We start from the raw sequence: 54,744 nt of genomic DNA on the forward strand, positions 1-54,744 counted from the left end.
GTTCAGCAGGTACAAACGTCCGCTTGTAGAATGTCCTTCTTGCCCATTAATGCAGACGCTCTACCTCGTCCCGATGATTTGGGCTCCCGCTGGAAGGTTCTACGATGCCGGCGAAGTCGCCAATCCACCGCCGATGCACGACCCGGTCATTCTGCGGCTGGTCAAAGAAACGGGGATCACCGTCGAACAGGCGCGCGATCTCATCAACCTATTGGGCAACCTCAACTGGAACTCGCTCTTGAGAAGCCCGCTTCCTTACCAGCGCCGCTGAGGCGATAGGCACCCAGTCACGGATATTGAAATATTGAAAGCGCCACAAAATCCGCTAGTCTTAACTGCGGTCGCCTTTGCTTGCCACGAGGTGACTACCTAGCCTAACCCCGCTCCGGCCAAAGCGTCCCCCGCCCTCGCCCCAACGCCGGAGCGGGGCTTTGGTCATCCCCGGCCTTGTCAGGCGCACCGTTGTCCTTGCCACGATGGCCAGTAGCCACGGTGTCGGTGCGGTACTTCATTGTCGCTCAACGTCGCCGCATGTCCCTTCAAAGCGACGCGCTTGCTCACTCGATGACCTTTACAATCCTGCGCGTGCCAGGATCGACCAGGACGGTCCGATTGTCGACGACGACATAGCGGTATTTGACGTCGGGAACCTCATGAAGCTCGACGGTATCGGGCAGGGTCGAGCCGACATTGAGCTCCACGCCGGGAAGCTGGACGGACGCCAGAGGCTGCTTTTTCACATACTCGCGTACGATCGTCTCCTGCTGCGGTTCGATGACCACGTCCTGAGCGGCAGCGGCGCCGACACCCGCAAGCAGCAAAAACCCAGCCGCGGCCGCCGAAAGATGCATTCTCATGATTGTCTCCTTTCCTCGTGAGCCACCTCTGCGCTGCGCCGCGTCATGCTGTTCGCAGCGGGGTCGCTATAGGCCGGTAACGTCATCAGGTGGAGCTTGTTCCGCCACTCGGATCGCTTGCCGTTTCCCTCCATTAGTTTGGAACAAAGTTTTTTAGACGCAGTTTTGCGGGGTGAAGGGACGCGTTTTCCAAGGAGATCTCTCATGAAAGGCGTTCTGATCACCAGCATGTTAGCAATCAGCGTCAGCTGCGGGGCCGCACTTGCCCAGACGCAGCAGTCGACCGGCGATCAGTCCGGCGCCAATTGTGCAGCCGGCACTGCCAATTGCCAGAACGGCGCCAAGATGGGCGAGCAGGCTCAGGGCAAGGCCGGCGCCACCACTGATCAACAGGCGCAGGGCAAACCGAAGCTGAAGACCGGCGAGCAGGCTCAGGGCAAGGCTGGCGCTACGACTGACCAGCAAGCCCAGGGCAAACCGAAACTGAAGACCGATCAGCAAGCCCAAGGCAAGGCTGGCGCCACGACTGACCAGCAGGCCACGGGCAACACGAAGATGAAGACCGAGGAGCAAGCCCAGGGCAAGGCTGGAACCACCACCACCGAGCAGGCTCAGGGCAGCTCCAAGATGCAGACCGAACAGCAGGCTCAGGGTAAGGCTGGAACCACGACAACCACCGAGCAAGCTCAGGGCAAGCCTGGCGCCACGACCGACCAGCAGGCCACGGGCAGCACCAAGATGAAGATCGACGAGCAGGCTCAGGGCAAGGCCGGGACCACGACCACCGAGCAGACCCAAGGCAATGCCTCGACGCAGACGCAGGACCAGAGTTCGACCGCTTCCATCAGCAATGTGACCGTTGAACAGAAGACCCAGATTACCCAGGTCATCAAGGAAACGAACGTCCAACCCGTTTCCAATGTCGATTTCGACATCTCCGTCGGCGTCGAGGTCCCGCGAAAGAAGGTCCGGCTGCATCGTCTGCCGGCGCGCATCGTCAAAATCGTTCCGGCTTATGAAAATTACGAGTATTTCGTGCTCGCTGACGGCCGGATCGTCATCGTCGACCCGAATACCTACAAGATCGTGATTATCCTGACCTAGTCGTGGCCAGACGGTCTACCGTGGGTTGATTCACCAAAAAAGCCCGCCGCGCAGCTCGGGCGGCGGGCTTTTCCGTACCCAGCTCCAGCGTCTGCAAATCGCAAATCAAGGTCCGTCCTCGGGGCGAGGAGTGAGCACGGTATGATCGATGGTGTCGGGCAGGCAGGGACTGGGCAGGCAGCTTGTTCGGACTGACGCGGTGGTCATGGCATCGATATCCGTGACCAGCACCATTCTCGCGTAGTGCCGCGGCCACAGCGGCTCTCCAAACAGGACGAAGACGCCGCCAATCATCAGCGTCACCAACAAGAGTGCCGTTGCGTTTGCAAATATCTCGCCGTAGCGCATGGTAACCTGTCCTGGCCGGAAATCGATTCAGCCTGTGACAGCGGCAATCGGGACGGTGCCGAAACCCAGCTCTACTGCCCTTGGCGCCTCGCGAATGCCGCCTCCCGTTGGATCCTCTCGGGAATAAGCCAGGTGAATAACGGCACTCTCGGTACTTTGTTCCCGGGTCCCGACGACAGCCGCTCCCTTCATGCCGGACGTTTCCGTTTGCGAAGCCGCTGGCGGTCGTCGCCATTGATGCGCGGCAGCGAGATCCTTGACGTGACGTTCGTGCATCTGCAGCACTGGCAGCGTCTTTTTGGCAACTCCTTCATTTCAGCCGGATCGTCGCCGGAATCTGCGTAAGCGGAAAACAGCGCCACCGCTTCCTTATGCGCCTGGGTCTGCATGTCGATATATTTCGATTGGAAGCTGTCACCACTGGCCTCCTTGAGTTGGTCGGAGAGCGCGCGAAGCTTCCGTGGAGATCGTTCGCCAGTCTCAGAACTGCCTGACGTCTCAGGACCCGCCACTCATCGAGCGCGCCGCCGGCGACTACGGCTGGGCGGCGGTCCACCGCCATCAATATAGCGATTGGCCGTACCGCGCCGGCGGAGCTTCTGGATAGCCAGGACCCGCAATGCGCAGCCCTTGTCCGGGCTCTGAACAGAGCCGGCGAGGATGCGTGAGGACCGGCTGCGTGGGTGAGATGTCCGAGCCATCCCAGCGTTGACGCCGATCCCGGGGCCGTTCGGCACGGTGTTCGGCAGCGGGCTCGCGCTGGTCCCGCTCCAGATCGTCGCGGGCAGCCGGAGGGTCTGGTTGCCCGCCATCATCAGAGAGCGCCAGTTTTCGCCTGTGGCGTTCGGTCTTATGGTCCGTCATTCGGTGCCGATGATCAGCCGGGTGGAGAAAGTGGTGCGCACCGGTCGGCTGCAGATCCTGACGGGCCCGACGGTGCAGACGCGCTCGGCGTTCCGATCTTCCTGCTCGCTGTCGTTATCGCCCTGCTGATTCCCTTCGGCAATATCCTGCCGGTGCTCTCACTGGTAGTCTTGGCCGTCGCATTGATGGAATGCGACGGTCTCGTAACCCTGATTGGACTGCTGCTCGCCTCGACGTCGTTTGTCGCGACTGCGGCTCTGCTTGTTGTTGTGGCATCAGCGGTCCCGACGTCCTAAGCGCGGGATTGCGAGATCACGGGCGCGTCGTCAGGCATTGAGTCCGAGACCCGCCGCTCACTGACGGCCCAGGCCTGCTCTTCGACATTTTCATCTGCCTCAAGTCTGCGCCGCAACTCGCTCATCACGCGGTGCGTCATCTGAACATCCTCAATCGAAATATGACCTGCCACATAGGCAACAACCATGTCGGTACCCGCAGAGCCATAACGCCAGCAATAGCAGTTTCTAAAAGGGTCCAGAATGTTTGGTCGAACTACCGAGCGGGGATTCGTAACCAGCTCGCTAAGTTCCCCGTGCCGCTCACGATCCTATAGGGTTGAACCAGTGGAGAGCCATGCGGCTATTCGCGAAGATCGAACCCGACAAACAGGCCAACGGCTGGCGCAATCTCGACAATAAGTTCGACCAGCGCGCAGTCACTTTCCACCAGATTCGGCCCGTCTCGGCGCACCGCTGCGATAGTGTCTTTGACGGAGATGATTTGGCCGCGAGGGGCTTGCAGGATTAGCTCGTGAACAAGCTGTTTGGCCGTCACCTTGTCGGGTCGACAGTCCGTCCAAAGGTTCATACGAGGCCTCCCACCTCAGCGAGAACCCAAGCGGCCACTTAGGTCACCTCTCGAACAAATCAATGTTCGAATCGTACTGAATAAAGGACTGAATCTTTGGGAGAAATTCTCCTCCTCCTACGGGGAGAGATACATCTTGGCTTCCTTGGCGGCAGCCTCAAAGGCCTTTCGTACCACCTGAGGGTCAATCGGATCGCCCTCTAGATCTGACAGGCAGAGGGTCACCGCCTTGTGCCAGCGAGGTCCTCTGCGGGTCCACCTCTTGAGTTGCTCAAGGGCTGTCCTCGCATTGTTGCAGCCATGCCTGTCGCCGGTTTCAGTCTTCACGAACACCGGAGGGACGAACCAATGGGTTGCCATCGAGGGACAATTAGAGGGGGTGGAAATGTTTGGAAGGGATGTCTGAGCCGGTGATCGAATTTGGCTTGTGCGAAGAGCCACACGACCTGCTAATCAGGAAAAAGCATCCCCTCCTCCATGGCAGCGGCCAGGAACGCCTTGCGGCACTCCTCAGGCTCATCTCGTCGGCAATAACAGCCACGCAAACGCGCACCGCGAGGTTCCAGTCAGGGCCACGGTTGCTTCAGGAGCTCCTTGGCTGCAGCGTGCACGTGGTGGACCCCTAGCGGAAGCCGTCGTGCTCCGTCTTGACGTACACTGGAGGTGCGAACCAAAGGATTGCCATGGAATTTAGAGAAGGACTTCCTCTGCGACCAGCTTCCGGTCGGGAGCTGGTAAACTTTTTGACCCTCGACCCTAAACAGAGGACCGTAACATCCCCATCTCCTCGGCTGCGCCGCGGTCGCGGTGAGGGATAGGCGCCCAGCCTGGTTCGGTTTCGCCGTTGCGGAGCCACGGAAACGGCAGATTCCCTCACGTTGGCGGTGCGGCGGTGGAACGGGGCGACCGAGAACCGCTGTTGCAGTTAAATCTCAGTCTTCGCTGCAGGCCAGCGCGATCAACGTCCACACATATTTCTGAAAGTCTTAGGCTTTAGCAGCCTTCCGCACGTAGCGATCGCACCATTCGCACGACGACGGGATCGTAGGCGATTTTTTCGGATCTGCTGTAGTTCATTATAAAGAGCGCCGCACCGTCATTGCAGACGGCAATGACGCGTACGTAGCGGATTTGCCCGTCCCTGATACCGGAATAACTGGCCCACGTCGGCTTAACGCGCCGATAGGTCACTTTCCAGCCCGCCTTTTCATCCTCGACAATTCGATGCTCTATTTCGGCGCGGAAACTGGCCTTTCCGAGCCTTGCGCCCCAAACAGCAAGAAAGGCCTCGTTTTTGCCCTGAAAAGCTGCTCCCTGGTCGGAACGCTGAGTTAAAACAAAGCCGGGGGGCGCATCGAATACAAAGCCAAACTGCTTGATGCCGAAGGGCTGCCACTCTTGCGCATAAAGAAGCGTGGTGGAAAATAACAATGAGACGAAGCTAAGCAGCAAGCGGAACATGGCGCTTAATTAGGGTCGAGTAATATACCGTCCATACCCTGCCGGGGTTTTTTGCCAAGCCGACCTAGCATCGGCAAGCTGGCTTAGTCGCAGACGCCGGCGGCGCCGCTCGACACTGCTGCTTAACCCGACTTGGCTCCAAACTCGTACTCGGGCGATCACCTTGGCCCGATGAGGCGCCGTTGGTGAGCTGCGGCTGGCCAGCGCCGCCGCAGGCAATCGATGGCAAGATTTTGTGGCCGCAGTTGGTCGGCAATCCAAGGCTTACGAGTCCTCGCGTCCAATCCCTGTGCAGATTCCCACTGGAACCAATGCGACCGGGGCCGGTTAACAATCGAAGGGGCCCCCTCGGATCTTGAATGATGGTCGATCTTTTGAACATCGAGTTGCCTAAAGCCAGGCAGCGCGTGAACAAGCGGAGCTGTCTCTCCACGTGCCACCGAAATCCTGGACAAAGACTGCGGCGTCGGCATTAACATCGCGCTGTGCGACAGGATTAGGTCTGCACAACGTCGACTGGCCGAGGCCAGACCTGCACGGACTGCGGTCTGACACGCTGAACATCCGGCCGCTTGGCGGAGCATCGCAACAGGCCGCAAATTTCCGCGCGATGCGCGCTCAGGGCCACTGGTGTTCCAGAGCTTCAATGCGTCCACAAACCGACGGTTGGAGCGTAAAGGACGAACTCGGCACCGAAATGTCAGATTGTCCCCCGGTCGCTACCGGCAGCAACAAGGTGGTACCGGAAGTTATTGCGCATGCGTCGTCGAAATAGCGACCCTGGCGGATGCGGCCCGGAACGCGGCAAAGGTCTCCGGCGGAACGCTCTCAAACTCGGTATGCCTTGGCACTGGCTACAAACCAGACCGAGAGGATTCTTCTTTCCGGATCAGACCCCGTTTTGCGTATGGAGTTGGAGGGCATGACGGCAACTCGGGTCGAGACGGTCAACGAGCGGAGAGGCAGTCGCGTTCCTTGTCTCCGTCCCTCAGCAATCGGCGCAAACGCCGAACATGGAGCTGGCGCTCCTGCGAGGAAGCGGAAAGAGATCGGAGGGTTGTCTGCGGATGCTGCAGCCGCCCACGCGCCCGCTCAAGGCTTAGTTTCTTCCTGGGGAGGAGCTTTTGGGTCAGGACAATCAGGGACGACGGAGTGCTACGCTTCGTTGTGGCAGAACGACCGCTTGATCGCAGCCACCTGGAACAGCGTCGAAATCGCAATCATCACCAATATCATCTGTCTCGTGCTTGGTTCGGTTTCACCTTGATCTCGCCGCGCACGCCGCGGCGCGTTGGAGGATGTCATTGGGATTCCTGTGTGAAAAGATGCGGGTAGGATTGCCGATTGGGCCTGTGCGCCCATAGTCACGGCATGAAGGCGGAGTATGTTGAACTGGTTTTGTTGGAGCAATCACTTGCCAATACAGGCGGTATGAATCGGGCGTTTTCCGACCGAGTGGATGACATCGCGGAGAAAACTGGCGGATCCGTCTTGTTCGACGTTCGCGTGGACGGCGATTCTCGCATTCAGAGGATGGCGGCGATTGGGTACGGCGCAAACGACACCGTGGTAGCAATCATGATGGATAAAAACGGACAACTTAGATCCGCGCCGGTGGACGCAGACAACGACTTTCTGGTGGCCGAACTAACCGTGTGGAGTTCGCTGCCGATGGCCGAGCAGGCCTCTGCCAACTACCACGGCGCGGCAGAGAGCTTGCTTGCGAAGCTTCGCAAATCGGGCCGTTTCGACCGGTCTACCTGATCTTTCTCAAAGTCGGATGGCGGTGGCGTGATGGCGAGACACACGGTAGCGCGTCGTGTGGGTCATGTCCCACGAGTCTGAATGTCCCACGAGTCTGAACCAAAAAGAATGTTTGATATCAAGCTCTTTACCGCGTCGGTGGCCCGCAAGGGCGAATTGGGACCTACAAGTTCAGCAATGATGGGCAAATTGTCCGCGTCGGTCTGAACTACCATTTCTAATCACTCTCTGAAATATCAGACCGGCTTTTCTCCTTTAGGGCCGATCTGAACGCTGCCTTCGGCACCGTCGATGGTGGGCTTGATTGTGGCACGGTAGTTGCCGCCCACAAGGATTTTGACGGTGACTGTCCTGGCCGTTCCTTTCGAGTTGCTATTTGAGAGATTGCCCGGAACCGCCGGGCGCGGGTTGCTAAGGCGCTTCCGGGGTCAGCGGCGTCAGCGTTGCCGGCGCCGGAACGATGTCGAAATAGACGGTCGGCGCGGTCACCTCGATCGGGAAGGCCAGCTTCTGCACGCAGGTGTAGGTGAGGCGCGCCTCTTAATGCGCCCGGCCGAGCGCGGTCGCCAGCGGGATGGTGATGGAGCGCTGATAGGTCTCGCGGCCCTCCGGCGGATAGCAATCGATCAGCGGCCGCGCAACTTCGCGTCAACGAGTTCCTTAAGCTTGTCGGTCGGGACGTTCTTGGCATGGTCGATGCCGAGCTGATTCGCCTGCTTGGTGAGGTCCTCGCGTTCCGTGTCGGTGCCCTTGCCTTGGAGGAATTCGTCGGATTGGGACGAATTCTTACCGGGAAAGGGGAACCAGCCGGTTGCCTTGGCAACTTTCACTTCGGCTGCGCTCACGTCGACATCGGCGGTCTGGCCGGATCGAGGAAAACCGGACCGCTGGTGGTGTTGATACCGCGCGGGCCTGCCTGGTTGTTGGTGTTTCATCATCGCCTCCTTAGATGCCGTCGAGATGGCGGATCGACTTCGGCCGGCGGATATCGACCACGCCGAGACGGAAGATGCCGGGCACGTTGAACTTGATCCGGTCTGCCATGCGGGCCAGGAACCGGAAGGGCGTCGGTGAGTTGTCCGCGGACAACTAAGCTCGAAACGGCATCAGGGTTAAGCATTTGTAAATTCGTAAGGAAAAGGGTCTTATTGTAACTGCGCAGTTTATCGCATCTTAGCGCTAATTGCATAGTTCGAGGGCCAAGGATGTTGCAGCCAAAATTGGCGGCGGCCCTGAGCGCGTTTGAGGCTGGTGCACGGCATTTGCCGGCGGCGTTTCCTCCAAAACAACTCCATACTCGGCGATCACGGCATCCTCTGGGACCACGAGCAAATCCCTTGAGCGCTGACGGAACCGACTTGACAATTCGGCGGCCGTCCGACACGTTCTTAACAAAAGGCACAACAAACTTACAAAAGTTCAAGTTGGCACAATCTGGCCGATAGGGAGAAGGCCGATGCGTCTGTGTGACCGAGCGGAGATTTGCGCGTGAGCACGGTGACCGTGACCCGCGAAGCGCCCAGATGGGCCCTTCCCCGGTTCATGACTGCCGAGCATCCTTTCCCCTGGCTCGCGCCGATCACGGTGATGCTTCTCGTTTTCGGCATCTATCCCCTCGCCTATTCGGTCTGGCTGTCGCTTCACAAACGCAATGTCGTTTCCCGTCAGCTCGACTTCGCCGGGCTCCACCAATGGACGCGCGCCTTCTCGGATGCGCGTATGTGGCATTCGCTGGAAACCACGCTGATCTACACCTTCGTCGCGCTTGTGGTTCAGCTTGCGCTCGGCATCCTCATCGCGCTTCTGCTTGACACCGATCGCAAAGGTTACGGCGTGCTGCGGGCGCTGATGACACTGCCGCTGGTGGTGCCGCCTGCGGTGACCGGAATGATGTTCCTGCTGATGCAGGACGGCTCTTTCGGCGTCCTGTCGTTCTACCTGTATGCCCTCGACCTGATCTCGCCGGCACAGCCGATCCTGACGCAGCCCGGAACCGCATTGGCGGCGATCCTGCTGGCGGACATATGGCAATGGACGCCGTTCATGGTGCTCATCATCCTGGCAGGGCTCAGGGCGCTGCCGAAGGAACCTTTCGAGGCAGCCGCGATCGACGGTGCCAACGGCATCCAGACCTTCTTGCGGCTCACATTGCCGATGCTGCGCAAGGTGATAGCGGTCGCGGTGCTGATCCGCGGCGTCGATCTCTTTCGCATCTACGACTACGTCTACATCATCACCGCCGGCGGGCCAGGCACGGCCACCGAGACGCTTTCGTTCTACGCTGGCCGTATCTACTTCACCGGAGACTTCCCCTATGCCGCAACCCTGTCGCTGATCGTGCTCGTCGTCTTGATCGTCGTCTCGAACCTCTTCGTCAGGCTGTTCAAGGTGAGGTTCTGATGGAGTCGTCGCGCGCCCAAACGATCGCCCGCGACGTGCTCGCCGTCCTGGTGGTGGCGATCTTCATGTTCCCCATCGCGTGGTGGGCCTTGTCGTCCATCAAACCCTATTCGGCGATCTTCGACCGCAGCGGACCGGTCTACGTCGGATTCACACCGACGCCGGACAATTACCGCGTGACGTTGGTTGGCGTCTCACGCGTCGACATCGGCATGGAACAGGGCGGCGAGGCGGCCGGGGTGATCAAGGGTGGCGCCAGCTCCTACGATTCGCGCCAGTCGTTGCTCGACAGCGCCATCATAGCCGTCGGATCGACGGCGCTGACGCTGCTGCTGGCCACGCTGGCCGCCTATTGCCTGTCGCGAATGCAGTTCAGCGGCCAGCAGTCCTTCCTGTTCTGGATTCTGTCGCAGCGCTTCATGCCGCCAATCGCGATCGTCATTCCAATCGTTTTCATGTTCCGCGATCTCGGCTTGCGCGATACCTATACGGGCCTCGTCCTCGTTCACAGTTTGATCAACCTGCCGCTGGCGGTTCTGCTTTTGAAGTCGTTCTTCGACGATGTTCCGCGCGAGGTTGATGAGGCGGCGCTTATTGACGGCGCGACGCGCTGGCAGACGTTCCGACGCGTGGTCCTTCCCATGGTCAAGGGCGGCATCGCTGCGACGGCCGTGCTGTGTTTCATCTTTTCGTGGACCGAGTTCCTGCTCTCACTGTTCCTGACAACGTCGATCCGCACTGTGCCGGTGAAGATCTCGACCTTTGTCACCTCGACCGCGACCGAGTGGGGCTACATCACAGCGCTCGGCACGTCCGCGATCATACCCAGCTTCATCTTTATCCTGCTGGTTCAACGGCATCTGGTCCGCGGCCTCACCCTCGGATCGCTGAAGGAGTGAGGCGCAGACGAGAAGAACGACGACAAAAACGCAATGGAGGAACGATCATGAGCTTCAGTGAACACGACAAGAAGACATTCGTCGCCGATACCTGCAATGACTTTACGGCGCGCCGGATAACCAAACGCGACTTCATGAGGAAGATGGCGCTCGCCGGCGTCGGCTTTTCCGCCTTCGGATCGGCCATGCTAGGTGGTGGCCGCACCAATCGGGGGATGCTGGGCCTCGGGGTTGAAGAAGCCCGCGCCCAGGACGCCGATATGCTGAAGTGGCTGGCCGACGTCGGCAAACCATATGCCGGCACCAAAATCCGCTACACTTCGGAAGCGACGCCGCCAACGATTGTTGCCAACCAGCTTGTCGCGGGTGAATTCACCAAGGCAACCGGCATTGAGGTTGAAGTCGAGATCGTGCCGCTGGAGCAGGTTCTCGCCAAGGCGACGCAAGACGTACAGGGCCAGCTTGGCACCTACGACGTCTACTATCTCGACCAGTCCTGGATGGCGACATTTGCCCAGGATGTCGTCGATCCGCGCGAGTATTACGACCAGAACAAAGACCTGGCGATGCCCAACTTCGACTGGGACGATTTCTCCAAGCCGCTGGTCGACGGCATCGCCATGTACAACGGCAAACAGTGCGGAATTCCATTCGATATTCCGATCTTCATCCTGATGTACCGCAAGGATCTCTTCGACAAACACAACATTGCCCTGCCGACAGACCTCGACGCCTACCTCAAGGCCGTCCAGGCGCTCACAGAGGCAGAAAAGAGCAACGGCATCTTCGGCACCGCGTGCCAGGCGAAGTCCGGCCACTATTCGCTGGAATGCGACTGGACCTTCGCATTGTGGGGCCATGGCGGTTCTGTCTTCAACAAGGACAAGAAGTTTGTCGGCAATGACGAGCGTGGCGTGGCCGGGCTCAAATTCTATCAGGAGCTGGTCAAGAACTCGCCGCCGTCGGCGACGACTTGGACCTGGGACGGCCAAGGACAGGCCCTGACACAGGGACAAGCCGCCATGGCAATCACCTGGGGCGAGGATTTCCCCGGCTTCGATGCCAAGGATTCCAAGGTCAAAGGCCTGTTCGAGGCCCTGCCCGCGCCCAAGGAAGTTCCTGGTCGTCGCGCCGCTGCCGATTGCGGCTTCAACGAAATCCCGGCCGTCGGCCACCAGGGCGGCTCGACGATCTCGCTGTCGCAATATTCCAAGAACAAGGAAGCGGCATGGCTGTTCATGCAGTGGGTCTGCTCGAAGGATGTCATGGCGCGGGTATCGACGCTCGGCGGCGGGGCCTCGCCGATGCGCAATTCCTCTTTTACAGATCCTCGGGTCAAGGCGAAGGCCGTTGTCGGTCCCGGAACGACACGCCATTTCGACGCGATCAAATACACGATCGACAACCAGATGGGATCGGAGCCGGACATGCCGATCTGGGCGGATCTGTCGAACAACGACATTCCGGTTGAGCTCGGCAAGTTGCTTACGGGCCAAGACTATGGCGGCGATGCCAAGGCATGCCTGGATGCCATTGCCGGCATTGTCGACGGCAAAGTCAAGGATGCCGGTCTTTAGCGGCTGGTCGGTGATTTGGGCGAAGGCGGTTTCGACCGCCCTCGCCCGTTGGCAACGTGGCGGCAATGGTTCCTGATCTCGTCATCGGCATTGATTCCTCGACCTCGGCAACCAAGGCGATCGCCTGGGATCGCAATGGTCTGGCCGTGGCCGAAGGTCGTGCACCGCTTGCAATGTCCAACCCGCGTTCGGGCTATTTCGAGCAGGATCCGGCCGAGTGGTGGACCTCGACGGTCGCAGCGCTGCGCGCCGTGACGTCAACGGTTTCGCCGGCACGCATTGCCGCCCTTGCGATTGCCAACCAACGCGAAAGCTTCGGCCTTTTCGACGAGCAAGGCCAGGCGGTCGGGCCGGCAACGCTCTGGCTCGATGAGCGCGCCCGTGGGAAAGCACGGCGCTTCGGCGAGAGTTTCGGCGCGGCACGCGTCCACGCAATATCCGGCAAGCCGCTGGACGTCATTCCTTGCCTTTACCGCATGATCTGGTTCCGCGAGCAAGAGCCCGAGATTTTTGCCCGGGTGGAGCGGATGGCCGAAGTCCACGGCTATCTGGTCTTTCGCTTGAGCGGCCGGTGGGTGACGTCCACCGCATCCGCCGACCCGATGGGCATACTCGATATGCGGGCTATGGACTGGTCGAACGATATACTGGAGGCAGCGGGCGTCGCCCGGCGCATGATGCCGGATCTGGTGCGGCCCGGCACCGTTCTGGGCCAACTGACGTCGGAAGCGGCCATTTCGACGGGCCTGCGCGAGGGCACGCCGATCGTCGCCGGCGGCGGCGACGGTCAATGCGCCGGCACGGGCGCTGGTGTGTTGCAGCCGCGATGCGCTTACATCAACGTCGGCACAGCGGTCGTCTCCGGCAGCTTCGGCACGGACTACGTCCATGACCAGGCCTTCCGCACCGAAACGGCGGTCGCCGACAATGGCTATATCTACGAGACGTGCCTTCGCGCCGGCACTTTTCTTGTCGACTGGATGGCGCGCGAGATGCTTGGCGTCGATCTGCATGGCGCAAGCGATGCCCTGGAGGCGCTCGAGGCCGAAGCCGCTGCCAGCCCGATCGGCGCAGGCGGCATAATGCTCCTGCCCTACTGGCAGGGCGTCATGGACCCGCACTGGGATAGTGCGGCCCGTGGTGTGATTGCCGGGCTTTCGGGCTCGAGCCGCCGCGGCGACATCTATCGCGCCGTGCTGGAAGGCATAGCGCTGCATCAGGCCGCGACAAGTCAGCGGGCGGCTGCGGCTGCCGCCCAGACCATCGACCAGTTCATAGCCATCGGCGGAGGAGCGAAGTCCGACCTGTGGATGCAGATTCTGGCGGATGCACTCGATCGTCCAATAAAGCGTTCGACGACCGTCGAAGCCTCCTCGCTAGGCGCGGCGATGGCGGCGGCAAAGGGGGTGGGCTGGTTTTCCACGATCGCCGAAGCGTCGCTCGCAATGGCCAGCGAGCCGGCCAAAACCTTCGAACCGGACACGAAACGGGCCGCGCTCTACGCCGAACTTCTTGCGATCCATGCCGATCTTTGGCCAACGCTTGCAGCCTGGAACCAGCGCCTCGCGGCCTTCATGGAGGCCGATCATGGCTGAAACGACCAACTGGAACGCGTTGATCGAGGACGTTGTAGCTGGACGCTGGACAGATCCCAAGACAGGCGCGGCAGCGGTCCTGCCGTTCCAGACGATCGAATTGCTCGAGACGACGGAGGGCCGCGAGGCGGATCTCGTTGCGCCGCTGAAGCTAGGCAGCCGCATCGCCGTGGTCTCCGATATCAACACCGTCGATGTGATGGGCAGGCGCGTCGCGAAGGCGCTGCGTGCCATCGCCGACATCGATGAAATCGTGCTGCCTGACGGCCTCGACTGTGATGAGGCGACGATCCAGATGGTCAGGGAGAAGACACGTCACGCCGACGGGGTCGTGGCCGTCGGGTCGGGCGTCCTCAATGACAGCTGCAAGCATGCAACCTTCCTCGACGAGCGGCCCTATGCCGTCTTCGGCACGGCCGCCTCGATGAATGGCTACGGCGCCTCGACAGCGTCGGTGACCTTGGCCTCCGGGCTCAAGATCTCGCTGCCCTCACACGCGCCCCGGGGCATCTTCCTGGACCTTGGCGTGTCGGCCGCAGCGCCCGCCTGGCTCAGCGCCGCCGGGCTTGGCGACAGCCTCTGCCGCTCCACGGCCCAGATCGACTGGTGGGCTTCGCATCGGCTGTTCGACACTTACTATTCCGAGGTGCCCTACCTGCTGCAGGCGGGCGATGAGGAGCCGATGCTGGCCCATGCGCCTGGCCTTGCCAGGCATGACGTCACCGCTGTCGGGCATCTCCAGCGCGTCCTGACGCTGTGCTCGATGGGCGTGTGCTTTGCCGGCGTTTCCCATCCCGGGTCCATGGGAGAGCACCAGATTTCCCATTGGGTCGACATGTTCGCGCAAGACCATCATCCCGGCACCACGCACGGCCAGCAGGTGGGGGTTGCCTCGCTGGTCATGGCGCGGCTGCAAGCGCGGCTGCTGGACATGGAAAAGCCGCCGCAGGTGAAGCCGACCGCCATCGACGAGGCGGCGATGCTGGCCCGTTATGGCGCGCAACTTGGACCACTTTGCATTGCCGAGATGAAGAAGACGGCACTCGACGCCAGCCAGTCGGAAATCTTCAACCGCAGGCTTGCGGAAATCTGGCCGGCGCTGCGCCAGGAGGTTCGGCCCATGGCAATGCCGGTCGCCCGCATGGAGGCAGCACTCAAGGCTGCGGGAGGGCCGGTCACCGGCGCGGAACTAGACCTGCCGCGCGCGCTTTGGCACGACGCCATTCGCTATTCGCGAGAAATCCGCGGCCGATGGTCCTTTGTCAACCTGGCCGCCGATGCGGGACTCTTGGAAGAGTTTCTGGAGAGCGAATGGTGAGAGCGCATCCGATCGCCAATCGCTCGCATGGCGAAAATGAGATCCAACCGGCAAGGGCAATCGAAGGGTAGCAATTTATGGCGTCTGTCACCATCAGCAACATAAAGAAGGACTATGGCGCCCTCTCGATTATCGATGGACTCGATCTCTCGATCGAGGATGGCCAGTTCGTCGTTCTGCTGGGGCCGTCCGGCTGCGGCAAGTCCACGCTGTTGCGCATGATAGCCGGTCTCGAGCCCATCACGTCCGGTGAGATCGCCATAGGCGACAGGGTCGTCAACATGCTCCATCCCAAAGACCGCAATATCGCGATGGTCTTCCAGAATTACGCGCTTTACGCGCACATGACAGTCTTCGACAACATGGCCTTTTCCATGCAGTTGAAGAAGCGCCCCAACGAAGAAATCAAACAGAAGGTCGGGTGGGCGGCATCGATCCTCAACCTGACACCCTATCTGGAACGGTACCCCCGCCAGCTTTCGGGCGGCCAGCGGCAGCGCGTCGCCATGGGTCGCGCCATCGTGCGGGACCCAACTGTGTTCCTGTTCGACGAACCGCTGTCCAATCTCGATGCCAAGCTGCGGGTGCAGATGCGCACCGAAATCAAGGAGCTCCACCAGCGGCTGAAGACCACCACCGTCTATGTCACGCATGACCAGATCGAGGCCATGACCATGGCCGATGTCATCGTCATTATGCGCGACGGCCATATCGAGCAGATCGGGCGCCCGCTCGATGTCTACGATCGCCCGGCAAACCTCTTCGTCGCCTCCTTCATCGGCTCGCCCGCAATGAACATGTTCCATGGCGAGGTGGCTTCCGAGCGCGACGCCTGGGTGGTGCGGACCGACGAGCTATTCCTCCCGCTGCCGCCAGGGGCTGCGGTCCGGCCCGGCCAAAAGGTGATCTACGGCATTCGCCCCGAACATCTTCGACCAGTGGCCGACGGGCGCGGAATTCCGGCGAGGATTACGGTTGTCGAGCCGACCGGCCCCGAAATCCACATCTTTGCCAGCATGGGCAACACCGCAATCTGCTCGGTGCTGCATGACCGCATGGAGCTCTCTCCTGGAGCTGTGATCCATCTGGAGCCGGCGCCTGAGCGAATCCATCTGTTCGACCAGGGCAGCGGCGAGCGGCTGGACAAGGGAAGAAGCTGAATGGCGCGGATCATCATCCTCGGCGCCGGCGTCATGGGCTCTGCCATGACGCTTCCGGCCGCTCACGCTGGTAACCGCATCACTCTTGTCGGGACCCATCTCGATGGGGAGATCGTCGGCTCGGTGGCCAGCACAAGTCATCACCCACGCCTCAACATCGCTCTGCCTGATGTGGTAACCGCCTGTTCCTGGACCGAATTCGCTGCGGCGATGAACGATGGACCCGATCTGCTTGTACTCGGCGTCTCGTCGGCCGGCATTCCTTGGGCGATCGACCGCATTGCAGAAAGCATCAAGTCGCCCGTGCCGATACTGATGATTACGAAAGGGCTTGCAGCAAGCGACGAAGGCGTGGAAATCCTGCCACATCTGCTTGCCCGCGAGATCGAGCAACGCACCGGCTTGTCGGTCCCGGTGATGGCCGTCGGCGGACCCTGCATTGCCGGCGAACTGGCGGCGCAGCGCGACACCTCTGTGATCGTGGCCGGGCATGATCCCGACCAGGTGGCCGCGGCGTCCCGCATTCTGCGCGCGCCTTTCTATCATGCGCGATCGTCATCCGATCTCGTCGGCGTCGAGATCTGCGCCGCTTTCAAGAATTTCTACACACTCGCCGTTGGAGCTCCCGTCGGGCTGCTCGAGCGCGACGGCAAGGCGCCCAATGGCGCACTGATGCACAATCTTGCCTCGTCGCTATTCTCGCAGTCCCTCGCCGAGATGGCGATTCTGGTCGAAGCCCTGGGTGGAAAGGTCGAAACAGTGCTGGGGCTGGCCGGCTCCGGCGATCTTTATGTGACCTGCCAGGCGGGCCGTAACGGTCGCATGGGGCGCCTGCTCGGCCGCGGCCTGCCCTATTCCGTGGCGAAGCGCGAACACATGAGTTCAGACACGATCGAGGGCGCGCAACTGGCGCTGGACCTTGGTCCGACTTTGAAGAATATGATGGCCCGGGGTGTACTTCCCCACGATCGCCTGCCGCTGACGAGCGCCATCATCGACGCAATTTGCCATGATGCTCCGCTGGTTTTGTCCTTCGACCGCTATCATCGAGGCTAGCGGAGCCGGGAAACTCGATTGATGCCTCATATCGATGAGCACATGGCTCCGCCGAGCCGCTCTGGACCCGCTGCCGCGGAGTGGACAGGATGATCTGATGGAGAAACCAGCGCGAAAGAAACGCGATGGCCGCCAAGCCGTAACGAGTTCCGTCACGGCCGATCGCGAGGAAGGGCTGCTCGTACGCGCCGCCTGGCTTGCTTATGTCGGTGACCTGACGCAAGCACAAATCGCCAAGTCTCTTGGCCTGACACGCCTTCGCGTCAACCGGATGCTGGCGCATGCCCGTCAGCGCGGGATCGTTCAGATTCGCATCAATTCCAAGGTGGCGAACTGCATCGAGTTGGAGCACCGGCTGCGGGACGCCTATGGCGTTTCCGACCCAATCGTGGTTCCGACACCGCCCGATCCCGCCCTGGTGCCACAGGTGATCGCAGCCGCTGCCGGTGAAGCCCTGTCGCATAGAATCCGTGACGGGATATCGGTGGGCGTGGGATGGGGACGGACGCTCCAGCTTAGTCTGCGCTCAGTGACCGTACGCCCCGTCAGAGGGATGTCGGTCGTTTCCCTGCTCGGCGGGCTCACGCGTGGATCGGCGATCAACATCTATGAAATCGCCTCGCGGCTCGCGGCGCTTTTCGACGCGGAATGCTACTACATCGCAGCACCGGTGTTCACGGACACGGAGGCCACGCGCGATCTGCTTATGCGCCAGTCCATTCTGGAAGACGCCTTCACCCATGCCCGCGACGTTGACGCCGCTTTCGTTTCGGTGGGCGCGGTGCACAAGGACGCCACCATCTTTCGGATCGGACTGGTAGGAGACGATGATCTCAGATCGCTCCAAAAAGCCGGAGCCGTCGGCGATATCTGCGGTCACTGGATCGGCGCCGACGGACAACTCGTCGATCACCCGCTAAACAGCCGTGTCATCGGCCTCGCCCCCGAACATCTGCGCGACGTCGACACTGTGATCCTGCCCTCCGGCGGCCTCGACAAGGTTCCGGTGCTGCGTGCCGTGCTGCGTCTCGGCGTCGTCGATGTGCTGATCACCGACGAGAAAACCGCTGAGGCGATCCTTGCGGAAAAGCCGTAGCGCAGACTGACCTCTGCCAGCAGAGCGGCTCGCGAGTGATCGCTTCTTCGCGTCACAGAACCTCGTGGATTTCCTCGATCGAAGTCTCGCCGATCCGCTTGTCGAGAACGATCTCGCCGCGCGCCATCGCCACGACCCGGTCACAGCATTCGAAAACATGATGCATGTTGTGGCTGATGAAGACGCTGGTGATGTTCTGGGCCTTGAGGGCGCGAACGAAGCCGATCACCTTTCGCGTCTCCTTGACCGAGAGATGATTGGTCGGCTCGTCGAGGATCATGACTTTCGACTTGAAGTGCATGGCCCGGGCGATCGCCACGCCTTGGCGCTGGCCGCCCGACAGTTCGCCGACCAGCGCGTCGGGCGACCTCAGATGCAGATCGACGTCGGCGATCGCCTTGACGCTTTCGTCACGCATGCGCTTCTGGTCCAGGATGCCGATGCCGAAAACCGAGCCCTTCACCGGTTCGCGTCCGATGAAAACGTTGCGTGCGATGGTCATGGTCGGGACCATCGAATTGTACTGGTAGATCGTCTCGATGCCGCGATCCATGGCGTCGCGCGGGTTCGAGAAGCGGACCGGTTCACCGTCGATCCTGATCTCGCCGCCATCGGGCTTTTGGGTGCCTGACAGGATGTTGATCAGCGTCGATTTGCCGGCGCCGTTGTCGCCGACGAGGCCCAGCGCCTCGTCTGGGTAGATGTCGAGAGTGACGTTCTTCAAGGCGTGGACGCCGGAATACCATTTCTGGAGTCCCTTGATCGCGATGATGGGTGCCGCCATGATCAGGTCTCCACCTTCATTGCCCTGCCCCGCTTTCGAAGCCAGGCGTTCACGACGACCGCGAAGATGGTCAGGAAGCCGATTGCCATCTTGAACCAGTTGGCGTCAACCTGGCTCAGCACCAGTCCGTTGTCGATGACGCGGATCAGGGCAGCCCCAATGATGCCGCCGAAGATGGTGCCAATGCCGCCAGTCAGCGAGGCGCCACCGATGACGGCAGCCGACACGGCTTGCAACTCCAGCCCCTCGCCGATCGAAGGCAGCGGCGCGCCGAGCCGCATCACCTGAATGGTGCCGGCAAAGCCGGCGAGCACCGAACAGATCATGAAGCAGGCGACCTTCACCCGGGCCGTCGGGATGCCCATCGATTGCGCGGCGGGCAGAAAGCCGCCGGTGGCGCGCACCCAGTTGCCGAAATTCGTGCGCGACAGAAGCACCGTCACCAGGATTGCCACGGCGAGAAACCAGAAGAACGACATGCGAAAGAGGTCGCCCGGCCCCACATAGATCGTAAACAGCCATTTGGGCAGAGCGTTGGCCGGGATGACAGGAGGGAAGCCACCGGAGATTACCACCGTCAGCGAACGCGCGATGAACAGCATGCCAAGCGTGGTGATGAAGCTTGGTATCGCGAAACGAATCGTTATGAACCCGTTGAAGAAGCCAATCAGGGCGGCGATCGCGAGCCCGGCGGCAAAGGCCGGCGCGAACGGCACGCCTGCCGCCAGCATCACCGCCATGGTCATCGGGGTCAGCGCAAATACCGAGCCTACCGAAAGATCAAACTCGCCGCATATCATCAGCAGGGTCACGCCGATCGCGACCAGCCCCATTTCAGGCAGCAGCCCAAGCATTCCGCGCACGTTCTGTGTGTTCAGAAATACGCCGTTCGAGCGAATCTGAAAGACGAGGAGGAGGAGGAGCAGGAACACGACCGCCGCAAGCTCCGGCTTCTCCAGATAAATCTTCATCAAGCGCTTCATCATTCGCTCCGGCTTGGGATTGTTTGCGCTGGCTTGTCGCATCGGCAAGGGGATGGCGGCAGTCTGTCTGCTACCGCCCCTGACAATGGAGATGCCGTTGGAGGATGGGACGGAGCCGACGCCCAAGGCCGTGCTGCCTGGCCCTCCCCTTGCCCTCTCCGCGTAAAGAACGAGGAGAGGACGCCGGCTTCGCGCCTACCGCACGCCTTGTGCGGCCAGTTCCTTGAGCTTCGGCACGTCTTCCTTGACGATGATGCCCTTGCCGGTGTCGATGTCTGCCGGCAGCAGACCGACGTTCTTGGCGAGATAAGCTTCCATCACCGGCATGAAGCCCTGCATGTAGGGCTGCTGGTCGACCTGGACCTGGATGTAACCCGCTTCCATCTGTTGCAGGACTTCCGAGACGATGTCGAAGCCGCCCATCAGCACCTTGCCCGGCTCGATGCCGCGATCGATCAGGACCTGGGCCACGTAGGCATGCCAAAGGCCGGTGTCGAAATACACCGTGGTGTCCGGGTGGGCAGACAGATAGGCGCCAACACGATCGGCGACGACGGCGCCATCTGTGCCGGTGTCGAGCCGTTCAATGACCACTTCGCGTCCGGCATTCGCCGCCTTGTATTCCTCAAGGAACTTCATGACGCCGGCAGCGCGCTGTTCCGACCAGTTCTGACCGGGCGCGGAGACGCCGACGAGCGCCCTGATCTTGCCTTCCTTGGGGAAGAACTCGGACATCTTCTTGCCGAGTTCGTAGCCGGCGGGAATGAAGCCCTGGCCGATGAAGGCCTGGCGGGCATTGCCGGCTGCACCCTCGGTGTCGTCGACGTTGGACGCGATGACCGTGACGCCGGCAGCGCGGGCGTCGGCGATGATCTGGTCGAAGGCATTGTTGTCGACGATCGAGGTGATCAGCGCGTCCGGTTTTGCCGCGAGTGCCGCCTGCATGTTGGCCGACTGTTGCTCGATCGAACCTTCGGTCTGCGTGAAGACCATCTGGCAATTGGCCTGGATCTTGGCGCAGGCGTCGTCAAAGCCCTTCTTCACCGCCTGCCAGAACGGGTTCGACGCCGACGAATGATGCGTGAAGACGATGTTCATCGGCTCCTGTGCGCGTGAGCCGATTGCCGAGCCACCAGCCAGTACTGCTGCCAAGGCTGCCGAGATAAGTAGCTTCTTCATGATTCTCCTCCTCCGTAGAAAGCTGCTTCAGGTTCATTTTCAGAGAGTAGATGCGTCGCTCACCCGTCGAAGCGCCGTGAAGGCGCGATCGATCTCCGGGTTCAGTTCCATGCCGAGGCCCGGTCCGGGGGGCACGGTGATCATGCCGTTCTTCACCTGCGGCAAAGCGGTCACAAGATCGCGGTACCAGGTCTTGTAAAAGGCCCTGACACTCTCCTGGACAAGCGCGTTCGGCGCATTCAGCGACAGGTGGGTCGATGCGCCGAGCACCACTGGACCTGTGCAGTCGTGTGGCGCGACCGGCAGGTGCCATGCTTCAGCCATGGCAGCGATCTTGCGCGCCTCCGAGAGCCCGCCGCACCAGCTGATATCAAGCATGATGACACCGGCCGCTCCGGTTTCGAGAAGGTCGCGGAAGGCCCACCGGGAACCGAGCGTTTCCGAAGCCGATATCGGCGCCAGCGAAGCCTCGGCATAGCGTTTCAGGCTGGACAGGCTGTCCATCCTGATTGGATCTTCGTGCCAGAAGGTCTTGTGGGGGGCAAGCTCGCGAGCGATCTGCATGGCCGGCAGCAGCTGCCACATTGAATGGAATTCAACCATGATGTCCATCTTGTCGCCGACCGCATCGCGGATTTTCTCGAACGGCGCCAGCGCGGAATTCAAGTCGGGCTGCGATATATACTGGCCGCGCGTTTTCTCGGCGGCCATGTCGAAGGGCCAGATCTTCATGGCCGTGATGCCTTCCTCCAACAACGAATGCGCCAGTTCGTCGGCGCGGTGAAGGAAGCCGTTCAGATCATCATAGGCGTCGCCAGGCTTATCGAGCCCGTAGTTGGCCGTCGTCTGCCCGGTGGCCTTCTTGATGTATTCGGTTCCGGCACAGGTGTTGTAGGTCCTGATCTCGTGCCTGGTGAACCCGCCGAGGAGTTGTGCGATCGGCTGACCCGTCGCCTTTCCGAACAGATCCCAAAGCGCGATGTCGAAAGCGGAATTGCCCCTGACTTCCGCGCCCGTCGATCGGAAACCGAGATAGCCGACGAGGTCGGCGGCAAGCAGGTCGATCTGCAAGGGGTCGCGCCCGATCACGCACGGCGCGACATATTCGTGCAGATAGGTCTCGACGGTTTCAGCCATGAAAAAGGTCTCGCCGAGTCCGACGAGGCCTTCGTCCGTGTGAACCAGGACCCACAGAAGGTTCGGCCGCTCCTTGAGCCGCAGCGTTTCCAGTTTCGTGATCTTCATTGCGCCCCTGCTCCTCAGGCGATGCCGGCCGCCAGCAGGGCCTTGACGCTCTCGTCAAAATGCCTCGCCATCAGGTCACGCGCCGACTGGGGATCACCGGTCTCGATTGCTTCGGCGAGGTCGATATGGATCTGGATCATCGCCAACTGCTCGGCATCCGAAGGGCGGGTCCGCCAGCCGATCGGCCAGGTCTGGCGCGATACGCGCTCGAACGCGCCGACGATGAGGCTGAAAACCGGATTCTTCGCAGCCTTGGCGATTTCGAGGTGAAAGGCGAGATCGTGCTCCATGACCTGTTCCGGCCGCTGGAAATTCTCGAGCATGGCGAGCGCGTGCGTCCTGATCCTTTCCACTTCGTCGGCTGTTCTGCGCAAGGCCGCCAGCATGGCGGTGCGGGTCTCAATCGTGCGGCGCACGTCATAGATTTGCTGCACCGTGATCTGCTCGGTGTGGACGCCATGCTCGATCACCAGTGACATCGCGCCATAATCCAGCTCGGCGACGGTAGCCCGTCTGCCCGCCCTCAGGTCGATAAGCCGCATGGCGGCGAGCGAGCTGAAGGCCTCGCGAACCACGGTACGCGAGACGCTCAATTGTCTCGAAAGCGCGGCCTCGCTGGGCAGCCGGTCGCCGGGCCCGAGCTCATGCGCGCGGATATGGCGCGTGATCTCGCCGATCGTATTGCTGACCAGGCTCGCTGCGTCGGAATGTTTTGCGGATACGGCCGTGCTCACGCAATCTCCCGTTCAGGAGTGGGCAAACCTGTATGGCAGGTTTTCCAGATATGTTGATAGTACATAGGAAAGCTGTAAGTCAATCGAGTCTTCGCCGGGAGACCTCGGCATCATCGCCGGGGACATCGATGACCACAGGCTTGCATGAGCGATGCTGTTGACGCGACCGATGCCGGTCGGCCGGGTGCGGGAGCCTGCGTGGTCGAACAGCGATCATCGCGCTTGGGTAGGGCAGACATTCTCGTCGTGAACACCGGCGGGCGGCCGACCATGCCGCCCGAAAATATCTCGACGGACGATTCACTGCTATTTCGATCGACGCACCCCATATGAGCGGAAAGAGTGTCACTTGAGGACTTGCCTATGCTGATTTCGCGTTGGGGACGGTTTGCAGTTTTGTTTGTGGGGTTGTTCCTGGCATTTTCCATGGTCGCTGTGGATCACGCCGATGCGCGCCGTGGCGGCAGCTTCGGCAGTCGCGGCATGCGCACTTTCCAGCCGGTCCCGCCGACCAGAGTTGCGCCGCAACCGGCCGCACCGGTCGAGCGCTCGATGACGCCCAATGCGGCCACGAACAATGCGGCCCGTCCGCCGCAGGCATTCCAGCGCCCGGGCTTCTTCAACGGCCTCGGCGGATCGATGATACGTGGGCTGCTTCTCGGCGGTTTGATCGGCGTTCTTCTGGGTCATGGGTTCGGCGGCTTGGCCGGCATGTTGGGTCTTTTGCTCCAAGTACTGCTGTTCGGCGGCGCGATCATGCTGGCGATCCGCTTTTTCCGCTTGCAGTCGGCGCAAAGCCCAGCGTCCGTTACGGCTGGTGCCTCGCGGGGCACCGGGACCTTTGCGCGAAACGCAGCAGCGCGGCACGAGCCGAGCAACGGCCCGACTTCCTCCATTACCGGCATCGGGTCAGGATTTGGCGGAACGAGCCAAGCCAACGCTTCCGATGAGATCACACTCACCCAAACCGACCTCGACACGTTCCAGCAACGGCTGACGGAAGTTCAGGAGGCATTCGGGCGCGAGGACCATGCGGCATTGCGCCGGTTGGTGACACCCGAGATGGTGTCCTATCTGTCCGAGGAACTTGCCGACAATGCCAAAAAGGGCGTCAGGAACGACGTGTCAGACGTCAGCCTGCTGGAGGCCGATATTGCGGAAAGTTGGCGGGAGGGTGATCGCGACTACGCGACGGCCGCTTTGCGCTATGAGTCTCGCGACGTGACCCGCGACCGCATCAGCGGCAAGATCGTTGAGGGCGGGGCCGATCAGCCGACGGAGACGGCCGAACTGTGGACCTTTACGCGGCAGAACGGCGGTGACTGGAAGCTTGCCGCAATACAGCAGCCTGGCTGATGTGCTTGCCTTCGTTGAGATCTCTGCCCAGAGGTTGTTCAGGTTTCGCGCTACCACTCGAAGGCCAGCGCCCTTTTCGCGCTTGATCAATCCGTCACGGACTGATGCGGTAGCTCACCAGCGCGCGCCGGCGTCGGCCGGTCGGTCAATCGAGTCTTTAGCACATCGATGAGGCTGATTGTGATGGCGATCACCGCAGGTCCGAGGACAAGGCCGGATGCTCCGAACAAGACGATGCCGCCGACCGCGCCGATAAAGGCCACCACCGTGTGGAGGCGCAACCGATTCCCGACAAGCATCGGATAGAGCAGATTGTCGATGCCGCCGACGATGACGCCGCCCCAGACGGTCAATATCGCTGCGCTGGCCCAAGCTCCCTCCAGTGCGAGATAGACCGCTGCGGGCACCCAGATCACAAACGCCCCGAGCACGGGCACGATGGCAAGAAGTCCCATGACAAGGCCCCAAAAGACTGGCGTCGGCAGGCCGAGCCACCAGAACATCAGGCCACCCAATGTTCCCTGGACGGCGGCGACGAACACGGTGCCGAGCAGTGTTGCATGGACGGACTCCGCAAAGCGGGACAAGATGTAGGCTGTCTCCGGAGCGCGCAGGGGCGAAAGGCCCGCGACGGCTTGCAGGCCATGTTGGCGGTCGCGCAGAAAATAGAACAGAAGATAAAATGTCAGGCCGAACATCGCGACTTGATAGATGGAGCCACGCAATAGCGATGTGCTTTGTCCCGTCAGCCATTGCACGAATGCGGCGACTGAGCCGGCCGGATCGAATTGGTTCTCGATCCATTGGGCAATGGCCGAAAGCGTGGGATAGCCAGACATGAAGCCGACTGCGTCCCAACCGCGGATGACCTCCTCCAGATAAGTCGCTCCGTTTACCGCCTCGCGAACGAGCTGTTGTGCGACGAGCGCCAGCGGCAGGCCGACGGCGATCGCCGCGACGCTTACCGATATCAGCGCTGCCAGGTTTCGATTTCCGACCCGTCTCTCAACCCACCGGTGAGCCGGAGACAGAATAATTGCCAGGACGAGCGCCCAGGTCAATGCCGGCAAAAAAGGCCACGCCAGCAGATAACAGACATATAGACCGATCGCCGTCGCTGCCAGGACGCCGAGCAATTTCAATTGTTTCACATCCGCCATCTGTTTCAGATCGGGCATCTCTCGCTGTCTCACAAGCCCAGCGAGGCCAATGGTTTTCCTGAAGAAAGGCAGGCCGGTTGCCGTACCCTTACGGTCAGGCTGCCGCTGAGGCGCTTCGAGTGACCTTCAGGGGATTTTGACGGCATGCAAATCGAACCTGATATCGCTCGCCTGCGCTTTGACGGCCTTGCAGCCCGTCTGTGACTGGCAGATGGGCTTGAACAACAGCGACGACAGGAAAACGCTTCAGAACTCCCACGGAGATGTCAGAACGAGTCCTGCCGTCTCGAAGTCAGTCAGATTGCGCGTGGCGAGGCGGCCACCGTTTACCCGAGCGATCGCCGCGATCATGCCATCGGGTGCCGACATGCCGCGTCCCTGGCGAGCAGCAGCACCCATAATTTCCCCATAAACCAGCGCAGCCTCTTCTGTCAGACCGAAGATGCGGTCTGCGAAACGCCGGCGCCAGTCCGACAACCCTTGCTCCAGCCGTTCGGCACGTTGATCCGGTCTTATCTTCTGGATGCCGAACGCGATCTCGGCAATCATCGCGGTTGGAAGCGCGAGTTCGGCATCGTATCGGATCAGCCAGGCAATGACTGCCTCGTCTGGGGTCTTTTTCAACGTTTCGGAAACGACGTTCGTATCGACAAAGATCAAAGCTCGACGCCTCGATTCGGCCGGCGACTCTCACGGATCACCGCCTCAAGGTCGATGTCTGTGCCGGATTGCGCTGAAAGCCGCGGGTAGAAGGCAGAAGCAGGCTCACGACCGGCCTCGCGGACCTCGTAAGATTCGAGGGCGCGCTCGACCACCTCCGCAATCGAGCGGTTTTCACGACGGGCAAGCCGGTGTGCAAGATCACGCGCCTTGGCGCTGCGGACTGAGAGTTGTGGCTCGGCCATATCGGACTCCTTGGCACCCACTGTATAGGCTCATTTCGCCTGCTAGCAAGATGGCATCTGATGGCTTGATGTCAAAACCGATGTTGCAGCGAGTTGCGGCTGCGCAGAAATAGGAGATAAAATATCAGGCCCAGCGTCGGTTGCCGTACGGGTTGTGGTGCTGTCAGGATGGCGAAACCAGAAGGCGTTGGGTGCCTAGGCAAAGCCAAAGCGCGATTCAGGGGTTTTGCAGCCCATCAAACCGCTCGCTGGGGCTTCAATGGCGGCTATCAAGGCGGAAAGTTCGTCAATGACTGGCCCTAACGGCTTGCGACCGAACCCGATGGACCAGTGCCGAGCGACAAACGGCATAGACGCATTCTCCGAACCAATCGAGCGGGCCAATCATGCTTTGGGCGCGCTGTCGGCTCGCGCTCCTGTTTCAACGATGTCGCCGAGGCGCGCGATCCGGCCCATCATCCAATCCTGCCAGCGAATAGCTCGTGCTTCGCCCACCGGCTTCATCTCTCACGAGTATCCCTTGCGCCAGGAGATCATTGATATCGCGCAAGGCCGTGTCAGGTGAGGTGTTGGTCAGCACTGCCCATTTCGAGGAGGTGAGCTTGCCTTCGAAGCCGTCCAGGAGCCGATTGACGACTTTGCGCTGGCGTTCGCTTAGAGGTCGTTGGACCATCTCCTCCCAAAAACGGGCCTTTCGCAGCACATTGGCCAAAATCTCCTCGGCCCCGCTGAAGGCGCGGTCGAGGCAGCTTAGAAACCATTGCAGCCAAGGGGTGATGTCGAGACTGCCCTTCTGCGTCCGTTGGAGGATCGCGTAGTAGTCCTTCCGCTCCGCCCGGATTTGCGCGGACATGCTATAGAACCGCTGAGCGCTGCCCTCCGATCGCGCCAACATCATGTCGGCGATCGCGCGGGCGATACGGCCGTTGCCATCCTCGAAGGGATGGATGGTGACGAACCATAGATGGGCGACCCCCGCCTTCAGAACGGGATCAAGCGGCGCGTAACCGTTGAACCAGTCGATGAACGAGGCCATTTCAAGCTCAAGCCGGGCCGCTGCTGGAGCTTCATAGTGGACTTTCTCCCGACCGATGGGACCTGAGACGACCTGCATCGGACCAGAGGCTTCATGCCGCCACGCACCGACGATAATCTTCGTCATGCCGCTGCGACCCGTCGGAAACAGGGCCGCATGCCAGACGAACAACCGCTCATCCGTAAGTAGGGCCTGATAGTTCTGAGTTGCGTCGAGCATCATCTCGACCACGCCCTCGACATCGCGGTCGACCGGCGCCAGTGCGCCAATATTCATGCCCAGTCGGCGGGCGATGGACGACCGCACCTGTTCCTTGTCGAGAATTTCACCCTCAATTTCGCTGGATTTGAGAACGTCCTCCGTTAGGGTCTGAAGCATCGCCTCGGCACGCAATTCGAAGCCTAGCGCCTCCATCCGCCCCAGCAGCCGGCCCTGCCGATGGCGCACCGTCGCCAGTTGATCGGCAAGGTCCTGGCTGCGCCACTCGAACTGCGGCCAGTTTTCAAGCTGGTAGATATAGGTCGCCATATTCTCCGCACTTTTTGCGTCGAATATGGGCCTCAATCGTCGTATATGCAAGATCATTTGCCGCGATTTATGCGGTGAATAGACCAGCTAAACACCGCATGGTCACGGCTTATTATTCCTCTTGTCGGCTTCTTCTCTCAAAGACCTCCCATTTTGAGGCTACCGATGTGGTCCACAAGGTCAGCCGTGCTTCGGTTCAACCCTTCGCAAGATCGCCCGCCTTGCCGCTACGATTGAGAGCTGTGGCTCGGCCATATAGGATTCCTTCGCAAATTACTTAAACCCACTGGACCCAAGGCGGTCGCCCTCAGTCCGCAGTAGACCTGCCCAAGCTCCACCCGTCCGAAGAGTCCGTGCGTTGCGGCCGCCTTAACGCCGGATTGTGAGCGCCGCATCTACCGCTCGCGACTTCGGCTACGACGCTCCCGACGACCAGCTCCTGCGCTCATCGCTCCATCTGGCACGCTTGATGAAACTGCTCGACCGCCATTCTAGAAAGACGACTGACAAGGCCCCCCTTTGCCGGCATGATGCAAGCATCAACATCTGAGCCTTCCATGCTCAAATCGCCAAGGGTTGTTGAGAACTTCGGATGACCCGTATCGCAACCTTTAACGTCAACGGGGTGAACGGTCGTCTGCCCTTGCTCATCAAGTGGCTGGGTCAGACCGACTATGACATCGTGTGCCTTCAGGAATTGAAGACTTCGGATGAGAAATTTCCCGCGGAAGCCGTCAGGAACGCCGGTTATGGCTCGATCTGGCACGGGCAAAAGTCCTACAACGGTGTAGCCATACTCGCACGGGGAAAGGAGCCCCTGGAGCGTCGACGCGGCCTGCCGGGTGACCCTGACGATACTCACAGCCGGTATATCGAGGCAGAGGTGGATGGGATCGTCGTGGGGTGCATCTACCTGCCCAACGGCAATCCAGCGCCCGGCCCGAAATTCGACTATAAGCTCCGCTGGTTCGACCGTCTGATCAGCTACGGCCAGCTACTGCTCAAGGAGGGGATCACAAGCGTTCTGTGCGGCGACTACAACGTCGTGCCAACGCCGATCGATGCGGTGGTGCCGAGACGTTGGCTAGGCGACGCAGTCTACTTTCCGGAGAGCAGGCAGGCCTACGCCGAAATGCTAGACAATGGCTGGATGGATGCCGTCCGCTGCATTCATCCGGAGAAAGGCATCTACACGTACTGGAACTTCTCCTACCGAGGCGGTTATGATCGGAGCTCCGGCCTGCGGATGGACCACCTCCTCGTCAGCCCATCACTTTCGAACAGGTTACGTGACGCGGGCGTGGACGCTGACCTGCGAGGCTGGGAAAAGCCGAGTGATCACGTGCCCGCCTGGATAGAGATCGACCCGTCCGGCAAGTAGTTGACATGATCGAATGTTCGGCGGAATCGCTGGGCGTCTTCGCCCACTGCTATAGAATGCGCTGCGAGATTGCTCACGCTGCTTTTCTCGCAGCCGCCCTAAACGGACGGTCAATGGTGAAGGCATCTGGACGGATGACTGCCTCAACCTGGCTCCAGGTCACGGGACGGGCGATTGGGAAGCCGGGTCGCGCTCGTGGGGAGAAGGCGCCGACCGCCGTGTTACCGCGCCCATTGCGAAGGTAGTCGATGAAGATGCGGCCCTTTCGGGCTGCCGGCGCAGCGGAGAGCAGATAGCGATCGGGATGAGCTTCAGCGAGGCGCTTGGCGAACGATCGGGCAAGGAGCCGGGCATTGTCGTGCGTAATCTTCGTCTCAAGTGGGGCCATCAAGTGAATGCCCTTGCCGCCCGTCACCTTCGGCCAGCTCTGCAGACCTTCCGCTTCCATGATGTCGCGGAGCGTTAGCGCGGTCTCGATCACTTCATCCCACTCGACCCCCTCGCCCGGATCAAGGTCCAGAACAACCCGGTCGGCATGTTCGATGTCGTCAACAGTAGCGTTCCAGGGATGCAGCTCTACCGCGTCCATCTCGACCAGCCCCAGCAAGCCGGCAAGGTCGTCCACCCACACGCGCACACCTTCGCCACCCTCGCGCTTTTGAACGCGCAACTGATGCACTGCTGCGGGGATCTTCGGCAGCGCGCCCTTGTGGTAGAAGGTTGCCCCGAGAGCATGGCGGACCAGCTTCAGCGGTCGGTGGCCGAGATGGACGAGTGCGTAATCAGCAACCCTCTGCCAGTAGCGCGCAAGCTCTTCCTTGGAGGGCGAGACCGCGTCGGGCAGCAGTTGCAGGATGTTCTCGCTGGGAACGCCATGTTCCTGGGCTGGTCCACGTCGCTTTGATGGCGCCGGAGGCTTGGCCGGGATCGCCACGAGGTCTTCTCGCAGACCCTTGAATACTGCCTCGCGCAACACGCCGCGATCAGTGACGCCGCTGAACTGTACCTCGGCCAGCACCTCTGGTCTGACCCACGTCGCCTTCGGCTTCACGATGGGCTCTGACAGAGGCGACTTGCTGATGATCAGCGGGTCGAGCCGCTCTCGAACCAGTTGAGCAACGCTCAAGGTGTAGCCGCTGCGGGCCTTCCCGGCATAGAGCAGTCGGTCGCCCTCGCGGCGACCGATGTAGAGGGATGCGATGCGGCGCGGGTGAGCGCCCAGCTTCTCGACAAATGCCACGATGGGGAAAGTGTCGCTCTTGATGCACTTCACCTTGAGCCAACTGGTCTGGATCCCTGAGCGGTAGGTGGCATCGGTGCGCTTGGAGACGATGCCCTCCAACCCCATACGGCAGGCATGTTCAAACACGTCCGTGCCGCCCAACTCCAGATGTTCGGCGTAGGTCAATGTCGGGGCTGAGTTCTTCAGCAGCTTCTCTAGGGCTGCCTTACGCCTTACCAGCGGCTGCTGCCGCAGATCGCGCCCGTTGAGGTGCAGCAGGTCGAATGCGTAGAAGATGAGCCTCGGCGAGTCTGGGTTGCCCAACTCCCGTTCCAACGCTTGGTAGTCCGGCAGGCCAGTGTCGCCGAGAACGACAGCCTCCCCGTCGATGATCGCCGCCTTCACCGGCAAGCCCGCCGCCGCTTGAACAATTCGTCGGTATCGGTGCGACCAGTCATAGCCACGGCGCGTGAAGGCTCGCGCTTTGCCGCCCTCAATGATCAGTTCGGTGCGGTAGCCATCGTACTTGATCTCATGAAGCCATTCGCCGTCCTCAGGCGCGTTCTCGACCAGCGTGGGCGACTGAAACTCAATGAAAGAGAGCCGACCATCCCCAGTTTTGGAACTCATCGCACACTCCTGACCTCCACCCCAACTTTGGTGCCGCTGAATAGGTTCCGGAAGAGAGCTGGCCGAGGAGTAGGGTCCCGAGCCGGTTTACCCGATCCTTGCTCGAACCGGGCGTGGTTGAGGGAACTCTTAGTTAAGCCATCTCTTATCTACGAATGTCGCTTGCGCTGGCATTGCCTATCAATGCAACAACGTCGAAGGTCTTGTTGGTGTTTACGAGCCCGGCCCGGGACCGCGCCCGCGGCCTGCCAACTGATCGGCCGTTGGCGGACGCGACGACCTGCGCGAGCGCCCTTGTACTCGTCGGCGGATGGACGACCGCTCTTTTCATCACCGATGCCGTCACGCTCGAGGATGTCAGGGCAACTGACGACGTCGACCTAATTGTCGATCTACTTCGATGCAAGGCTTTCCGGCACGCCCGGCGCGAAATGGATTGCCGAGTACGGGGCAGGCGCCAGCATTGTGCTGGTCAATCGCGTGATGGCCGACATGGCCGCGGCGGCCGTGGCGGGGCCCGGCCTCGCGGTGCTGGCCCGCATCATAGGATAGCGACCCGGGGTTGCGGCGGTTGACCGGGAAATTCTGGGGCGGCAGAGCCTCTCGGTCGTCTACCGCCGCGAGCCCGCGCTGGCGAGTTCGGTTCCAATCATTGTCCGTTCCCGATGAACGTGATGCGGCGACATTTTGGCGCGATGCCGCGCTGAGCGGTCAGAACCTGAAGGTCGACGAGACAATCGACGGCTTGTGTGAGTTGAGCCTTTGCCCATGGCAGTACGGCGGCTTCCTTTGCTGTGTTGAAGGTCAGTGCCTACTGTTGCTGCCGGTGGTGCTCGGCTGGTGCAACGAGAACTTCAGCCATAGTGAAGGCGCGGTTTGGGCACTGTTTCGGTGAACTGCACACCGACACGGTCGTTCCTGCGCCAGCGCAACACAGACCGATAGGCAACGCCATCGGTCGGCACGTAGAGAAGGAAATGCTCCGGCACCAGGGCTTCGACCGGCACCTTGAGTTTGGCTCCGCCGACGTTCTGGTTTCGAATGGTGCAGGTGATTTCGGAGTTGTTGATGCCGTTAATGATCGCGGCACCCTTCAGGACGCGCTGTCTCCGTTCGCGGCGGTTGTCGCCTTCTTCAACCATTGTGACCTTCGTTAGGCACCCCACTTGTATATCAGAACCGCCCACGCGCGAGCCGGATTGAATCGCGGAGCGTTGTTACCCGCGTCGAGCTGCGATCGCTGTCCAGTCGGGTCAAAAAGGGTTTCCATATGCCTCGGCCCCTTGCCTCGGCCTGGATACAGCACCCTGTCAGGATTCTTGAGCTGCCCTTCCGGGTAGCCGATGGGTCCGCCCGGAAGGGGGTGCCAACGTCCGCCTTCAGACGTTGCGCCAAGTTCTTCGTCGCAGGCCGGTGCCGACCGCCGTCAAGCGATAGCGCCCGCTGTGCATGGACTTTCCGCTGGCGAGATCGTGAGCGAGCGCGGAGCCGGCGGCCGGGATTATCTTCGTCAGGGAGTCTCTGCCGTCGGTCCGCGCTGTGCAGCACGCGGGCGATGGCGTTAGGCAGGGAATAGCGGCCGAGGTGAGGGACGGCAAGCCGCGCATTGCCGGGGCAAAGGCCGTGATCATACATGCCGTCCCCGATCTAGGATGAAGGCCCGCGCCGAAGCCTACGTTCTGGCTGGTGGCGGTGAAGCAGACCTGAACGCAAGCAAAGAAGAACAAGCCGATCACTGCGCATGTTGCGTAAGGAGACTATTGGGTGCGCTCATGACGCAACCAACGGAACTGTGACAGTTGTCGCATAATTTATCGAGTATCGGTCGAAGTACGGAAACTCGATCGCGAACGCATATTTGGCGGTCAGATGGGCCATTCGAAAGCCGCCGCTGGGGGCGTCGATTGCTATTGTTACGTCGACGTCGGTTAATCCCAAACTCAGCAATTTTGCCGTGGCGATCGCTTTTATCTCGGCTTCGGTCAGCGAATTCTTCATTTGCAGCGCTCGTGAGGAGGTTTCCAGAGTATAGCGAACACGTGACATGGCATTCAGAGCCCAGCCGAATGCGAAGATGCCGATCAAAAGCATTATCAGAATAGGCGCGATCAGCGCGAACTCCAGTGCGGCTCCGCCTGATGCCCCACGTATGAAGGCTCTCCCTTTAGCGAACACGTATCACCTGTTTGTGGCTGAGCTCGCGCGAGAGGGAAAACTCGCCGAAACTGAAGGGCGGCGACCAGGTGGCCGTCGCCTGTATTTCAACGAAAACCGCGGAAGCTTTCAAACTGTCGCACAGCACAGATGGATCGACCACGGTGATCCCGCACATATGTTTCCGGCTCAGCGTCACCTGCGCGTCATCGGGATGATTTTCCCAGCTCGAAAGGGCGACGGTCTGGGTAGCCGCGTCGTCGGCTGCCCCTTGCATCACGAGATTGGCCGCCGTTTTCACGCCCGCACGCATCGACAACGCGCTTGATACAAAAGACCAGCCGTCAATGATGGCAAGAAGTACCAGGCAAAGGATCGGCACAACCAGCGCAAACTCCACCGAGGCAATACCCGAATCGCTCCCGAACATTCGGGCTGGTAACCGTGCCACGAAGATTACTCGACAAGCTTTATCGATTGCGTGGCCGGAATGTCTCGCATTCCAAGGCTCGTGCAATCCTGATTGACGTTCGCATTGCCGGACCACTGCACGGAACTGGCGACGACCTGAGTGCAACCACCTTTGCCCGAGAAATTGCCGAGGTAATTGACATCCTGTGTTGGAAAATACAAAGCGCCGGTCAAAAGCGAATCTGCCGTGCCATTAAACGTGTTCGATCCCGTCCGGTTAGCTTTGTCGCCGTAAAACAGCACTCCCGAATAGGTGCCTAACGTCGGTGCGCTGAGCTTGACGGTGGCCGTGCCGTTCATGCTGACGCCCGCGCTGCCGGCCAGATAGATGATGACTCCCTCGCCTGAAATATTTGCATTCGAGTTCGCTTTGAAATCTCCTCCCTGAATGACGTATACCCCGGCCGAGAGCGTCACATTGCCGCTCAAGCTGAGCCCCCTGCAGTATGTTCCAGGTTGCAACGTCGACTGGTTGCTGTTTTGACAGGGGTTCGTGGCCGGTGGCGCCGGCAAGTCGGCAAAAGGATCGGCAGCGGGCAACGCCTGGGTTATCGGGCTGGCGCAGACGGTCGTCACGGGGTTGCTCAACGAAACACCGCCTGCCGATATTAGGCAATCGACCTGAAGGCTTGCCGATCCCTGAAGCTTGATGGCGTCCGCGGCTATCGAATTCGACATTACGACGCAGCCGGTCAGTTTGAGGTTGGAACTGCCGGAAAACAGCGCCGCTTTCGAAGCGGAAGGATCGAGCGCCGTAAGGCAGGCCTTTGAAGCAGCCGTGATAAGAGCCACCGCTCTTGCCCGTGCGCCGACCGGGTTTTGCGTGAATATCGATGTAAAAAACCGATCGAGGTTCTGATGGACGATGACCTCGACGGCCTTTTGGGCGACATTCGGGCCAGAGGACGGGGGCGTGAAGATTTCGATTGTGCCTGTTGACGGGTCCCAGCCGTCGTCGTCGCTGACAGTGTCGCGGCGGAGACAATCGTTGGCTTGTCAGATCCCGAAACCTTTTCCAAAGCGCCAGCATAGGCCGCCGCATCCGCCACCGCCTGTAATTTCAGGCTGCTAAAATACCAGTAGGAGGTCTCGATACCGAGACCCGCTGCGCCGACGACAATCGGCAACGACAGGGCAAAAATAGTAGCAATGTTGCCGCTCTCGCCTGTTTGTCGCTGACGGCTAACAAACCGCCTCAAGATACGGCCACCCCATTCCATGGAAGTATTAAAGCCGGGATGAATGAAGGAACGGCTAAGGATTTCACTCCATTTTACCGGTACGCTCCTTGGGCGGCCGGCACGAGCTCCGGGGCAACTGCTCGACAACGCGGGCCTCTGCTATTGATGGTAATGCAGATTTGCATTTCTAATCGTGCGGATCAGTTGGAGCTGCGATCGAGCATCAGGCCGAGCCACTCGTCGCGACTTAGGTCGCCAGCACTGTCCTGCTCGGCAAGCTCCCGCAGGCGGCCGCCATGCCGGCGAACCCGAGGGCATGCATCTGATCAAGTGTTGGGTTTTCAGCATTCTTTCTTCCTTTCCTTCACTGGTCATAGTTACTGCCGCGGATGTTGGGATGCGCACGCGTCGGCGCACGCAGCGTCGATACGCCTTGGGCATGTGGGCGTTGACAGTGACATGGCCGGAGCGACGTGTTTCAGACGCCGAGCAATTCCAAGGACTGAGCACCAGAACCGACCCTCCCGACGGATTTTCGCGAGCTGCATTCCTCCCTCCCCTCCTTATCAAAACCGCCGCTCGCGAATTCGCTGGCGAGTATATCTCCGATATGATATACATATATCACTCAGAGGATATACAAATGCCGCTCTTCATTCGCGATCCCGACGTCGATGCCATGGCCGTCGAGCTGCAGCAGATTACCAAGGCGCGCAGCAAGACCGAGGCCGTCAGAACCGCCTTGCGCCATGAGATCGAGCGCAACCGCAGCAGCGTCCCGCTGCGCGAGAGACTTGCCAAAGTCAAGGAAATGGCGCGGCGGATCGGGCCAGCCAACCCTGATTTCGATATGAAGAAATTCACCGACGAAATGTGGGGCGACGACTGATGTTCGTCGATGCCTCGGTGATCGTTGCCATCCTGAACGAGGAACCTGGCGCGGAAGAACTGGAAAAGCGGCTCGCGGCCGCGACCAAGCCGCTGTATATCTCCCCGCTCGTCCGGTTCGAGGCAGTCCAGGGTCTCGCGCGAGCGTCGGCCGAAGCCATCAAAAAGAACGCCAAGCCCACGGCCAACATGCTGGCGCAAGCCCGTGATACCGTCGACGCCTTTTTGATCGAGATCGCCGGCAAGGAAATCACGATATCCGGCGACATCGGCGACCGGGCGATCGAAGCCAGCATGAAATACGGCAAAGCAGTCGGGAACAAAGCCGATCTCAATTTCGGCGATTGTTTTGCCTACGCTTGCGCGAAGGCTCACCGGCTTGCACTGCTTTACAAGGGCAATGACTTTTCACAAACTGATCTGGCGTAAGGCTTTCCTGACCTTGCATCGCGGCGCGAGAGCCGATGGGCCCCTTTTGCATGCTTTGGGCGAATCGTCGTCTTTCATGGCTAAACGCAACAAGATCGTAGGTGCACTGGTCGTCAGGCGCCACAAGCCAGGTGCCTTCCATGAGCAAGTTGTCCATCTGCTGGAGACCTTCGCAGCCCAATCGGTGCTCGCGATCCAGAATGCCAAGCTGTTCCGCGAGATCGAGGAGAAAGGCCGGGAGCTGGAGGCAGCTAGCCGCCACAAGTCGCAGTTCCTCGCGAATATGAGCCACGAGCTCAGGATACCGCTCAATTTAGTCTTGGGCTTCACAGAACTGCTGGTCGACGGCATCTACGGCGAACTCCCGGACAAGGCGAAGACGACCGTCGCGCGCGTGCAGGCAAACGGCCGCCACCTCCTCGGGCTCATCAACGACGTACTCGACCTTTCCAAGATCGAAGCCGGCCAGCTCACGCTGGCGATCGAGGACTACTCCGTCGCGCAGATTGTTCGATTGACCGTTACGGCTGTCGAGCCGCTGGCACGAGCGAAAAGGCGGCGAGTTCTGGCAGCCCTGGGGACTGGTCCACCGCCGACGCGTGAACCCGTCTAAGATGCCGTTGGTGTCCAGTTTTGGACGTGCGTCGGCGATGTCGTGTGAAGCTTTTTTTGATCATCCTATCGAGCGGTTGGAAACTCGTTGGCCTCGAAAACATGGTGATGCACACGGCCGGTGAACATCTTGAGCAGCTCTCCGGTCACATCGCGGCTCTGAAAGCGAACGTCGGAATGCAGCGCCTTGTTGCAGGCGTCCATGTCGGGATAACGGATGGCGAGCGCCATGGCATAGACGGGGGCGCCCTCATCCCGTGCCGTGCCATCCAGAACGCGCACCTCCTCGGCTCCAGGGAATTGCGTCCACAACGGCACTAGCCTTTCCCTGACAAAGCGCCGGAATTCGCTCTCGCGTCCGGGGTGGATTTCGCCTTCGAACAGGGCGTAGCGAATGATCATGGCGAGGGTTTCCTGATTTTCTGCGCTTGGGATGGCCGCCGGCCGGCAAGGGCAGGTCGCGGTGCAATCCGTGGATTTGTCGTGCGAATGAGATGCGGGCGCATCGCGTATTGCGCCCGCATCGCCGGGCTCCTACTTGCCCCAGATCTTCTTGTATGCGTCGCGGTAGCCATTGCCGGGGTCGAATGCGTTATTCGGCCCACCGTCGAACTCGACATTGTCGGCCGTCACCACATGCAGCGGCGACAGATAGCCCGACCATTTTTCGCCAGCGATGGCGCGGTTCAGCTCGTCGACCAATTGCCAGCCCTGCAAGTTGAGCGGTTCGGCGACGGTCACCTTCTGGAACTGACCGGCGCGAATGCGCTGATAGGCCGATTCCGAACCGTCGCCGGCGGCGACATTGATCGGCGCGTCGGTACCGGCTTTGCCGGCGGCGGCAAGTGAGGGTCCCATGAAGTCGAAATAGAGATCGTTGATCGCCAGCGAATGCGTCCAGGCATCGCCGTATTTCTGCAGCAGCGAAGTGGTCAGCTGCGGCATGCGCTGCGAAGTCTCGGCGATCGGCGTGTCGACATATTCGAGCACCTTGCCGCCCAGCCGCTCGATCTCCGCCTTCATCTTGTCGGCTTTGGCGATGGCGATGGCATAGGTCGAATCGGTGAAGATGACGACGCCGGGCTTGCCCTTGGCATCGGCGTAGGCCCAGTCGGCCGCGGCCGTGGAGACTTGCATGGCATCCGTCGACACGTTGGCGAACACGCCGCTTTTCTCGTCGGGCCCGATCACCGGTCCGGCATGCCAGGAGACCAACGGGATACCTGCGGCCTTGGCCTGTTCCAGCGCCGGCGCCTGCTCGACCGCGTCAAAACCGTTGATGACGATGCCATTCGGCTTCAACGCCATGGCTTGGCCGAAGGCAGCGGTGCGGCCGCCGATCGAGCCGGCGCCGTCAATCACCTTGACCTCCCAGCCGATCGCCTTGGCTGCTTCCTCGACGCCGTTGGTGACGCCCAGGATGCCGCCGTTCTTGAGGTCGCCGGCGAGCACGACGATCGTCTTGCCTTGCTGCGCCTTCGGACCGGTGGTCGGGCCATCCCAGACCGTGACCTTCTGCGCATATTTCTGGACCACCGCCATGGCGTCGGCTGTGGCGTCCGCCCGTGCCTGGCCGGCGAACAGGACAGGAGCAGCGATTGTCATGGCCATCAAGGCGACGGATGATTTCAGGAATGTTCTGCGTTGCATGTTGGTACCTCCCTTGGTTTCAAGAAATTGCATGGTCTTTCAAACTCGGCTTTCGATTGGAGTTGGCGACATGTCACCGGCTGATGTCGCCCGCCACCGGACCAACACCGGCCGGATGTGCGTTGACGTAGATGGCGTAGAGGGATGTCTGAGCGGTGATGTAGAGGCGGTTGCGCTTGGGACCGCCGAAACAGACATTGGAAACGAGCTCGGGAACCAGGATACGGCCGATCAGGGTTCCGTCCGGTGCATGGACGCGCACCGAGTCGGCGCTGGAGGCCCAGATGTTGCCGTCGCGATCGACGCGAAAACCATCGAAGAGGCCAGCCCCGCACTCGGCGAAGATGCCGCCTGCAAGCGCCGAGCGGCCATCGGCGGCAAGGTCATAGGCCTTGATCGCGCGCGGCAGGCCGGGCACATGGCTGGCGCCGCTGTCCGAGACATAGAGGATCGTCTCGTCGGGCGAAAAAGCCAGGCCGTTCGGCTGCACCATGTCGGTGACAACGGCGCTCACCTCACCCGAAAGCTCGTCGAATCGGTAGACATGGGAGCCGCCGATCTCCGCTCTGGCGATCTTGCCCTCGTAGTGGCTTTCGATGCCGTAGACCGGGTCGGTGAACCAGATCGTACCGTCGGATTTGACCACCACGTCATTGGGTGAATTGAACCGCTTGCCTGCAACGGTTTCGACAAGCGTCTGCCAACGCCCGTCATGCTCGAGCCGGGAGACACGGCGCCCGCCATGCTCGCAAGCAACGACGCGGCCTTCGCGGTCGAGTGTGTGGCCGTTCTGGTAGTTACAATGGGCCTCGAAGATGCTGACGGAACCATCACTTTCGTCGTAGCGCAGCAGCCGATCGTTCGGGATGTCCGACCACAGCAAATGCCTTGCGGCGGGGACGTACACCGGTCCTTCCGCCCAACGGCTACCGGTCCATAGCCGTTCGAGCTTGGCATGCCCGATCATCAGCTTGCCGAACCGATCGTCGAGAACCTCGTAGTCGTTCATTCCATGATCCACGGGTTTGGCTCGATTTGTCACTTCGAGGGCTGCGCGACGGTCTTGGTCCTGTTTCTTTGCGCTGCGCCGCGCTTGCGCTGGGCGTAGCCGGCAATGCCTATGGCGACGAGCAGCGTGACGCCGTTGAACAATGGCTCGACGAAGAACGAGCCGCCGAACTGCTGGATGCCGGAAATGCCGACCGCCAGGATGATGACGCCTGTCATCGTGCCCCAGACATTGACGCGCCCGGGTTTGATCGTTGTCGAGCCGAGAAAGGCGCCGACGAGGGCCGGCAGAAGATATTCCAGCCCGACGCTGGCTTGGCCAATGCGAAGCTTGGAGGCGAGCAGCACGCCTGTCAGCGCCGTCAGGAAGCCCGAGGAGATGAACGCCCCGATGACGAAGCGGCGCACCGGAATGCCGTTGAGAGCAGCCGCCTTCGGGTTGGCGCCGATAGCATAAACGTAGCGGCCGATCGGCAGATATTCGAGGATGATCCACAGTGCGACGGCGATGCCAAGCACGTAGAGGCCGGTGATCGGCAGCCCGAACACCATCGTGCCGTTGAGCGCGTAGAAGCCGTTGGGCAACACGCCGACAACCTGCCGGCCGCCAGTGTGCCAAAGCGCCAAGGAATAGAGCACGGTGCCGGTGCCGAGCGTGGCGATGAAAGAGTCGATGCGGGCGACTTCGACCAGCAGGCCGTTGAGGAAGCCGGTCGCGGCGCCGAGAAGCAGCACTATCATCACTGCCAGCGGCCACGGAATGCCGAACATGGTCTGCAGACTGATGGCCAGGATGTGCCACAGCACAATGCCGTAGCCGACGGTGAGGTCGATGCGTCCCGACGCCATCGGGATCATCGCCGCCAGCGACAACAGCGCAATAATCGCCTTGTCGGAGATGATCGAGCGCAGGTTAAGCAGCGTCGGGAACGTGTTCGGCAGCAGGATCGAAAACAACAGGATCAGCAACACGGTCAGGATCACCAGTCCGTAGACCGGCAGCAGCCGGATGACCTTCTGCCCCATGGACAAACCCGCCATTTCGCCGCGGGTCGGTTCGAGTGCGCTGGATTCGATCGATTGCATGAGTTCGCTCCCAGAAAGATCAGGCGGCTTCGGAAGCCGATGCCGCGGTGATCACGGCGGATGTGGTGAGGTCTTTGCCAGTGAGTTCGCGAACGATCTGCCCACGCGAAAACACCAAGGCGCGGTGGCAGATGTGGGCAATCTCCTCGAAATCGGTCGACACCACGACGACGGCGAGGCCGGCTTCAAGCGCGCGGCCGATCAGCCGGTAGACCTCAGCCTTGGCGCCGACATCGACGCCGGCGGTCGGATCCTCGGCGATCAGCAATGTACGCCCGGTGTGCAGCCAGCGCCCGACGACCACCTTTTGCTGGTTGCCACCCGACAGCGCCTCTATCGGCAGGTTCGGATCGTTGGGGCGCAGCCCGACGGAACTGCCGATCGCCTGCGCCAGCGCAGCCTCCTTGTGAGGCGCAAGGAAGGAAAACAGGCCGCGCTTGCCGGCGCCGGGATTGAGGAAACTGTTCTCACGGATCGACAAGGATCCAGCGATTGATTCTTCGGTCCTGTCACGCGCGATCAGGCCGATGCCGGACGACATCGCCGCGATCGGGCTGGACAGGTCCGGCACAGCCCCGCGGATCGTCACCGTGCCGGAAAAAGCCTGGCAGCCAAACAGCGCCCGGCCAACCAGTTCCTGCCCGGCGCCGCGCAGGCCGACCAGGCCGAGCAACTCACCCTTGCACACGTCGAAAGACACCGGGCCGGCACCGGCGCAGACCAGGTCGCGCACGGCGCAGATCGTCTCGCCGGCCTGCGTTTGAGCCTTGCTGAAAACCTGGCTGACCGGACGGCCGACGATCATCTCGACCAGTTCGTCCGGTTTTGTATCGGCGACTTTCTTCTCGCCGACCAGCCTGCCGTCGCGCAGCACGGCGACGCGATCGGCGATGCGGAAAATTTCATCGAGGCGATGCGAGACATAGATCATGCCGACGCCGCGCTGCTTGAGCGGACGGATGGCGTCGAACAGCCGCTCGACCTCGTCGGCGGGAAGGCTGGCGGTCGGCTCGTCGAGCACCAGCACATCGGCCTCGGTAGCCAAGGCGCGAGCGATGGCAACCAGCGACTTTTCTGTACGGGTCAGATCCTGGACCCGCGTCGTCGGGTCGAAATCACAGCCGACCAGCTTTAACGCCTCGTGCGCCCTCGCCTCGGTCGATCGCCAGTCGATCAGGCCAGAGCGAAGCGAAAAGCCTTGGGCCAGGCCGACATTCTCGCCGACCGTCATCCATTCGATAAGACCTAGATCCTGGTGAATGAAGGCTACGGGCTGGCGCTGGTTCGGCCGCGGCGGGCGATGATGGTAGAGCTCGCCGCGAAACAGGATTTGGCCGCCATCCGGCCGATAGATGCCGGCGAGCGTCTTGATCAGCGTCGACTTGCCGGCGCCATTCTCGCCGAGCAGCGCCAGGATCTCGCCCTTGTGCAGATCAAGCGTCACGTCGGAGAGCGCGCGGGTGCCGCCGAACTCCTTCGTAATTGACTTGAACTCGATCAGTTTTTGCTCGGTCACAATGCGTTCCTCCCGAGATCGCCCAAATGATGTTATCGATAACATTTCTAGGCGTCAAGCATCAAAGAATAAGGCCAACGGATCAGCTGGTCTTGCCGTCGAGCAGACGCATCATCTCGGCCGAATCGTTCGGCCCCAATCCAGCGGCGCAGAGCAGGCGATGGATCTCGACCACCTGCCCGGTCATCGGCATCGGCGTCTTGGTTTTCAGCGCGAAGGCCTGCAGCGAATCCAGATCCTTCAGCATGTTGTCGATGCGGCCGGTGGCTGAAAAATCCCGGGCAGCGAATTTTGCCATGAACTCCTGCATGATGCTGGAGTCGGCCCGCCCGCCCTTGAGTGCAGCGGGAATTGCCTTCGGGTCTACGCCGCCGGCTTCGGCAAGCTTCACGGCTTCGGCGACAGCCTGGAACAGTACTGCGCAGAACAGCTGGTTGATCAGCTTGGTCGTCTGCCCTGCCCCACTTGGGCCCATGAGAGTGTAGTTGGCGCAGAGATGCCGCATCACCGTGCGCGCCTGTTCGAAGTCTTCAGCCTCGCCACCCGCCATGACGGTCAGCCTGCCGGCCAGCGCGCCGGGAACGCCGCCCGAAAGCGGGCAGTCGAGCCATTTCATGCCGGTCTCGGCAGACAGCTTCCCGGCCATCTGCGCGGTGTCGACAGGATCGATCGAAGACATGTCGATCAGCAGCTTTTCCGACGACGCCGCAGCAGCGACACCACCATCGCCAAACACCACCGAACGCACGATATTGGCATGGTTGAGACTGAGAATGACGAAGTCGTTCGCTCGCGTTGCCTCGGCGACCGACGCGGCGGCAGCCGCACCCTTTGCAGTCAGCGCTGCAATCTTGACCTTGTCCAGATCGAATACCGTCACGGCTAGCCCAGTCTCGATCAGGCGTGTGGCGATCGCCGATCCCATGATGCCGGCGCCGACAACGGCGACTTTTGTTGGTTGCGTCATTTCAACGTGCCTTTCTTTGATCTGGCAGGGCCGACCCCAAATGTACCCAGACCCTGCAACACTCTATCGGCAATCGTGTCGACAGGCGCCTCGATGTCCACTGTGACCACCAGCTTCTCGTCACCTGGATGCTCCAGTGTGGCGAACTGGCTGTCGAGCAGCGCGGGCGGAAAGAAGTGGCTGCGGCGCTCGGCGAGCCTGGCTTGCAACACCGCACGTGAACCGTCCAAAAATACGAAAAGCACGGGCCCAATGGCACCATCGCGAAGACGATCGCGATACGATTTCTTCAGCGCCGAGCAACTCGCGACGAGCCCGCGTCCTTCCTCATGGGCATGGCGCAAGGCTGAGCCCAACAGGTCCAGCCAAGGCCAACGATCCTCGTCGGCAAGCGGTATGCCCGCCGACATTTTCTCGACATTCCCGCGGGGGTGCAGCGCGTCGCCTTCGACAAAAGCGAGCCCTAGACGAGCCGCGATCGCGATGCCAATGCTGGTCTTGCCGCAGCCGCTGACACCCATCACGACGATGGACCAGGACTCAGAGGCAGGTTGTGATGCCGCCATCGACATAGAGCGTGTGTCCATTGACAAAGGACGAGGCCGGTGCAGCCAGAAAGATCGCCGCGCCGACCAGTTCGCCGACATCGCCCCAACGACCCGCCGGTGTGCGGTTGGTCAGCCAGGCTGAAAACTCGGGATTATCGACCAGCGCCTGGTTGAGCGGCGTCTTGAAGTAACCGGGCGCAATGGAATTGATCTGCAAGCCGTGCTTCGCCCAATCGGCACACATGCCGCGCGTCAGGTTGCGCACAGCGCCTTTCGTGGCTGTATAGGGGGCGATGTTCGTTCGGGCCAGTTCGCTCTGCACCGAGGCGATATTGATGATCTTGCCGCGCCGCCGCGGGATCATGTGCCGCGCCACCGCTTGTCCCACGAAGAACACGCTGGAGATGTTGGTGCGCAAGAGTTCCTCCCATTTGTCGGCGGGGAAATCCTCGAGCGGCATTCGGAACTGCATGCCGGCATTGTTGATAAGAATATCGATGGCGCCGATCGTCGCCTCGATATCCGCGACGCCGTTCGCCACCGCTGCATGATTGGTGACGTCGAAGACGGCGCTATGGACCTTGTATCCCTTCGCTATCAGTGCATCCGCAGCTGTTTTGACCTTTTCGGCGCTGCGTCCGTTGAGCACGATTTCGGCGCCGTGCTGCGCCAACCCCTCGGCCAGCGCCAGGCCGATCCCCTGTCCCGAGCCGGTGACCAGCGCCCGCATGCCGGTCAAATCGAATAATGAACTGCCCAAATGCTCCTCCTGAGCAATGTTTGCTGAAGCGGCCACGATTTCCAACGCACTGCCGCCAGTCCCTATTGACATGAATGTTATCGATAACATAGTCAATGGAAAAATGAGTTCGCACAGGAGACGACGCCGTGACCGACATTTTGATGACAGGTCCCTATCCCGATTGGGACATGGGAGATCTTGAGGCGAAATATCGCGTCCACAAACTTTGGCAGTCCGAGGACAAGGACGCGTTGCTCTCAAGCCACGCCGGCGCGATCCGCGCCATAGCTACGCGCGGCGAGCTTGGCGCAAGTGCTGCGCTGATGAGAAAGCTGCCGCAGCTCGAAATCGTTTCCTGCTATGGCGTCGGCACTGACGCCATCGACCTTGCCTATGCCAGTGCGAACGGCATTCGTGTCACCAATACACCGGATGTTCTAACCGAGGACGTAGCCGATATCGGGATCGGGCTACTGCTCGCCGTGGCGCGAAAAATCCCGCAGGCCGACGCCTATGTACGCGATGGAAGCTGGCGCAAGGGCAATATGGGGCTGGTCACGCGTGTCTGTGGAAAAAGGCTGGGCATTGTCGGCATGGGCCGCGTCGGTGCGGCGGTGGCGAAGCGCGCCGCTGCATTCGACTGCACGATTTCCTATTTCGACAACCGCAAGCGCGACGATCTTCCTTATACTTTTGTCGGCGATCTGGTCGAACTGGCGCGCGACAGCGAATTTCTGATCGTAACGCTCGCCGGCGGCGAAAGCACAAAACACATCATTAATGCGTCGATCCTGGCAGCGCTCGGAGCAGACGGTATCGTCATAAATATTTCGCGCGGCAGCACGATCGACGAGACCGCGTTGCTCGCGGCCCTGGAATCCAGTGCCATCAAGGGTGCCGGGCTCGACGTGTTCTGGAACGAGCCAACCATCGACGAGCGCTTCCTGAAGCTTACCAACGTCGTGCTGCAACCGCACCACGCCAGCGGCACGGTGGAAACCCGCAAGGCCATGGGTCAGCTCGTTCGCGATAATCTCGCGGCCCATTTCGGCGGACAGACCTTGCTGACACCGGTCGTCTGAGAAGGGATCACATCATGAAGTCGATCGTCATCCACGCGGCAAAAGACCTGCGGATCGAGGAGACCGATCCGGGCTCCCCTGGCGCCGGACAGGTCGAGATCGCGGTCGAGGCTGGCGGCATCTGCGGCTCGGACCTGCATTATTACAACCATGGCGGCTTCGGCGCGATCCGCCTTCGTGAACCCATGATTCTTGGCCACGAGGTTGCGGGCACGGTGCGGGCCCTCGGCGACGGCATCTCCCCACTTGCGGTCGGCGATCGCGTGGCGATCTCGCCCAGCCGAGCCTGCAATGCCTGTCGCTACTGCCTGCAAGGCATGCAGAACCAGTGCCTCGACATGCGCTTCTATGGCAGCGCCATGCCGATGCCGCACATCCAGGGCGCCTTCCGCCAGCGCCTGATCGCCGAGGCGTGGCAGTGCCACAGAATAGCCGACCACATCTCCATCAACGAAGCCGCTTTCGCCGAGCCCTTCGCGGTGACGCTGCATGCCATGAACCGCGCCGGCTCGCTGCTCGGCAAACGGGTTCTGGTCACCGGCTGCGGGCCGATCGGCGCGCTTTGCATCCTCGCCGCACGAGCCCACGGCGCGCGCGAGATCGTCGCCACCGATGTCATGGAGGGCGTGCTGGCGAAGGCCCTGGAGATCGGTGCCGACCGGACGATCAATGTCGCGACAAACAGCGAAGAGCTCGCCGCCTACAATGTCGACAAGGGTAGTTTCGACGTGATGTTCGAGGCCTCCGGCAATGAACGCGCGGTGCGTGCAGGGCTCGATGTCCTGAAGCCGCGCGGCGTGCTCGTGCAGCTCGGTCTCGGCGGCGATCTGTCGATCCCGCAGAACCTCGTCGTCGCGAAAGAGATCGAGATGCGGGGCACTTTCCGTTTCCACGAGGAGTTTGGGATCGCCGTCGACCTGATCAATCGCCGCCGGGTGGATGTCAAACCGCTACTGACGGGCATCTATCCTCTCGACGAGGCGGTCGCGGCTTTCGACATCGCCGGTGACCGAAACAAATCCATGAAGGTTCAGATCGCGTTCTGAAGATCCTTCGGTTGCGCTGGAGGCGCATCGGCACATCGCATGAAATCACGTCGGCGCCAACCGCCGCCAAGGCGGCGTGTGCCACATCGAAATCCTGCTCGCCGGTTCCCGACCCGACGCCGATGCCGCGCGCAAGGCGTCCGCCGAAGCGGATCGGCAAGCCCCCGGGCCCAAATTGGTCACGTCGCCCTGCGATGCGATACCGGCTGAGAGCGCCACTCGAACGCGATGCCGCCAGTAGCGGCGTTTATTGACGCTGCGGTGCGCGCCTTCGCCTGCGCCGTACGCATGCTGAGGAACCGCGCGCCATCCATGCGCAGGCTGGCGAGGACTTCGCCGCTCGCATCGACGACCACGAGACATTGCGACGCCCATCGTGACGGCGCGCGCTGCTCCGGCTTTCAAGGCACCGTCATGCGTGAGGGTGATGGTCTCGCGAAAAATCGCTGCTGGGCTGCCCTTCGCTGCGTTTGAATCGATGCAGGAGCTCAGGTGCTTTCGCGCTCGACGACGCGATAGCTTGTGAGGACGATTTCTTCGCCGTGTCGTTTCTCGTCGCCTCGGATCACCTGGATCAATCTGCGGGCGGCCTGTTGCCCGATGCCGTAGCAGTCGACATTCACGGTGGTGATGCCGGGATGGCAAAAGGCGGCTACCTCGTAGTCGCCGAAGCCGGCAATGGCGATGTCCTGCGGGATCCGCATGCCCCGGCGCTTGCATTCCATCAGTGCGCCGAAGGCCGAAAGGTCCGAAACGCAGAGTACGGCTTGCGTGTCCGGCCAGCGCTCCAGCATGCTGACGACGGCCTGGCCTCCCTGCTCGATGGATATCGGCGGCACGCCAAAGGAAACGAGGCGCCCGGTTGGCAGGCCGAGTTCCTCAATGGCTCTGACAAAGCCTTCGCGCCGTTGGCTGCCGCGCGTGTCGCGCGAGGTCGTGCCACCGATGTAACCGAATTTATTGTAGCCTTTTCTGGCCAGCGTCTTGACGAGAAGCCCCATCGCCTCTTCGTTGGAGAATCCGACCACCTGATCGATGGGTTTCGCCGGCAACTCCCAGGTTTCGACTACAGGGATGCCCGCGTTTTTAAGAAGCCGGCGGGCGCGCTCCGTATGGGCGCCGCCGGTCAGAATGATGCCTTCGGGCCGCCGACGGAGCATCGCTTCGATCAGCTTTTCCTCCTTCTCGACCGTATAGTCGGTGTAGCCGAGCAGAAGCTGGAGTCCCGTGCTCTCCAGTTCATCCGTTATGCCGCGCGCCGTATCGGCGAAGTTGGAATTGTTGAGTGATGGAACCATCGCGGCAACAAATCCAGTCTTGCGCGAGGACAGGCTGCCGGCCGATTGGTCGAGCACGTAGCCGAGGTCGTTGACCGCGACCATGATCTTTTCCCGCGTCGCCTTGGAAACGAGGCTGCCCTCTTTCAGGGCGCGTGAAACCGTCATGGTGGACACACCTGCCCGCCGCGCCACGTCGACCATCGTCGGGGCGTGGCTCTCGCCCGGTCTCGATGAAGCTGCCTTGGCCATCATGCCGCTCCACCAGCCGGCAGCGATGTGCCCAAGCAAAACGCTGGACACTCGGGCACAAGGTCTCTGCGGCGTCCGGCATCGCTCATGAACCACCCGTTGGAATCAACTTCACGCAAGGCATGTTATCGATACCATATCAAAAGACAACAGCCACATACGGCCCAAGCGTAAACATGGTCATGAGCACCGGTTTGGGCCGCGATCACACTTTGCATCTACTGCCGACGACGATTGCCGAATGAGGTCCGCCCGACAGGACCGGACACCGTTTCTTCGATGCCTGCCGGGCGTGGGTGCGCCAGCTCTGTCAGCCAGCCCATAGCGAGCAAGTCGACGGTGTAGGCGACGGGATCAGGAGCAGCAGGGCAGGAACGCCCGCCATTGGGATGCCGGCACCACACGATAGACCGCCTTCATGTAGTTGGCGCTCCCGAGCAGATAGATCGCCGGTCCGCCAGTGAGGATCAGGACTTAGGTTAGGCCGTCTTGAGCGGATCATGGGAATGCGCCAGCACCAGATCGTTGCCGACGGCGGCGGCGATGACCCCGCCGACCAGGATCCCGCGGGCATAACGAGGCCTATCTGCCGAATTGTCGGAGGTTAGAAACTCTTCCGCCGAGGAGAACGACTTCGCGTTGAAACCGAACGCTCTAAGCAGGTCTGGCAGGGACTCGCGCACGGATTCATCGTCGTCGACGACAGACACGAGTGGTTGCACAACTTTCATCGAATCCCCGCTGAACTCTGCGCATTGCCCATAGCCGATGCGCGCATGGTGCCGACCTCGCGAAGCCCTTCCCCGAAGTACTCCGGGATGGAGAATGAGAACGTAGCACCCGGGCCCCGGTTCCGTTCAGCCCACAGGCGTCCGTTATGGCTCTCTATGATGGTGCGGCTGACGGACAACCCGATCCCCATGCCCTCGCTCTTGGTTGTATAGAACGCCTCGAAGAGGCGCGCCGTTCCTTCCGGCCCGAAACCAACGCCGGCGTCCTGTACGGAGAGGTGCACGTGATCGTCTTCGTCCAATTCGGTTCTGATCACCAGCTGCCTCGGGCGGTCATCGACGCCGCTCATCGCATCGGAGCGTTCCGCAGCAGGTTTATGATTACCTGTTGAAGCTGGACCCGGTCACCGCCGACCGGCGGAAGCCCGTCGGCGAACTCGGTGTGCAGCACCACCCGGTTTCGTTGAAGATCGCCGGACGACAGTGCAATCACCTCTCGCGCAGCCTCGTTCAGATCAATTGGTTCGATCGTTGGGGGCCGTTTGCTGAAAAGCGCGCGCAATCGTGCAATCACGTCCGCCGCACGATTGCCGTCGCGGATGGTGCGGCGCGCGGTTTCTTGCGCGACCTCGATGTTTGGCGGGTCGGCCGCCAGAGCGGCTGATTGACCTCATGCGCGATCGAGGCCGTCATTGCGCCGAGGCTCATTACCCTCGTGAGGTGGGCGAGTTCCGACCTAAGTTTGTCGTGCGCCTGCGCCAACAGCCGGCTTTGTGTCACGTCCTGAACCGCGCCAACGCATTCCAGTCGACCGGTATCGTGCTTTATCACGCGGCCGAATACTCTGACGTGTTTAATCCTGCCATCAGCCATGAGAAGCCTGATGTCGTATTCGGGATTGTCCCGACCGGAGCGCACCCGACGGGCGGCTGCACGATGCCAACAGCCTTGATCGTCGCCAGCAGCAGGGGGCCTTCGGGCTGGACTTGGAACGGCGCGCCTTGTCGGGATTGTCCTTGAGCGAGGGCGGATCAACGAATTTCAGTTCCATGGGAATGCTCCTTGGAGGGTTGCAGACGCGGCCTTTCACCGGTCCTTTCTCGTCTTCCTTCCGAAGACATCCCCCTGCCCGCGGAGCGGGCGGGTCGGTGCAACTGCCTGGTGAGCATCCCTGCCCGGCAGGACAAGCGGGGCTTTCAGCCCTGCGCCGGACGACGCGGCCGGGATTGCGAGGCTGGCGGTTGAGCGTCAGCGCCACCGGTCTGGCCGATCAGCGAGGGGGTTTTCCTTGCCTCCATTTCCTCTCCCTATGCTGTCCAAATCTGCTGGGCGGAGCGCTCACGCCTGACGGAGCTTGAAATCCGCGTATATTATGGCAATATACATCGATGATCGAATGGGAACGGATTGCCGGCTTCGACTGGGATGCGAGCAATGCCCGCAAGAGCATCGACAAGCACGACGTCAGCCAGGCCGAGGCGGAACAGGTGTTCTTCAACGAGCCGTTGCTGACCGTTCCCGACGCAAAGCACAGCGCCATCGAGCAACGAATTCATGCCCTGGGGCGCACCGATGATGGAAGGCTGCTGCACATCACCTTCACGCTTCGGGACAAGGACACCAAGATCCGGGTGATTTCCGCCCGGGATATGAGCCGCAAGGAGCGAGGCTACTATGACCAAGACAGCTAAGCCGGTTCCGACCTTTGCATCGGAGGCCGAGGAGCGCGCCTTCTGGGAGTCCAACGACTCCAGTGAGCATGTCGATTGGAGCAAGGCAGAGCGGGTCCGCCTGCCCAACCTCAAGCCGTCGTCGACCTCGATCTCGTTGCGGCTGCCCAATAGCCTGCTCGAACGGATCAAGGTCGCGGCGAACAAGCGCGACGTGCCCTATCAGTCCCTTATCAAGACCTGGCTGTCCGAGAAGATTGACGCCTCTCGAGGCTAAGGAGGCCGGCCTTAAGCCTCTACCTCTCCCGGGTAACGAGCGGCAATGCCGATTTTGACAGGATGACGAGCGGGGGCTTCTTCCGCGACAGCGTTACGCTGGTCAGCGGCGCGACCGGCACCGGCAAGACGCTGCTGGTGACCAATTTCCTGGCCGGTGGCGTCGCGGCCGGCGAACGCTCCTTACTGGTTGGCCACGAAGAAAGCCGCGGTCAGCTCATTCGCAACGCGCGCAGTTGGGGTGTCGATTTCGAGACGATGGAAGCGGAAGGCGGGCTCAAGGTCGTCTGTCTCTATCCGGAGGCGGCATCGTTCATGACTTCAACAATCTGATCGCCGTCTTCGAATCCGGCCTCCGGCAGTTGGCAAAGCAGCTTGCGGACAATCCCGCCGATCCGAAAATCGGTACGCTGATCGAGGAGATGCTGAAGCGCACGCGAAATGGCGGCGCGCTGACGCAGCAGTTGCTCGCCTTCTCCCGGCGTCAGTCCCTGGAGCCCGGAAAGGTCGATCTCAACCAACATATTGGATCGCTCACCGCTCTGCTGGAGCGGACCCTCGGCCGCGACATCAGGATCGAGCGTCATCTCGATCCAGCGCTCGGTCCGGTTCTCATCGACGCCAATCAGCTCGACGTCGCCATTCTCAACCTGGCGGTCAACGCCAGGCATGCAATGACAGACTACGGCAGGTTCACGATCGAGACGAGTGACGCGCCTGACGATCTGGACGATCTGAAAGGATTGGCGGCGTCGTTCGTTCGCTTGACGCTGAGCGACACCGGCCACGGCATGGACAAGCAAGTTCTCGCCCAGGTCTTCGAGCCCTTCTTCACGACAAAAAGCAATGGCGAGGGAACAGGGCTCGGACTCAGCCAAGTCTACGGCTTCGTCAAACAGTCCGGCGGGCACATCCGCATCGATAGCCAGGTGGGCAAAGGGACCAGCGTGCATTTTGTTCCTGCCGCGCACACCCCGTCGCGATCCATGGTCATGCCGACGGGTCGATCGTTCTCGCCGATCGGCACGCAACCGATACTCTCATCGCGCATGACCCGCGCGACTTCCTGCATCGACGCATCGGGGGAGTACCAGCGCACTTTCCCCGTCATCGCTTCATTTACCAGCATGGTCGCCTCCATGTGGCCAGGTCCCATCGAGGTCGCGGACGGCTGCAGCACAAAAAGGGCAGTGGCATTGCTGTGGACAGTACCGCCCGCGAAGTCCCGAACATAACTATGCACCCGGACGATGCGGTCACTGACCAGCTATTCAGGCGCCTGGTATCCGAAAAAATAGCCGAGCGCCGGCAGGCTCGAAGTCTTGCTGTTCGCCGTGAGCTGGCGTTCCTGGCCTTTTCATCATAGCAGGCAACGGCTTCTATTGCGTCACCGATCGCGAGGCTGATTGATCCGGGTTTGTCGGCGAAGACCCGTTAGCCACCATGACCAGGCGATCTTTCTGACCTAATCTTCGAGCTGCTTCGCGACGTCCTCTATTGATTATGTGTCGAGCGGGAGCCTCAATGGAGATGGTGGCTAACGAGCTCGACATGAATTCGCGGTGACCACATGCGTTCGGCCTATGACAGCGGTCCTAAAGCGTGTCGCGTCAGAACGGATTCAGGCGACCCGCTTTAGGTCTTTGTTTTATGCATGTCGTCCTCCCAAGACCGAGCTCACTTTTGGGCGACATTGCATTAGCGAAAAGCTGATGCTGCCGGTTTTTCGAACTTCGCCGCGCCGGTCATGATGGCGACGACATCGCCCATGGTGTGGGTTTTCGGACTGACCACGGCCGCACGTTTGCCCAGGCGCATGATGTGGATGCGGTCGGCGATTTCAAAGACGTTCGGCATGTTGTGGCTGATCAGGACCACCGGCAATCCGCGCTGGCGGATCGCCCGGATCAGGTCGAGAACCTGGCCAGTTTCGCGCACGCCGAGTGCTGCCGTCGGCTCATCCATGATCGCGAGCTTCTTGGCGAACAATGCCGCTCTGGCGACCGCGACGCCCTGACGCTGGCCGCCTGACAACGATTCGACCGCGCTGCCGATCGACGGCAGGTGGAATTTCAGGTCCGCCATGCTGCGCTCCGCCTCCGCGCGCATCCCCTTCTTGTCGAGCATGCGCAGCACATTGCCGAGAAAGCCGGGGCGGCGGCGTTCCCGGCCGAGAAACAGGTTGCTGGCGATGTCGAGCGCGGCCGCAACGGCGAGATCCTGGTAGACCGTCTCGATGCCGAGCTTGCGTGCTTCCAGCGGACCCTTGAAGTGGACGGGTTGGCCGTCCAGCAGAATGTCGCCGCTGTCGGGGACGATCGCGCCAGTCAGCGCCTTGATCAGCGAACTCTTTCCAGCGCCGTTGTCACCGACCACCGCCAGGATTTCGCCGGCGCGCAGTTCGAAATCGACACCGTCGAGAGCGGTGACGTGGCCGTAGCGTTTGACTACGTTGCGGGCTTCGAGGATGACGCCACCCGGGGTGGTCACCATTGGCGCTCTCGGCTCGACAGGCGTCATCACCGCCTCCCCCTGGTCAGTTGATCGAGCGCGACCGCCACGATCACGAGAATGCCTGTGATCAGATCCTGCCAGAGCGGATCAATGCCGGCGAGCGTCAGCCCGTTGCGCAGGACGCCGACGATCAGCGCGCCTATTAGGGTGCCGATCAATCCGCCCCGGCCGCCGAACAGGCTGGTGCCGCCGATGACGACGGCGGTGATGGAATCGAGATTGGCGGTCTGCAAGGCATTGGGGTCGGCATTGGGGATTCGGCCGAGCGCCAGCCAGGCCGCGATCCCGTAAATGAACGCCGCTAGGACGTAGACCGACAGGAGGAGCCGACCGACCGGTATACCGACAAGCCGGGCGGCTTCCGGATTGTTGCCGACCGCGTAGACATGCCGTCCCCATTGCGTCTGGTTGAGAAGGAACCAGACCATTCCATAGAGGAGGAGCATGATTATGACGCCGTAGGTCACGATGAAACCGTTCAGGCGGATGGTGTTTCCCGTCCAGCCGAGAAAGTCGTCGGTGACCGGAAATGCCCCGCCCGCCGAAATCAGCCTGAGCGCGGCGGTGATGATGCCCAATATACCGAGGGTGACGATGAAAGGTGGCAGGCGCAGGCCGCTGATCAGGCTTCCAGCCGCGACACCCGCCGCTGTGCAGGCAAGAACGGCCAGGGCCATGGCCGCGATCGGGTCATAGCCGCTGTTCGCCAGCTTTCCGGCCAGGATGGTGCCCAGTACGCAAGTCGCTCCCACCGCGAGATCGATGCCGGCGGTCAGGATGATCAAGGTCTGGCCAATGGCCAAGGTGCCGATGATCACCGTCTGCTGGAGAATGATCGACAGGTTTTGCGTGGCGAGAAAACGCGGATTGGTCAGGGAAAAGATCACGCCGAAAGCGAGCAGTACCAGCAATGGGCCCACCGATGGCGTGCCGATGACCTTCTTGGCAATGCTGGACGTTCCGCCGAAAGAGAGTGCCGATGGCGAATTCATAAGTGCCCTTTGGAACAGTCGCCGCGTTCCCAGCCTCAAGGGTCGGGCCGGAAACGAACGGGACCATGCCGATACAGATATACCGTCTTGCCGACGGCCTGTCCGGCATGGTCCCGCCGGGAGGATTCAAAATATCAGTCGCC

62 protein-coding genes and 4 pseudogenes (1 of these 66 only partly in view) are annotated in these 54,744 nt (G+C 61.0%); 26 read left to right on the forward strand and 40 right to left on the reverse strand.

The genetic code is table 11. From position 1 onward, the window contains the following. Positions 1-271: hypothetical protein (locus NKH33_RS25130; RefSeq protein WP_502906770.1), on the forward strand; the 271-nt coding region annotated here is incomplete at its 5' end. A gap of 286 nt (positions 272-557) precedes the next feature. Here the strand turns inward: NKH33_RS25130 and NKH33_RS25135 are convergent. Next, the gene (locus NKH33_RS25135; protein ID WP_352473090.1) at positions 558-857 is read right to left on the reverse strand and encodes a DUF1236 domain-containing protein; all 300 of its coding nucleotides are present in this window, start codon (positions 855-857) and stop codon (positions 558-560) included. Between the two features lie 96 nt (positions 858-953). Here NKH33_RS25135 and NKH33_RS25140 point away from each other — a divergent pair, with 96 nt between their 5' ends. Continuing rightward, positions 954-1,961, forward strand: coding sequence for a DUF1236 domain-containing protein (locus NKH33_RS25140; RefSeq protein WP_502906771.1), 1,008 nt, complete (start codon positions 954-956; stop codon positions 1,959-1,961). A 105-nt stretch (positions 1,962-2,066) separates the two neighbouring features. Here the strand turns inward: NKH33_RS25140 and NKH33_RS25145 are convergent, their stop codons facing one another. Further along, positions 2,067-2,309, reverse strand: coding sequence for a polymerase (locus NKH33_RS25145; RefSeq protein ID WP_352686328.1), 243 nt, complete (start codon positions 2,307-2,309; stop codon positions 2,067-2,069). A 188-nt stretch (positions 2,310-2,497) separates the two neighbouring features. Further along, positions 2,498-2,821: a DUF4142 domain-containing protein gene (locus tag NKH33_RS25150; protein ID WP_352619115.1), complete on the reverse strand. Its 324-nt coding sequence runs from the start codon at positions 2,819-2,821 to the stop codon at positions 2,498-2,500. Between NKH33_RS25150 and NKH33_RS33300 the strand changes: the two are divergent. Both NKH33_RS33300 and NKH33_RS25155 read left to right on the forward strand, forming a co-directional pair. Next, positions 2,770-2,977 (forward strand): annotated as a pseudogene (locus tag NKH33_RS33300) (hypothetical protein); the annotation flags it as partial. The gene NKH33_RS25150 and the pseudogene NKH33_RS33300 overlap by 52 nt on opposite strands. Before the next feature lie 70 nt (positions 2,978-3,047). After that, positions 3,048-3,469: pseudogene (locus NKH33_RS25155) on the forward strand (exopolysaccharide biosynthesis protein). Here the strand turns inward: NKH33_RS25155 and NKH33_RS25160 are convergent. The 4 genes from NKH33_RS25160 to NKH33_RS25175 all read right to left on the reverse strand — a co-directional run bounded on the left by NKH33_RS25160 (position 3,466) and on the right by NKH33_RS25175 (position 5,501). Beyond that, complete coding sequence (locus NKH33_RS25160; RefSeq protein ID WP_352619117.1) at positions 3,466-3,657, reverse strand: hypothetical protein; 192 nt, start codon at positions 3,655-3,657, stop codon at positions 3,466-3,468. The pseudogene NKH33_RS25155 and the gene NKH33_RS25160 overlap by 4 nt on opposite strands. 155 nt (positions 3,658-3,812) lie before the next feature. Beyond that, positions 3,813-4,040, reverse strand: a complete 228-nt coding sequence (locus NKH33_RS25165; RefSeq protein WP_352921977.1) for a hypothetical protein — start codon at positions 4,038-4,040, stop codon at positions 3,813-3,815. A gap of 117 nt (positions 4,041-4,157) precedes the next feature. After that, entirely contained in the window at positions 4,158-4,400 is a 243-nt protein-coding gene (locus tag NKH33_RS25170; protein ID WP_352503259.1) for a DUF982 domain-containing protein, read from the reverse strand. A gap of 633 nt (positions 4,401-5,033) precedes the next feature. Beyond that, positions 5,034-5,501 carry a hypothetical protein gene (locus tag NKH33_RS25175; protein WP_352474337.1) on the reverse strand — a complete coding sequence of 156 codons (468 nt, stop codon included), beginning with the start codon at positions 5,499-5,501 and terminating at the stop codon, positions 5,034-5,036. Between the two features lie 1,371 nt (positions 5,502-6,872). Between NKH33_RS25175 and NKH33_RS25180 the strand changes: the two genes are divergently transcribed. Next, on the forward strand, positions 6,873-7,265 hold the full coding sequence (locus NKH33_RS25180) for a hypothetical protein (protein WP_353016357.1): 393 nt from the start codon (positions 6,873-6,875) through the stop codon (positions 7,263-7,265). Positions 7,266-7,891: 626 nt separating this feature from the next. Here the strand turns inward: NKH33_RS25180 and NKH33_RS25185 are convergent. Together NKH33_RS25185 and NKH33_RS25190 are read right to left on the reverse strand one after the other, a co-directional pair. Next, positions 7,892-8,110 (reverse strand): hypothetical protein, encoded by a 219-nt coding sequence (locus NKH33_RS25185; RefSeq protein WP_352617989.1) that lies wholly within the window; start codon positions 8,108-8,110, stop codon positions 7,892-7,894. Between the two features lie 100 nt (positions 8,111-8,210). Further along, complete coding sequence (locus NKH33_RS25190; RefSeq protein WP_352617992.1) at positions 8,211-8,354, reverse strand: major capsid family protein; 144 nt, start codon at positions 8,352-8,354, stop codon at positions 8,211-8,213. Positions 8,355-8,753: 399 nt separating this feature from the next. Between NKH33_RS25190 and NKH33_RS25195 the strand changes: the two genes are divergently transcribed. The 8 genes from NKH33_RS25195 (at position 8,754) to NKH33_RS25230 (ending at position 18,366) form a co-directional block, all read left to right on the forward strand. Then, positions 8,754-9,665: a carbohydrate ABC transporter permease gene (locus tag NKH33_RS25195; protein ID WP_352617995.1), complete on the forward strand. Its 912-nt coding sequence runs from the start codon at positions 8,754-8,756 to the stop codon at positions 9,663-9,665. Beyond that, on the forward strand, positions 9,665-10,564 hold the full coding sequence (locus NKH33_RS25200) for a carbohydrate ABC transporter permease (protein ID WP_352617997.1): 900 nt from the start codon (positions 9,665-9,667) through the stop codon (positions 10,562-10,564). Before NKH33_RS25195 ends, NKH33_RS25200 begins: the two co-directional genes overlap by 1 nt. 47 nt (positions 10,565-10,611) lie before the next feature. Next, positions 10,612-12,141, forward strand: a complete 1,530-nt coding sequence (locus NKH33_RS25205) for an ABC transporter substrate-binding protein (protein WP_352617999.1) — start codon at positions 10,612-10,614, stop codon at positions 12,139-12,141. A 65-nt stretch (positions 12,142-12,206) separates the two neighbouring features. Beyond that, positions 12,207-13,736, forward strand: coding sequence for a xylulokinase (locus NKH33_RS25210; RefSeq protein WP_352618001.1), 1,530 nt, complete (start codon positions 12,207-12,209; stop codon positions 13,734-13,736). Further along, the gene (locus NKH33_RS25215) at positions 13,729-15,054 is read left to right on the forward strand and encodes an iron-containing alcohol dehydrogenase (RefSeq protein WP_352618004.1); all 1,326 of its coding nucleotides are present in this window, start codon (positions 13,729-13,731) and stop codon (positions 15,052-15,054) included. The genes NKH33_RS25210 and NKH33_RS25215 overlap by 8 nt, the downstream gene beginning before the upstream one ends. 77 nt (positions 15,055-15,131) lie before the next feature. Continuing rightward, positions 15,132-16,214 carry an ABC transporter ATP-binding protein gene (locus tag NKH33_RS25220; protein WP_352618007.1) on the forward strand — a complete coding sequence of 361 codons (1,083 nt, stop codon included), beginning with the start codon at positions 15,132-15,134 and terminating at the stop codon, positions 16,212-16,214. Continuing rightward, entirely contained in the window at positions 16,215-17,270 is a 1,056-nt protein-coding gene (locus NKH33_RS25225) for a hypothetical protein (RefSeq protein WP_352618009.1), read from the forward strand. Between the two features lie 97 nt (positions 17,271-17,367). After that, positions 17,368-18,366 (forward strand): sugar-binding transcriptional regulator, encoded by a 999-nt coding sequence (locus NKH33_RS25230; RefSeq protein ID WP_352474350.1) that lies wholly within the window; start codon positions 17,368-17,370, stop codon positions 18,364-18,366. A gap of 52 nt (positions 18,367-18,418) precedes the next feature. On the opposite strand, the gene NKH33_RS25235 is transcribed toward NKH33_RS25230, so the two are convergent. The 5 genes from NKH33_RS25235 to NKH33_RS25255 form a co-directional block, all read right to left on the reverse strand. Then, positions 18,419-19,150: an ATP-binding cassette domain-containing protein gene (locus NKH33_RS25235; protein ID WP_023678772.1), complete on the reverse strand. Its 732-nt coding sequence runs from the start codon at positions 19,148-19,150 to the stop codon at positions 18,419-18,421. Between the two features lie 2 nt (positions 19,151-19,152). Then, a complete protein-coding gene (locus NKH33_RS25240) occupies positions 19,153-20,133 on the reverse strand; it encodes an ABC transporter permease (RefSeq protein ID WP_352503300.1) in 981 nt (326 codons plus the stop codon). Positions 20,134-20,328: 195 nt separating this feature from the next. Then, entirely contained in the window at positions 20,329-21,312 is a 984-nt protein-coding gene (locus tag NKH33_RS25245) for a sugar ABC transporter substrate-binding protein (RefSeq protein WP_502895713.1), read from the reverse strand. 39 nt (positions 21,313-21,351) lie between these two features. Continuing rightward, the gene (locus NKH33_RS25250) at positions 21,352-22,557 is read right to left on the reverse strand and encodes a mandelate racemase/muconate lactonizing enzyme family protein (protein WP_352921982.1); all 1,206 of its coding nucleotides are present in this window, start codon (positions 22,555-22,557) and stop codon (positions 21,352-21,354) included. Positions 22,558-22,571: 14 nt separating this feature from the next. Continuing rightward, positions 22,572-23,291: a FadR/GntR family transcriptional regulator gene (locus NKH33_RS25255; protein WP_352503247.1), complete on the reverse strand. Its 720-nt coding sequence runs from the start codon at positions 23,289-23,291 to the stop codon at positions 22,572-22,574. 366 nt (positions 23,292-23,657) lie between these two features. Between NKH33_RS25255 and NKH33_RS25260 the strand changes: the two genes are divergently transcribed. Beyond that, positions 23,658-24,647: a Tim44 domain-containing protein gene (locus tag NKH33_RS25260; RefSeq protein WP_352922042.1), complete on the forward strand. Its 990-nt coding sequence runs from the start codon at positions 23,658-23,660 to the stop codon at positions 24,645-24,647. Positions 24,648-24,733: 86 nt separating this feature from the next. On the opposite strand, the gene NKH33_RS25265 is transcribed toward NKH33_RS25260, so the two are convergent. The 4 genes from NKH33_RS25265 to NKH33_RS25280 form a co-directional block, all read right to left on the reverse strand. Beyond that, positions 24,734-25,825, reverse strand: coding sequence for an AI-2E family transporter (locus NKH33_RS25265; protein ID WP_352503246.1), 1,092 nt, complete (start codon positions 25,823-25,825; stop codon positions 24,734-24,736). Between the two features lie 228 nt (positions 25,826-26,053). Then, on the reverse strand, positions 26,054-26,467 hold the full coding sequence (locus NKH33_RS25270; protein WP_352503245.1) for a type II toxin-antitoxin system VapC family toxin: 414 nt from the start codon (positions 26,465-26,467) through the stop codon (positions 26,054-26,056). Further along, positions 26,464-26,712 (reverse strand): plasmid stabilization protein, encoded by a 249-nt coding sequence (locus NKH33_RS25275; RefSeq protein ID WP_352455498.1) that lies wholly within the window; start codon positions 26,710-26,712, stop codon positions 26,464-26,466. The genes NKH33_RS25270 and NKH33_RS25275 overlap by 4 nt, the downstream gene beginning before the upstream one ends. Before the next feature lie 421 nt (positions 26,713-27,133). Continuing rightward, positions 27,134-28,276, reverse strand: a complete 1,143-nt coding sequence (locus tag NKH33_RS25280) for a Fic family protein (RefSeq protein WP_352921985.1) — start codon at positions 28,274-28,276, stop codon at positions 27,134-27,136. A 592-nt stretch (positions 28,277-28,868) separates the two neighbouring features. Between NKH33_RS25280 and xth the strand changes: the two genes are divergently transcribed. Then, positions 28,869-29,657 carry an exodeoxyribonuclease III gene (xth, locus tag NKH33_RS25285; RefSeq protein WP_352921987.1) on the forward strand — a complete coding sequence of 263 codons (789 nt, stop codon included), beginning with the start codon at positions 28,869-28,871 and terminating at the stop codon, positions 29,655-29,657. A 73-nt stretch (positions 29,658-29,730) separates the two neighbouring features. On the opposite strand, the gene ligD is transcribed toward xth, so the two are convergent. Next, on the reverse strand, positions 29,731-31,509 hold the full coding sequence (ligD, locus tag NKH33_RS25290) for a DNA ligase D (RefSeq protein WP_352921989.1): 1,779 nt from the start codon (positions 31,507-31,509) through the stop codon (positions 29,731-29,733). 384 nt (positions 31,510-31,893) lie between these two features. On the opposite strand from ligD, the gene NKH33_RS25295 reads away from it, so the two are divergent. Beyond that, positions 31,894-32,061 (forward strand): hypothetical protein, encoded by a 168-nt coding sequence (locus NKH33_RS25295; protein WP_352502857.1) that lies wholly within the window; start codon positions 31,894-31,896, stop codon positions 32,059-32,061. A gap of 302 nt (positions 32,062-32,363) precedes the next feature. On the opposite strand, the gene NKH33_RS25300 is transcribed toward NKH33_RS25295, so the two are convergent. The 5 genes from NKH33_RS25300 to NKH33_RS25320 form a co-directional block, all read right to left on the reverse strand. After that, entirely contained in the window at positions 32,364-32,651 is a 288-nt protein-coding gene (locus NKH33_RS25300; protein WP_352619061.1) for a PilZ domain-containing protein, read from the reverse strand. A 628-nt stretch (positions 32,652-33,279) separates the two neighbouring features. Continuing rightward, positions 33,280-33,684 carry a TadE/TadG family type IV pilus assembly protein gene (locus NKH33_RS25305; protein ID WP_352921991.1) on the reverse strand — a complete coding sequence of 135 codons (405 nt, stop codon included), beginning with the start codon at positions 33,682-33,684 and terminating at the stop codon, positions 33,280-33,282. Beyond that, on the reverse strand, positions 33,674-34,093 hold the full coding sequence (locus NKH33_RS25310) for a TadE/TadG family type IV pilus assembly protein (protein ID WP_352474371.1): 420 nt from the start codon (positions 34,091-34,093) through the stop codon (positions 33,674-33,676). The genes NKH33_RS25305 and NKH33_RS25310 overlap by 11 nt, the downstream gene beginning before the upstream one ends. Positions 34,094-34,119: 26 nt before the next feature. Beyond that, a complete protein-coding gene (locus tag NKH33_RS25315; RefSeq protein ID WP_352921993.1) occupies positions 34,120-34,926 on the reverse strand; it encodes a hypothetical protein in 807 nt (268 codons plus the stop codon). Next, positions 34,827-35,354, reverse strand: coding sequence for a TadE/TadG family type IV pilus assembly protein (locus NKH33_RS25320; protein WP_352921995.1), 528 nt, complete (start codon positions 35,352-35,354; stop codon positions 34,827-34,829). The genes NKH33_RS25315 and NKH33_RS25320 overlap by 100 nt, the downstream gene beginning before the upstream one ends. Before the next feature lie 604 nt (positions 35,355-35,958). Here NKH33_RS25320 and NKH33_RS25325 point away from each other — a divergent pair. From NKH33_RS25325 to NKH33_RS25335, 3 genes are all read left to right on the forward strand, one after another. Beyond that, positions 35,959-36,204 (forward strand): type II toxin-antitoxin system VapB family antitoxin, encoded by a 246-nt coding sequence (locus NKH33_RS25325; RefSeq protein WP_352921997.1) that lies wholly within the window; start codon positions 35,959-35,961, stop codon positions 36,202-36,204. Beyond that, the gene (locus NKH33_RS25330; RefSeq protein WP_352871685.1) at positions 36,204-36,632 is read left to right on the forward strand and encodes a type II toxin-antitoxin system VapC family toxin; all 429 of its coding nucleotides are present in this window, start codon (positions 36,204-36,206) and stop codon (positions 36,630-36,632) included. The genes NKH33_RS25325 and NKH33_RS25330 overlap by 1 nt, the downstream gene beginning before the upstream one ends. Before the next feature lie 76 nt (positions 36,633-36,708). Beyond that, on the forward strand, positions 36,709-37,245 hold the full coding sequence (locus NKH33_RS25335) for a sensor histidine kinase (RefSeq protein WP_352921999.1): 537 nt from the start codon (positions 36,709-36,711) through the stop codon (positions 37,243-37,245). A gap of 65 nt (positions 37,246-37,310) precedes the next feature. On the opposite strand, the gene NKH33_RS25340 is transcribed toward NKH33_RS25335, so the two are convergent. The 8 genes from NKH33_RS25340 to NKH33_RS25375 all read right to left on the reverse strand — a co-directional run bounded on the left by NKH33_RS25340 (position 37,311) and on the right by NKH33_RS25375 (position 44,749). Further along, positions 37,311-37,646: a hypothetical protein gene (locus NKH33_RS25340; RefSeq protein WP_352474892.1), complete on the reverse strand. Its 336-nt coding sequence runs from the start codon at positions 37,644-37,646 to the stop codon at positions 37,311-37,313. Positions 37,647-37,778: 132 nt separating this feature from the next. Beyond that, entirely contained in the window at positions 37,779-38,894 is a 1,116-nt protein-coding gene (locus NKH33_RS25345; RefSeq protein WP_352922001.1) for an ABC transporter substrate-binding protein, read from the reverse strand. A 73-nt stretch (positions 38,895-38,967) separates the two neighbouring features. Continuing rightward, positions 38,968-39,903: an SMP-30/gluconolactonase/LRE family protein gene (locus NKH33_RS25350; protein ID WP_352850914.1), complete on the reverse strand. Its 936-nt coding sequence runs from the start codon at positions 39,901-39,903 to the stop codon at positions 38,968-38,970. 29 nt (positions 39,904-39,932) lie between these two features. After that, positions 39,933-40,988: an ABC transporter permease gene (locus NKH33_RS25355; RefSeq protein ID WP_352922003.1), complete on the reverse strand. Its 1,056-nt coding sequence runs from the start codon at positions 40,986-40,988 to the stop codon at positions 39,933-39,935. 19 nt (positions 40,989-41,007) lie between these two features. Further along, entirely contained in the window at positions 41,008-42,504 is a 1,497-nt protein-coding gene (locus NKH33_RS25360) for a sugar ABC transporter ATP-binding protein (RefSeq protein ID WP_352922005.1), read from the reverse strand. Between the two features lie 82 nt (positions 42,505-42,586). After that, the gene (locus NKH33_RS25365; RefSeq protein ID WP_352922007.1) at positions 42,587-43,471 is read right to left on the reverse strand and encodes an NAD(P)-dependent oxidoreductase; all 885 of its coding nucleotides are present in this window, start codon (positions 43,469-43,471) and stop codon (positions 42,587-42,589) included. Further along, positions 43,468-44,043 (reverse strand): gluconokinase, encoded by a 576-nt coding sequence (locus tag NKH33_RS25370; protein WP_352922009.1) that lies wholly within the window; start codon positions 44,041-44,043, stop codon positions 43,468-43,470. The genes NKH33_RS25365 and NKH33_RS25370 overlap by 4 nt, the downstream gene beginning before the upstream one ends. Continuing rightward, complete coding sequence (locus tag NKH33_RS25375; protein WP_352922044.1) at positions 44,012-44,749, reverse strand: SDR family oxidoreductase; 738 nt, start codon at positions 44,747-44,749, stop codon at positions 44,012-44,014. The genes NKH33_RS25370 and NKH33_RS25375 overlap by 32 nt, the downstream gene beginning before the upstream one ends. Before the next feature lie 173 nt (positions 44,750-44,922). Between NKH33_RS25375 and NKH33_RS25380 the strand changes: the two genes are divergently transcribed. Together NKH33_RS25380 and NKH33_RS25385 are read left to right on the forward strand one after the other, a co-directional pair. Next, positions 44,923-45,843, forward strand: coding sequence for a 2-hydroxyacid dehydrogenase (locus tag NKH33_RS25380; protein WP_352922046.1), 921 nt, complete (start codon positions 44,923-44,925; stop codon positions 45,841-45,843). Positions 45,844-45,857: 14 nt separating this feature from the next. Continuing rightward, entirely contained in the window at positions 45,858-46,889 is a 1,032-nt protein-coding gene (locus NKH33_RS25385; protein ID WP_352922010.1) for an L-idonate 5-dehydrogenase, read from the forward strand. A 179-nt stretch (positions 46,890-47,068) separates the two neighbouring features. Here NKH33_RS25385 and NKH33_RS25390 read toward each other — a convergent pair whose 3' ends face one another. From NKH33_RS25390 to NKH33_RS25405, 4 genes and pseudogenes are all read right to left on the reverse strand, one after another. Next, the gene (locus NKH33_RS25390) at positions 47,069-47,203 is read right to left on the reverse strand and encodes a hypothetical protein (RefSeq protein ID WP_352922048.1); all 135 of its coding nucleotides are present in this window, start codon (positions 47,201-47,203) and stop codon (positions 47,069-47,071) included. Between the two features lie 174 nt (positions 47,204-47,377). Beyond that, on the reverse strand, positions 47,378-48,421 hold the full coding sequence (locus NKH33_RS25395) for a LacI family DNA-binding transcriptional regulator (protein ID WP_352922012.1): 1,044 nt from the start codon (positions 48,419-48,421) through the stop codon (positions 47,378-47,380). A 596-nt stretch (positions 48,422-49,017) separates the two neighbouring features. Then, a pseudogene (locus NKH33_RS25400) lies at positions 49,018-49,149 on the reverse strand (DNA-binding response regulator); the annotation flags it as partial. After that, positions 49,146-49,499 (reverse strand): ATP-binding protein, encoded by a 354-nt coding sequence (locus NKH33_RS25405; RefSeq protein WP_352922014.1) that lies wholly within the window; start codon positions 49,497-49,499, stop codon positions 49,146-49,148. The gene NKH33_RS25405 and the pseudogene NKH33_RS25400, both read right to left, overlap by 4 nt. 38 nt (positions 49,500-49,537) lie before the next feature. Here NKH33_RS25405 and NKH33_RS25410 point away from each other — a divergent pair, with 38 nt between their 5' ends. From NKH33_RS25410 to NKH33_RS33305, 5 genes and pseudogenes are all read left to right on the forward strand, one after another. After that, positions 49,538-49,813 carry a hypothetical protein gene (locus NKH33_RS25410; RefSeq protein ID WP_352922016.1) on the forward strand — a complete coding sequence of 92 codons (276 nt, stop codon included), beginning with the start codon at positions 49,538-49,540 and terminating at the stop codon, positions 49,811-49,813. 724 nt (positions 49,814-50,537) lie between these two features. Beyond that, positions 50,538-50,840 (forward strand): BrnT family toxin, encoded by a 303-nt coding sequence (locus NKH33_RS25415; protein WP_352922018.1) that lies wholly within the window; start codon positions 50,538-50,540, stop codon positions 50,838-50,840. Then, on the forward strand, positions 50,824-51,096 hold the full coding sequence (locus NKH33_RS25420) for a BrnA antitoxin family protein (RefSeq protein ID WP_352474883.1): 273 nt from the start codon (positions 50,824-50,826) through the stop codon (positions 51,094-51,096). Before NKH33_RS25415 ends, NKH33_RS25420 begins: the two co-directional genes overlap by 17 nt. A gap of 62 nt (positions 51,097-51,158) precedes the next feature. Continuing rightward, the gene (locus NKH33_RS25425; protein ID WP_352922020.1) at positions 51,159-51,428 is read left to right on the forward strand and encodes an ATPase domain-containing protein; all 270 of its coding nucleotides are present in this window, start codon (positions 51,159-51,161) and stop codon (positions 51,426-51,428) included. A 341-nt stretch (positions 51,429-51,769) separates the two neighbouring features. Next, positions 51,770-51,997: pseudogene (locus tag NKH33_RS33305) on the forward strand (ATP-binding protein); the annotation flags it as partial. On the opposite strand, the gene NKH33_RS25435 reads toward NKH33_RS33305, so the two are convergent. The 4 genes from NKH33_RS25435 to NKH33_RS25450 all read right to left on the reverse strand — a co-directional run. Further along, entirely contained in the window at positions 51,976-52,251 is a 276-nt protein-coding gene (locus NKH33_RS25435; RefSeq protein ID WP_352922050.1) for a CBS domain-containing protein, read from the reverse strand. The pseudogene NKH33_RS33305 and the gene NKH33_RS25435 overlap by 22 nt on opposite strands. A gap of 542 nt (positions 52,252-52,793) precedes the next feature. Then, a complete protein-coding gene (locus tag NKH33_RS25440) occupies positions 52,794-53,615 on the reverse strand; it encodes an ATP-binding cassette domain-containing protein (protein WP_352922022.1) in 822 nt (273 codons plus the stop codon). After that, positions 53,615-54,601 carry an ABC transporter permease gene (locus NKH33_RS25445; protein ID WP_352922024.1) on the reverse strand — a complete coding sequence of 329 codons (987 nt, stop codon included), beginning with the start codon at positions 54,599-54,601 and terminating at the stop codon, positions 53,615-53,617. The genes NKH33_RS25440 and NKH33_RS25445 overlap by 1 nt, the downstream gene beginning before the upstream one ends. A gap of 134 nt (positions 54,602-54,735) precedes the next feature. After that, positions 54,736-54,744, reverse strand: partial view of a substrate-binding domain-containing protein gene (locus NKH33_RS25450; RefSeq protein ID WP_352502787.1) — the 3' portion only. Its footprint extends 1,008 nt past the window's final position; 9 of the gene's 1,017 nt are visible here — the last part of the coding sequence; its start codon lies beyond the right edge, outside the window; its stop codon occupies positions 54,736-54,738.

Origin of the sequence: Mesorhizobium sp. M1182, from assembly GCF_040318335.1 — a bacterium.
In the GTDB taxonomy this organism is placed as follows: Bacteria; Pseudomonadota; Alphaproteobacteria; order Rhizobiales; family Rhizobiaceae; genus Mesorhizobium.

Excerpts from the sequence above, each read along its gene's own strand:
- NKH33_RS25175 (WP_352474337.1), bottom strand. The coding sequence starts at position 5,501 with ATGTTCCGCTTGCTGCTTAGCTTCGTCTCATTGTTATTTTCCACCACG.
- NKH33_RS25420 (WP_352474883.1), top strand. The coding sequence starts at position 50,824 with ATGACCAAGACAGCTAAGCCGGTTCCGACCTTTGCATCGGAGGCCGAG.
- NKH33_RS25345 (WP_352922001.1), bottom strand. The coding sequence starts at position 38,894 with ATGCAACGCAGAACATTCCTGAAATCATCCGTCGCCTTGATGGCCATG.
- NKH33_RS25205 (WP_352617999.1), top strand. The coding sequence starts at position 10,612 with ATGAGCTTCAGTGAACACGACAAGAAGACATTCGTCGCCGATACCTGC.
- NKH33_RS25425 (WP_352922020.1), top strand. The coding sequence starts at position 51,159 with ATGACGAGCGGGGGCTTCTTCCGCGACAGCGTTACGCTGGTCAGCGGC.
- NKH33_RS25335 (WP_352921999.1), top strand. The coding sequence starts at position 36,709 with ATGGCTAAACGCAACAAGATCGTAGGTGCACTGGTCGTCAGGCGCCAC.
- NKH33_RS25370 (WP_352922009.1), bottom strand. The coding sequence starts at position 44,043 with ATGTCGATGGCGGCATCACAACCTGCCTCTGAGTCCTGGTCCATCGTC.
- NKH33_RS25245 (WP_502895713.1), bottom strand. The coding sequence starts at position 21,312 with ATGAAGAAGCTACTTATCTCGGCAGCCTTGGCAGCAGTACTGGCTGGT.
- NKH33_RS25200 (WP_352617997.1), top strand. The coding sequence starts at position 9,665 with ATGGAGTCGTCGCGCGCCCAAACGATCGCCCGCGACGTGCTCGCCGTC.
- NKH33_RS25395 (WP_352922012.1), bottom strand. The coding sequence starts at position 48,421 with ATGATGGCCAAGGCAGCTTCATCGAGACCGGGCGAGAGCCACGCCCCG.
- NKH33_RS25240 (WP_352503300.1), bottom strand. The coding sequence starts at position 20,133 with ATGAAGCGCTTGATGAAGATTTATCTGGAGAAGCCGGAGCTTGCGGCG.
- NKH33_RS25225 (WP_352618009.1), top strand. The coding sequence starts at position 16,215 with ATGGCGCGGATCATCATCCTCGGCGCCGGCGTCATGGGCTCTGCCATG.
- NKH33_RS25320 (WP_352921995.1), bottom strand. The coding sequence starts at position 35,354 with ATGGAATGGGGTGGCCGTATCTTGAGGCGGTTTGTTAGCCGTCAGCGA.
- NKH33_RS25235 (WP_023678772.1), bottom strand. The coding sequence starts at position 19,150 with ATGGCGGCACCCATCATCGCGATCAAGGGACTCCAGAAATGGTATTCC.
- NKH33_RS25330 (WP_352871685.1), top strand. The coding sequence starts at position 36,204 with ATGTTCGTCGATGCCTCGGTGATCGTTGCCATCCTGAACGAGGAACCT.
- NKH33_RS25375 (WP_352922044.1), bottom strand. The coding sequence starts at position 44,749 with ATGCGGGCGCTGGTCACCGGCTCGGGACAGGGGATCGGCCTGGCGCTG.
- xth (WP_352921987.1), top strand. The coding sequence starts at position 28,869 with ATGACCCGTATCGCAACCTTTAACGTCAACGGGGTGAACGGTCGTCTG.
- NKH33_RS25265 (WP_352503246.1), bottom strand. The coding sequence starts at position 25,825 with ATGCCCGATCTGAAACAGATGGCGGATGTGAAACAATTGAAATTGCTC.
- NKH33_RS25440 (WP_352922022.1), bottom strand. The coding sequence starts at position 53,615 with ATGACGCCTGTCGAGCCGAGAGCGCCAATGGTGACCACCCCGGGTGGC.
- NKH33_RS25275 (WP_352455498.1), bottom strand. The coding sequence starts at position 26,712 with ATGGCCGAGCCACAACTCTCAGTCCGCAGCGCCAAGGCGCGTGATCTT.
- NKH33_RS25385 (WP_352922010.1), top strand. The coding sequence starts at position 45,858 with ATGAAGTCGATCGTCATCCACGCGGCAAAAGACCTGCGGATCGAGGAG.
- NKH33_RS25160 (WP_352619117.1), bottom strand. The coding sequence starts at position 3,657 with ATGGTTGTTGCCTATGTGGCAGGTCATATTTCGATTGAGGATGTTCAG.
- NKH33_RS25390 (WP_352922048.1), bottom strand. The coding sequence starts at position 47,203 with ATGGATGGCGCGCGGTTCCTCAGCATGCGTACGGCGCAGGCGAAGGCG.
- NKH33_RS25215 (WP_352618004.1), top strand. The coding sequence starts at position 13,729 with ATGGCTGAAACGACCAACTGGAACGCGTTGATCGAGGACGTTGTAGCT.
- NKH33_RS25135 (WP_352473090.1), bottom strand. The coding sequence starts at position 857 with ATGAGAATGCATCTTTCGGCGGCCGCGGCTGGGTTTTTGCTGCTTGCG.
- NKH33_RS25340 (WP_352474892.1), bottom strand. The coding sequence starts at position 37,646 with ATGATCATTCGCTACGCCCTGTTCGAAGGCGAAATCCACCCCGGACGC.
- NKH33_RS25210 (WP_352618001.1), top strand. The coding sequence starts at position 12,207 with ATGGTTCCTGATCTCGTCATCGGCATTGATTCCTCGACCTCGGCAACC.
- NKH33_RS25180 (WP_353016357.1), top strand. The coding sequence starts at position 6,873 with ATGAAGGCGGAGTATGTTGAACTGGTTTTGTTGGAGCAATCACTTGCC.
- NKH33_RS25415 (WP_352922018.1), top strand. The coding sequence starts at position 50,538 with ATGATCGAATGGGAACGGATTGCCGGCTTCGACTGGGATGCGAGCAAT.
- NKH33_RS25355 (WP_352922003.1), bottom strand. The coding sequence starts at position 40,988 with ATGCAATCGATCGAATCCAGCGCACTCGAACCGACCCGCGGCGAAATG.
- NKH33_RS25300 (WP_352619061.1), bottom strand. The coding sequence starts at position 32,651 with ATGGTTGAAGAAGGCGACAACCGCCGCGAACGGAGACAGCGCGTCCTG.
- NKH33_RS25170 (WP_352503259.1), bottom strand. The coding sequence starts at position 4,400 with ATGGCAACCCATTGGTTCGTCCCTCCGGTGTTCGTGAAGACTGAAACC.
- NKH33_RS25435 (WP_352922050.1), bottom strand. The coding sequence starts at position 52,251 with ATGGGACCTGGCCACATGGAGGCGACCATGCTGGTAAATGAAGCGATG.
- NKH33_RS25365 (WP_352922007.1), bottom strand. The coding sequence starts at position 43,471 with ATGACGCAACCAACAAAAGTCGCCGTTGTCGGCGCCGGCATCATGGGA.
- NKH33_RS25445 (WP_352922024.1), bottom strand. The coding sequence starts at position 54,601 with ATGAATTCGCCATCGGCACTCTCTTTCGGCGGAACGTCCAGCATTGCC.
- ligD (WP_352921989.1), bottom strand. The coding sequence starts at position 31,509 with ATGAGTTCCAAAACTGGGGATGGTCGGCTCTCTTTCATTGAGTTTCAG.
- NKH33_RS25380 (WP_352922046.1), top strand. The coding sequence starts at position 44,923 with ATGACAGGTCCCTATCCCGATTGGGACATGGGAGATCTTGAGGCGAAA.
- NKH33_RS25220 (WP_352618007.1), top strand. The coding sequence starts at position 15,132 with ATGGCGTCTGTCACCATCAGCAACATAAAGAAGGACTATGGCGCCCTC.
- NKH33_RS25405 (WP_352922014.1), bottom strand. The coding sequence starts at position 49,499 with ATGAGCGGCGTCGATGACCGCCCGAGGCAGCTGGTGATCAGAACCGAA.
- NKH33_RS25280 (WP_352921985.1), bottom strand. The coding sequence starts at position 28,276 with ATGGCGACCTATATCTACCAGCTTGAAAACTGGCCGCAGTTCGAGTGG.
- NKH33_RS25325 (WP_352921997.1), top strand. The coding sequence starts at position 35,959 with ATGCCGCTCTTCATTCGCGATCCCGACGTCGATGCCATGGCCGTCGAG.
- NKH33_RS25230 (WP_352474350.1), top strand. The coding sequence starts at position 17,368 with ATGGAGAAACCAGCGCGAAAGAAACGCGATGGCCGCCAAGCCGTAACG.
- NKH33_RS25145 (WP_352686328.1), bottom strand. The coding sequence starts at position 2,309 with ATGCGCTACGGCGAGATATTTGCAAACGCAACGGCACTCTTGTTGGTG.
- NKH33_RS25310 (WP_352474371.1), bottom strand. The coding sequence starts at position 34,093 with ATGTTCGGGAGCGATTCGGGTATTGCCTCGGTGGAGTTTGCGCTGGTT.
- NKH33_RS25165 (WP_352921977.1), bottom strand. The coding sequence starts at position 4,040 with ATGAACCTTTGGACGGACTGTCGACCCGACAAGGTGACGGCCAAACAG.
- NKH33_RS25350 (WP_352850914.1), bottom strand. The coding sequence starts at position 39,903 with ATGAACGACTACGAGGTTCTCGACGATCGGTTCGGCAAGCTGATGATC.
- NKH33_RS25250 (WP_352921982.1), bottom strand. The coding sequence starts at position 22,557 with ATGAAGATCACGAAACTGGAAACGCTGCGGCTCAAGGAGCGGCCGAAC.